We start from the raw sequence: 57,671 nt of genomic DNA on the forward strand, positions 1-57,671 counted from the left end.
TCGTGTTGGGGGAGTGGGGTGGCACCGCGCTCGGTACGTCGCCGGGCCTGATCACGTCGCTGCGTCGGCAGACCGCCCACGAGAACGTTACGGTGAGGCACTGGTGTGTGGCCGCGCTCCGGCGCTTCGGAAACCGCGCGGCGGCGGCCGTGCCCGAGTTAGTCGTCTGCCTGCGCGACGCCGACGACGGCGTGCGATCCGTCGCCGCGCACGCGCTCGCCGAACTCGGTCGCAACGCGGAGAGCGCGATTCCGGCGCTGGTCGAAACGATTCACGATTCGAACGACGACGTGCGGCGCGCGGCGATTTCCGCCATCGCGCGAATCGATCCCCACGGCCAACACGCCGTGTCGGAGATCGCGCGCGGACTGGACTCGTCGTCCGCGCGCGCGCGTATGCACGCCGCGGAGGCGCTGGGCGGATTGCGCATCGCTGCGTCTTCCGCCGCGCCCGCGTTGGTGACGTGCCTGCGCGACGACAATGCCGGCGTCCGCGTGAAGGCCGTCGCCGCGCTGTCCCGCGTGCTTCCTGCGGAACAATATCTCCTCAATGCGCTTGGCGTCGCGCTGCACGACGCGGAAGAGGAAGTGCGCGTCGAGGCGTTGAACTCGCTCGAACGATACGAACACGCCCCGCAAAACGTTGCGCCGCATCTCATCGCCGCGTTGCGCGACCGCGAGTCGAGCGTGCGTTTTCGCGCGATCGAACTCTTGCAGAAATTCGCGCCGGACCTTGGGCCGATGATTCCCGCGGTCAGCGTGGCCATCGGCAATTGCCTGCGCGATCCGTCCGAACTGGTGCAGATGCGCGCCGTGCGCGCCAGCGGAATGATCGCGCATTGGACGCACCGCGCCGATCCGCGCCTCGTGAACGCGCTCTACGATTCCGAGGCTACGGTCCGCCTTGCCGCGACGCTCGCGCTCGCGCGGTCGCACAACGATCCCTCGGCCGTTGACGCGCTCCGGTTCCGGCTCGCGGACGATCACGCCGAAGTGCGCGTGGCCGCGTGCCGCGCGTTGATCGAGTGCGGCGAATCGGCGAGCGTCGTCATTCCCACGCTCATTCACGAACTCTCGGACTCGAACCCCGCCGTGCAGCTCGATGCGATCGCCGCGTTCGACCTGTTGGGAGAGAGGGCGCGTCCCGCGCTGGATGCGTTACGCGCGAAGACTGTCGACAGCAACCCGGACGTGCGTGCCGCGGCGGCACGCGTCGTATCGAAGATTGCTGAAAGGGACTCAATCGAGCGCCAGTGATAGCTTCGTTTCCGATCCCGCCCGAATCTCGACGACTTTGTGCGTGTAACGAAACTCGCGTTCACCGCTCTCATCGAACCGCTCCGAGAGCGCCAAGATGGTGTACTCGCCCGGCTCCAGTCCACGCATGGTGAACGTGCCTTCGTTCGTGAAGCGCGCCTCCCCATCGGCTATGCCGCCGTAGTCGTACAGGTCGTCTTCGGTCACGTTGGCAAAATTGAGCTTGCCCTTCATCGCGAACACGCCGCCTGACTCGCCTTCACGCAGGCCGGTAACGGACCCCGAGAGTGTGCCAGCCGTTGCTTTCGCCGGCGTATCGGCACGCGTTGCCGGCGCCTTGCGCAGTTGTTTCGTGATCGCTTCCGCGAAGTCGGCGGGCTTTCGCGAAGCAACCGGCTCCAACGGCGAACGCACGGCCGGAACGGACGTCCGGCTCCCCTCGGGCGTGAGCGACCGGCGCTCATCGTTGCCGGATTCGGGTTGGGGTAGTTGAGCCCGGCCGGAGTTCCGCGCCGCCGCACCCGACTGTTCGGGCTGCGCCGGCGCAGTGCGCAGGTAAAGCACAATCGCGGCAAATATCGCGATCGCTACTGCGACGACTACCGCGCGCCCAAACGAGTTTCGCATCGCGCCTTTCTCGACCGTTCGCCACTGTGGCCGACAACGGCTCTCTACCTGTTACGATGACATCAAGCGCCACTTTCGATCACAAAAAAATGCCGCCCCGGGACGAATCGAGCGTCCCGGGGCGCGTTCACAATTGGAAATACGCAGCGCTATTTTCTCGCCGGACGGCTGAACGTGAAGTCCTGCGTCGCGCCGCCTTCGGCCACTTTCACCGTGGCAGACTGCTTGCCCAGCCGCTCGTGGTATGCCGTGATCTCGTACTCGCCGGGATCGAGACCATCGATCGAGTACACGCCGTCCTCCTTCGTCACCGCGAAGAACGGATGCGCAACCACGGCGCAGTATGCGCCCATCCACGGATGAATGTCGCACTTGAACTGGAACGGCGCTTCCGCCTTGTCGAAGGTCACTTCCATTTCTTTCAAATTCGCTGGCATCGCAACGTTGTTCGGCTTGTTGGTTTTCGGCAGGTAGTTCACGTTGTGCAGAATTCCGTCGGGGTTCAGAATCTTCAGCTTCTGCCCGACGCGAATCGCGAACATGTGCGGCGCGTACCGGCAGCCTTCCTGCGTGAGCACGATCGGGTCCGTGGGAACCGGATAGTCCTTCGCGGGCACGCCCTTGGTCACTTCGACGTAGATGTTGCCGAGCGTCTGCCCGGGACCCATCACAAGCACTTCGTTCACGATCGGTTTGTCCTTGTGCATCGCGTGGCACTCGGGGACCGCGCTCGTGTCGATGGGTTTCATTTCCGGCGCCTCGCCCTCGAACTTGATGGTGCCCGTGATCGCGCCCGCATGCGCCGACACCGCCGCACCCAATGCGACCACGCCCGCGGCGATCGCGTGTTTGAATCGAATCATGATCGTCAATCTCCTTAGAACTAATGCAGCCTGGGGCAAACACAAAGCGACATGCTAACAAACCCCGGGGCGCACCGGCAATGGGCCGGAATACGGCATGCGCTGGAATACGGCGCGGCGCCGAGGAGGAGATTCAAAGGAGGGACAGGAGAGAGCGAAATACGACCTATGGGACGTATAGGTCCTATGCGAGGGCCACCGTGTTCCTGTATGATTGGCTTACTTGTTCTAGGCCAAGTCATTGGGAAGCCGTACTGATGGCCGAATCCTTTATTCCGCCGCATGGTGGCTATGAAAGTCTGCTTTCATATCAGAAGGCGTTGGTCGTCTACCAAGGCACCGTTCGATTTTGCCAGCGGTTTATCGACAAACGCGACCGCACCCACGATCAAATGGTTCAAGCGGCGCGCTCCGGCAAACAAAATATCGTCGAGGGAACGCAGATTTCGGGAACGTCAAAAGAAGCCGAAATTAAGCTCTTGAATGTAGCCCGCGCTAGTTTGGAGGAGCTTCTTGAAGACTACAAGGATTTCTTGCGTACGCGCAATCTTCCGTTATGGGACAAGTCGAGCCGTGAAGCGTCGTTCGTGCGGAAAATTGGGGCAAACAAACATACAACCTATGAGTCCTATCGGAGCTATATAGACACGCGTCCGGCCGAAGTAGTCGCCAACATCCTGATCTGCGTCATTCACCAGGCCAACTATCTCCTCGATCGACAACTCCGCCACCTCGAATCGGCCTTCCTCAAGGAAGGCGGCCTCCGCGAACGCATGACCCGTGCGCGTCTCGCCGAACGCGATCGACAGACACGCAAGTAGCGCCTCCGCCGTCCGCTCGCCCATACTTTCCGTACACTCTGTTCCTCCCTTGGGTCCTTTTCGTCCCTTCCCTTGCATTACGCCTTCCGTCATCGCAATACTTTCCGCTTCAAACCCGAAAGGATATTCTCGTGCGTCATACTCTCGTCTGCGCTGCCTTTCTGATGGCAATAACCGCCGTCGCCCAAGACCCCGCCGAACACGACAGCATCGACCGCGACTACAGCTCCGAGCTACCGCGCATCGCGCCGACCGAGCCCAAGGACGCGGCCGGCGCCTTCGAAGTGAAGCCGGGATTTAGGATGGAACTCATCGCCGCGGAACCGCTGGTGCGCGATCCCATTGCCGTTGCGTTCGACGAAGATGGCCGAGCATACGTCGTCGAAATGTGCGGCTACTCGGAAGAGCGAGACGAAGATATCAGCGCCATCGCGTTGCTCGAAGACACCGACGGCGATGGCAAGTTCGACAAGCGTTACGACTTTCTCACCGGCCTTAAATGGCCGACGGCCGTCGCCTGTTACGGCGGCGGAGTTTTTATTGGTATTCCGCCCGATCTGATCTACTGCAAGGACACGAACGGCGACGGCGCCGCCGACATCAACGAAACCGTCTACACAGGCTTCAACTGGAACAACGTGCAAGGCATGATGAACACGTTTCTCTGGGGGCCGGATGGCCGCATCCACGCGTCCGCCAGCAGCACCGGCGCCGAGGCGCGGCTCGCGAACGATCCGAAGGCGCCCGTCCTGTCGCTTCGCGGGCGTGACTTTGCGTGGGACCCGAAGACGCGCGCGATGTTCGCGGAAAGCGGCGGCGCGCAGTACGGCATGAGCTACGACGATTGGGGCCGCAAATTCGTCTGTCACAACAGCTACCACATCCAACTCGTGCTATTTGAAGATCGCTACACCGCGCGGAACCCCTATCTCTCCGCGCCGAACCCTCGCGTCGACATTCCCGTGGATGGTCCGGCGGCGGACGTGTTTCGCATCAGCCCGGTCGAACCGTGGCGCATCGTCCGCACGCGGCTGCGCGTGAAAGGCATTACACCCGGCATCGTCGAAGGCGGCGGCACGCCCGCGGGCTACTTCACGAGCGCGACGGGAATTACGATCTATCGCGGCGACGCATGGCCCGACGAGTACCGCAATAACGCGTTCATCGGCGACGTGGGCAGCAACCTTGTTCACCGCAAAGTAATGGACCCCGACGGCGTCAGCTTGAAGGCCCACCGCCCCGCGGGCGAGGAGAAAACCGAGTTTGTGCGCTCGACGGACATCTGGTTCCGTCCCGTGCAGTTCGCGAACGGACCGGACGGCAACCTCATCGTGCTCGACATGTACCGCGAGTACATCGAACATCCCGCGAGCTTGCCGCCGGTGATCAAGAAACATCTTGACCTCACCAGCGGACGCGACCGCGGCCGTTTATGGCGCATCGTGCCGGATGGCTTCACACAACCGGAGATACCGAAACTCGGCAAGGCGTCCACCGCGGACCTTGTGCCGCTGCTCGCGCACAAAAACGCGTGGCACTTCGAGACCGCAGCACGCCTTATCTGCGAGCGGCAGGACAAGAGCGTCGTGCCCGCGCTTGAAGACCTTGCGAAGAAATGCCCCGCCGAACTTGGACGCAAGAACGCGCTTTATGCGTTGAGCACGCTTGGCGCGCTAACGCCCAAGCTGGTGCTGGATGGTTTGGGCGATTCGTCGCCGATGGTGCGCGCCAATGCCGTGCGCCTCGCGGAGGCGTTCATCAAGGACGCAGAGGTGTTGGCAAAGCTCGTATCCATGACCGCGGACGACAACAACCTCGTGCGCTACCAACTCGCCTATACGTTGGGCGACGCGTTGCACGCGGACGCGTATGGCGCGCTGGTGGAACTCGCGAAGAAAGACGGCGCGGACAAGTGGGTGCATTTCGCGGTTCTGAGCTCGTCGTTCGAGGGATCGGCGAGCATGCTCGCAACGTTGCTTGCCGACGACGCATATCGCGCGAAGCCGGAAAGCGCGTCCATGCTCGCGTCGCTCGCGGAACAGGTCGGCGCGCGCGGGATCGATCTTGAGATTACGTCAACGCTTGCCGGCATCGACGCGCTGCCCGGCAACGAGTCGCCGCTCGCGCAGGCCCAGGTGCGCGCGCTCATGCAGGGATTGACCATTGGCGGTAAGAGTGCGCAGGCGAAGGACATTCTCGCGAAGTCGCAGAAGGCCCAGGCGCTGTTGGCACAATCGCTCGAGAACGCGCGCAAGACCGCGCCGGATGCAAACGCGGACGTCGCCGCGCGCGTGGACGCCATTAAGACGCTCGGGTTCGACTCCTTCGAGCAGAACAAGGACGTATTGCCGCCGTTACTGAACGTGTTGCAGCCGGCGGAAGTGCAGCTTGCCGCGCTGGCAGGCCTGCGCAAGTTCGACGCCCCGGAGATCGCCGCAATCCTCGTCGCAGGGTGGAACGATTTCAGCCCGCAAGTCCGCGCGCAAACCATCGAGGCGCTGTTCTCGCGCAAGGCCTGGACGTTGAAGCTGCTCGACGCCATCGAGGCGCAGCAGATCAAAGCGAACCAGCTCGATTCGACGCGCATCCGCGCGCTGCAAACGAGCGCCGACCCCGACATCAAGGGCCGCGCGGAAAAACTGCTCGCGCAGTTCAACTACGGATCACGGCAGCACGTTGTCGATGCGTACCAGGAAGCGCTGCAATTGAGCGGCAACGTCGACGAAGGCAAAAAGATTTATCTCGACAACTGCTCGAAGTGCCACATGCTGCAAGGGAAGGGCTTTGCCGTTGGCCCCGATTTATCGACCGTCGCCAACGCGGGCGCGGAAAAAATCCTCATCAACGTGCTCGACCCCAACCGTGAAGTGAACCCGCAGTACATGAACTACACGATCGACACCTACGACCTCGAAACGCACAGCGGCGTCATCGCGTCCGAGTCCGCCACCAGCATCACCCTCAAACGCGCCAACGGCGAAACCGACACCATCCTCCGCGTCAACATCGAGAACATCCGCAGCGACAACCTCTCGATCATGCCCGAAGGCTGGGAAGAAGCCATCAACAAACAGCAAATGGCCGACTTGATCGCATATCTGTCGTCGATCAAGTAGTGACGCATACGCACTAATGCACGTGTCGCCAGTGGTCCCCGTCAATCGATTTTGTCGATGCTTGTAGCGCCCGGCTGAACCCTCCAAAGCCTTGGCGACGGTGGGTCCATCCCGGGCGGCATTCCACTGGTAGTTCATGCCGCTTTAATCTGCAAGTGATTGTAGCGCCCGGTCTCCGTGCCGGGCGGCATTTGTCTGCAAGTGATTGTAGCGCCCGGTCTCCGTGCCGGGCGGCATTTGTCTACACGTCGGCGCCCTGTTTTTTGAGGCACACCTAACTTTAAGAGGCACGAACCACTAGTGTGGAGTTCAGCTTGACCTCATGTCCTATCCAACACGCCACGATTTATAACCCTATCGGTACACGAAACTTAGCCCCGGTTTCGTCAACAGTGTACCCCTCGTCTTGCAAAAATGCTCGAGGCCGGGCAGCCCGCGATTTACATACGGATCGAACTTGCCTGTCAACTCAAAAGGGGGGTCGTTTCGCGTAGCGAAGTCGCGCCGAAAGTGCAACACGTTGGGCTAAGAGATGAGTGACATGTACGGGCGCACAACTCAAGGCGCGGCGTTTCTGTGCCGGAGCACATACATCTGCCGCGTCTCGAACCCCAGCCAGGAGTAATACGGAACGGTCTCGAGAATGGCGTAGAAATCATGGTGCTTGGTGAGGTCCTCTGGCGACACACGATAGGTTTCGCCAATCACCCAAAACTTTTTGCGCTTAAACGTTTCGGGTTCGTCGCGCGTGCGGCGCAAGTACTCGCCGCTCGTGTACATGCCGTTGAATTCGAACCCGGCATTGATCTCGCTGTCGGGCGCCTGATATTTCGTGCGCAGGATGTCGATGGCCTGCCAGCGTGCCGTGTTCCAGGCCATGTAGTCTTGAAGGCCAATGACCGACCACGTGAAGAGCATGGCGAGAAAAACGGAGACGGCGCATATCCGCGGGAGAGTCGGACGGTAGCCCAGGCCAAGCGATACGAGAACAGCGAATAGTGGAACGGCAGGCAATATGTACCGATCGAAGTAGTTTGAAATGGTCAATGTGAATGGGGCGGCGAGAAGCATCAAACCGCCGATCAGCGGAAAGTACAACTGTGATCTTCGCAACGCGGGCTGGCGATGAGGTTTCAATCGGAGCCGGCGAATGATCGTGTCGACGCATACGGCGAACGCAGCGATTGCCGTAATCGCGATCGCAAACCATCCCAATCCGATTTGTACGGGGGCGAAATGAATTCCCATTTCCCAGCGGGATTTGAGAAAGGAAAACGGAACCGGCCCAATGCCAAAATCGCGAATAATGTTTGGCATCCAGGGGATCATCCCAATTGCCATGTTCCCCGCGAAGAGGAACGCAAACCATATCCAGAATACTCGGTTCCAGGAAGGCATTAGGCGTCGACTGGACGGGTATCGCAGCCCTATCGCAATGCCAGCAGCGATTGGCACGAAAGACAAACCGATGTAACTTGCCAATGTTCCGGAAAGCTGCCCTATAGCAAGTAACGACGTGCTTATCGTGTCGGGGCGTGCAACGGTAACTTCAAGTTGTTCGTGCGTCGGTACGCTAATGAATGGAAGCGATATCAATACCGGCAGCCACAGTGTAAAGGGCAACGCCAGCCGCCAATTTAGCGCGTTTCGCAACGAACTTCGGCTTGTTATGGCGCCCGCCAATACGAAAGCAACGGGAAGCAACGCGCCCAATTGCCTGTTATAGAACGCCGCGATCGAGAACAGTGTACCCAACAGCAGGTTAGTTGTTGTCGGACGATGCAACGCCTTCACGTAGTAGTACGCGCCGATCATCGCAAACGCGCAGAAGGGCACGTCGGTCATGAAGGTGTAGGAGAGGTTGATGAAAAGCGGGTTGACGAAGACGGTGAGCGCGGCGAGAACGGCAGCGCGGTTGGACAGGCCGAGTTCGCGCGCGGTGAAGGCGGTGAAGCAGACGGTCACCCAGCCCATGAAAATGGTGGTGAGACGGAGAAGCGTGAAGCTGAACCCGAACAGTTTTACGAGTGGCGCGGCGTAGAGCGTTTGCGTGAGGGCATAGGCGTTGCTGAAGGGCGAGAGCCCGAAGTGGCCGCGGTCCGCGAGGGCCTGCACCATTTTCGCGTAGACCCAGTCGTCATTGAGCGGGAAGTCGCCGCGCGGGGATACGAGCAGCATGAGCGCGACGAACGGGACCGCCAGCCAAAGCGCGAGCTTCGCGCGGTTGCGCAGTTCGCGGCGGGTGCGTTCGGCGTCGGGCATGGCGCGAGGGTAGCACTACCGCGGGCGCAGACAAAACCGCCGGATATGCCGGCTACGACAGTTCTTGAATTGCGCTAAACGTTCGAGAAGAGGACGCTGATGGACTCGCGGTTGTGGATGCGGCGGATCGCCTCGGCGAGATAGGGGGCGACGGAGACGACCTCGACCTTGTCGGACATGGGCGTAGGTTGCGTCTCGATGCTGTCCGTCACGAGCAGTTTCGTGATCGGACTGTCGTCGATGCGCTCTTTGGTGCCGGGGGCGAAGACGCCGTGGGTGACGGCGGCGTATACGCACTTCGCGCCGCACTCGATGAGCGTGCCCGCCATTTCCACGAGCGTGCCCGCGGAAATCGTGAAATCGTCGACAATGACGGCGGTCTTGTTCTTGACGTTTCCGATGATTTGCAGGATTTCCGCGTTTTCGTCGTGCGCGCTGCGTTGCTTGTCGCCAATGGCGAGATCGCAATTGAGCAATGTTGCGTAGCGGCGCGCCTGCTTCACGAAACCCGTATCGGGCGACACGACAATCAAATTGTCGAGTTTCTTCGACTTGATTGCCTTGCCCAGCACGGGCAACGCATACAGGTCGTCGACGGGAATGCGGAAGAATCCCTGAATCTGCGGCGCGTGCAGATCGATGGTGACAACACGGTCCGCGCCGGCGGCTTCGATGGCGTCCGCGCAGACACGCGCGCGAATCGAAACGCGGGGTTCGTCTTTCTTGTCACCCTTCGCGTAGCTGAAGTACGGCATGATGACGGTGACGCTTTCGGCGCTCGCGCGTTTGAGCGCGTCGATCCAAAACAACAATTCCATGAAATTGTCATTGGCGGGGAACGCCGTCGACTGCACGAGGTAACAGCGGCGCCCGCGGACGTTTTCGAGCACGCGCACCATGAGGTTGCCTTCGGAGAATCGGTGGACTTCGCTCCGGCCCACGGGCAACCCGAGGTATTCGGCGATTCGTGCCGCGAGATTGGGACTGCCTGAACCGCCGAAAATGAGGATGCCATTGGGATCCATCGAATGAAACCTCTCCCCCGGGAACGCCGCTGTGGAAAGCGGTAGTGTACGCGATCGGGATGCGGGAAGCGAATGGCGCGGAAAGAATGAGTGGAATGGGAGCAAGTTGAGCAATGAGATGGGATAGATTCAGCCGGCGCCGCGGAAAGCACCGCGCGCTATTCGGAGTAACGGAATGCGTGTAAGAACGGCAGAATTCGACCACTACGCCATGCACTCAAATGGCGGAGTTCGGTATACTTCGGTGATGCTGCGGGAGACGTATCCATATTTCCTGGCGAACAAGCCGGTTGCGCCGAACTATTCGCTCGAGGTGACCGACAAGTATTCGGGCGCAGTGGCGGCCCGGGTTGCCGAGGCGGACCCATACGCAATCGATTACGCGATTGGAAAGGCCGTCGAGGCGGCGGAACCGATGCGGGCGCTGGCGGCGTACGAGCGGCGCGACGTTTTGATGCATTGCGTAACGCGGTTCGGCGCGCGGTTTGACGAATTGGCGATGGCGCTCTGCATCGAGGCGGGCAAACCGATCAAGGACAGCCGCGGCGAGGTGACGCGCCTGATCGATACGTTTCGCACTGCTGCGGAGGAATCGACGCGGATCACCGGCGAGGTACTGCCGCTCGATATCAGCGCGCGCGCGAGGAATTACAGCGGGATGTGGAAGCGCGTGCCGATTGGGCCGTGCTCGTTCATATCGCCGTTCAACTTTCCGCTGAACCTCGTCGCGCACAAGATTGCGCCAGCGCTGGCGGTGGGGTGCCCGTTCATCTTGAAGCCCGCGAGCCGCACGCCGGTCGGCGCGTTGCTGATCGGCGAAGTGCTGGCGGAAACGAACCTGCCGGATGGCGCATTCTCGATTTTGCCGTGTTCGCGTTCCGGAGCGGACTTGTTTACGACGGATCCGCGGCTGAAACTGTTGAGTTTCACCGGATCGCCGGATGTGGGCTGGGATTTGAAGGCGCGCGCGGGCAAGAAAAAAGTCGTTCTGGAACTCGGCGGCAACGCGGCGTGCATCGTCGATAACGACTGGGACCTCGACGACGCGGTACAGCGTGTCGTCATCGGCGGGTACTACCAGTCGGGCCAAAGCTGCATCAGCGTGCAGCGCGTGCTGGTACACGAGTCAATTTACAGCGCGTTTCGGGACAAGTTGGTGGTAGCGGTAAACGCACTGCGATGCGGCGATCCGCGCGACGAGCAGACGTTCATTGGGCCGATTATATCCGAGCCCGCAGCGAAGCGGATTGAAACGTGGTTACAGTCCGCAGCGAAGCGCGGCGCGCGCGTGTTGTGCGGCGGTACGCGCGACGGTGTGATGATTGCGCCGGCAGTGGTCGAGCGAGTGCCAAACGATGAACCGCTGTGGTCCGAGGAAGTCTTCGGGCCGGTCACGTGCCTGAAACCGTTTGCCGATTTTGGCGAGGCGCTCGCGGAAGCGAACAATACGAAGTACGGGTTGCAGGCGGGCGTGTTCACGCGCGACCTATACAAGGCGCAGCGCGCGTGGGACACGCTCGAGGTCGGCGGCGTCGTGATCGGCGACGTGCCGTCGTGGCGCGTTGACCACATGCCGTACGGCGGCGTGAAAGACAGCGGGTTCGGGCGCGAGGGAATCCGATTTGCGATGGAAGACATGACCGAACTGCGGTTGATGGTCGTGCGGACTCCGTGAGGGAAGATGGCGTACCTTGTTCTTAGTTGCAGTTTGAACCCTCAGAGCCGGAGCCGCGTGCTCGCGCGGGCGGCAGCGTTGCGTATCGAAGAGCGCGGCGGTGACGTGGACTTTCTCGATCTGCGCGATTTCCCGATGCCGCTGTGCGACGGAGGCATGACTGCGCTCGATGCAAACGCGCAATCGGTGGCGAGGCGCATCGCGGAATCCGACGGCATTTTTCTCGCCTGCCCGGTGTACAATTTCAACGTCAGTTCGAGCGTCAAGAATGTCATCGAACTTACGGGCACCGCGTGGCAGAACAAGGTCGTTGCGATTGTCTGCGCGACGGGCGGCGACGCGAGTTTCATGGCGCACATGGGGATCGCAAACAGCCTGATGCTGGATTTTCGCAGCGTGATCGTTCCGCGGTTTGTGCACGCGAGCGAACTCGAGGTGACGCCGGAGCGCATCGTCGGCGCGGACACGCAGCGCCGCCTCGACGAAACCGTGACGCTGTTCCTGCGCATCGCGCGCGCGCTCAATCCGTTGCCCGAAAACGCCGGCCCTTCGGCATAGCCTTTGCCAGGTTGCCCTCGCCCTTGGCCGCGGCCTTGTGCAGTTTACGAATCGCGCGCCCGATCGCGCGATACGCCGAACTCGCGTTCGTGCCCGTCCGGTCACCCACTTCGCGGAAGGTGAGCCCCTCGAAGAAGTACAGCTCGATGCAGCGGCGCTCGCGTTTGGTGAGGCGGCGCCCCATCTGGCGCCGCACCCATTTCAGGAGGGCCGCTTTCTCCTCGCCCCAACGCAGACCGTCTTCGATCTCCTCCGGCGTTTCGTACCACATCTTTTCCTGGATGGTGCGAAACTGCATGAACTCGGGTCTGGCGTAGACGATAAACCGGCTGGCGCGGCTGCGTTGGATCATGGCGGTACTCCCAAGGGTTGTTGCCAAGTGGGAGTAAATTACGGGAGACGCGCGGAAAAGAATTTTGAACGCACTTCGATTATCGTGCGATTTCGCTGTGCGCAGCGCGGCACGCGTGTAAAGAAGCAAGAAAGAATTGGCGCAGCGTTCGACCTCGATTCGGGTCCGTTGCGCCGCTATTCACAAGATTGAGGAAATAGCGAGGATGTGCTGTGGCGTGCAGACGCGGCCTTGGCCTCCGGCGAAGCGGACGCCGCATGACGCGATCAAAGCGGAGCTTTTCAAGAGTGCGTTCCCAAATGGAAATTTGGGAACGAGGAAACAGCGAGGAAGTGCTGCATCTGCCCGCCACCGTTTTGGCCGGCAAACTCGCCGGCCAACTTACTGTAATTCGCGCAGCCGCTTCAGAATCGCCAGCGATTCGCGGTGGATCGCCGGTGCGACGCCGGGACCGCCGGAGTTTTCTTCGCCGTACTGCGGCTTGTCCGTTCTGCCGTACGCGAAGGGCGGTTTCTCGTCCCACTGCGTCCTCGGGATAATATAGCCGATCTCGTCGTTGGCGAGGCCGACGATCATGTTGACCTTGCCGCGCATTTCGTGGCGCAGCGGCGGCACCTCGATCGGCGGGCCGGGGAAATCCGCGCCGTCCGGCGATTCGATGCCGCCTTCCGCGATCTCGGGATACAGCTCGCCGGGTATCGTCAGGATCTCCAACTCGCCGATCCGGAACGCATTGACTTCCGTCTTCGCCTTGCCCCAATACCAGCCCGGGTGAATCAGACCGAGCGCAATCGCATAACCGTACATCCCGCTGATCGGCGCGAAGATTGTCTGCGCCGCAACGGACACGCGCGGGTTCTCGACCTTCACCACATTCTCTCCGCGCAATGCTTTTGCAGCGACGATGGCGACGTTTTCGCCCAGCGCCTGCGCCTTCTCGAACGACGCCTCGCGAAACTCCTGCTGGCCGTCGCGGTGTGGCACGGTCGTGTGCAGTTGCGTCATCAGCCCGCCGACCATGCCCTGAAAATACAGTGCCGTGCCGCCAAACCCTTCGACGCCGTTCGGATCGCCGACTCCTTTCTCGAGTCCCTCGCGCAGGTAATGCGGGAAGTCACTTGTGAGCAGCGAGTTGTTGCTGCCCAAGGTCTCGACGTGGTTGCCCCACGACACCATGGTGGCGATCGTCTCTTCCGTGCCGTGCTTCGTGAACCAGGCGCAGCACACCTTCAGGTCATACACCAACGGTTGGCGGCTGTCGTCGACAAATCCCTCCGGCTCGATCTCGCTCTCCGCGATCGTCATGTCCGCTGGCTGCAGGCCGCGCACGGCTTCCTCGACGGCCTCCTTGCACGCCTGTTGCACCTTCGCCATGTACGCGTGATCGAAGTTCTCCTTCAGTACGATCGCCTTCACGCCGTCCATGTTGCTCCATATGCCCATTGTGTCAGGTGATTCGTGGTTGTGCGACGTCGAGAACATCACGTGATCGATCTTCAGCGACGGATCGATCGCCTTGCGCACGGCGATGAACTTCTCGTGCAGGATGCCGATGCTGTCAATCGTCACCATCGCGACCGTCACGCCGTTGTTGCGAAACGCGATCGCCCGCGCCCAGAGCGGATCGTTTACGCCCTTCGCGGGGCGGTTGCTCGAAAACCCCGCCATCCACACGAGGTCGCGCTTGCCGTTGCCGTTCGTGTCCTGCCACGTGTCGCCGTCGGATTCCTTGTACTTGCCGTCGTTGTTCGCATCCGTCCACGTGTCGTACTGGCTCAGGTCCGGCGTGATGTCGCGCATCGCCACGCCCACCTCAAGCACCCCCGGCGCGGGCGCACCCGCTGCCGGCAAGTCCAGGCTGACGCGGTACGAGCGATACGGGCCCTTCATTCGATAGGCCAGAAAGCCGAGGACGAGCAGAAGGATTACGAGGATTGTGGAGAGAATCTTGTGACGTTTTACGAATTCCATGACGATTGTTCCATTACTTTTTCAGCGAGTACTGCCGTGTACACCGGGTCACTCCCGTTGCCAAATTTCCATTTGGCAACGCGCTCTTGAAAAGCTCTGCTTTGATCTTGTCTCCGCACAAGGCGAAATGATCGAATTATCGATTACGATTACGATTACGAGCACGAGCACGAGCACGGATTGCGGCCTACGATATCGTTGATCTGACGTGGTCGCGCTACTCATGCGTGATCTCCTGAGTCGTTTCTTCCGTGCTCCGGAACCGCGCTTCGAATTCTTCCATCGACGTAATCTCTCCGCTTACCAGCGCCTCAACCTCCTCCGTGGAGAGATTCGCGCCGTTGCACGCTCTCAGGGCCATTTGCGCTTCGCGGCTATTGCGAAAGTAGTCAAAGAATTGCGGATCGTGCAGTAACTCTTCATATACCTGGCACAACCCGTTCTGCACCTCGCAACAGATGTCCCGATTGAGACCTCTCGAGATCACAGACGCGACTACTTCGTCGTGCGTTTCACGATACGTTTCCTCGAATCGTCGCGCCGCGTAGTCGAAGGCCTGACCCTGTCTTCGGGAGTTCGGATGCCGAAGCTTGTCCATCAGTTTCGCCAGCGGCTCGAATCGTTGCCAGTCGTGTTCGCCTGCGGAGTACGCTGAAAACGCTTGGTCCACATCCGACCGAGTTGGATAGCGGTTTACCCACGCAACTATCGCTATGACCGGAGCCAGCGCTACCAACGATCCAAGGAGAAACGACGCGAGTACGATCACAAAAACCGCTGTCCGCGGCCGCCCGTGCGGTCCCTTGTCGGCCGTTTCGCCCTCAGAAGGCATGCGCTTCCTCACGTCTCGTCCCGCGACGCCTGCGCTAGCCTGTCTGCTGCGTACGAAAAGGGTCCACGGTTATGCGCCGATCGCGAACGAATAGTCCCCCCGATGAGCGTATCGGACAGCCGTGGCGCGACGCAAAGGCTGGTCGGAGGCAGGTATTCGTCGTCGTAGAAAGATCGGGGGCGGGTATGGGATGTAAGCCATTATATGCAAATAACTTACATGAATCGCAGCGACGCCGGGCTGTCCAAGGATATTGAATAGCCGCCCGGCGCCGGCGTCCAATTCTGTGCGGGCGCAAGCCCCGGGAACTTTTGGAGGTTGTGTGGTATTATCGGTGCGGGGTATGAACGCCTCGCGGATGGATTTAGCTATGGCTACGTTAATGAACCAAGTCAAACCCGCAATCGCCTTGGCGACGAGCGCGCTGATGGGCGCGGCCGTCGTGCTGGGCGCAGTCGCCATGCTGGGCAGCACCACCGCGCCGGCGCAACCCACGATCGCGTCGCCGCAGGTGCTTGTCGGACTTAGCCGGTTCAACACGACGGATATCCGCGTCGTGCCGACGCCGCGCCTGCTTGGACGGTAAGGGCGTGTAAAGGACCCAGGGAACGAAAGGGGTCCAAAGGCCCTAAGCTGAACAGTACTGCTATTCCCAGTCCCGTTTGCGCCGATGAAATCCGTGCATCCGAATTCCTCAACCGCTACACGATTTCCGTTTCCTTTCCATCGTCTTCGTCCTTCTGATTCTCCACGGTCTACATGACGCGAACCGCTGCGGCGGTTTCAAGAGGGTGCGGGGACAGCCACCGAAACGGTGACCGTCCCCTCCGTCGGTGGCTGTTCCTCGAATCCCCGTTGTACAATTCAAGAGGGGTTCTTCATGGATTTGGGGGGAAATCGCCATGAGGCAAACGTTCACGGGCTTACTGTGTCTGTTCCTTGTCACGATGGCCGGAGCTTTTGGTAGCGCTCGCGCGGCGACGGGGGAAGAGCGTCCGATACTGACGCCGCGGCCGCCGGACAGTCCACGCATCAACGGGGCGCGCGTCTGCGGGGTCCGGCCGGGATCTCCGTTCCTGTTCCGAATTCCCGCGACGGGCATCCGGCCGATGACGTTTTCGGCGGATGGGTTGCCCGATGGACTAGCGCTCGATGCGAACGCAGGAATCATCTCCGGACGCATCGCGAGCACAGAAAAGGCGACCTACTCGATCACGCTCCACGCGAAGAACGGGCACGGGGAGGCGAGCCGCGGTTTCCGGATTGTCGTGGGCGATACGCTGGCGCTGACGCCGCCGATGGGTTGGAACCATTGGTACGCGCACTACAACCGGATCACCGACGCGATGATGCGCGAGGCAGCGGACATCATGGTCTCGAGCGGCATGGCGGACGTGGGCTATCAGTACGTCAACATCGACGATTGCTGGATGAACGCGCCGCAGGGCGATGACCCGAAACGGGTTGGGCCGTTGCGCGACGCCAGCGGAAACATCGTGCCGAACGCATATTTCCCGGATATGCGCGCGCTGACCGGCTACATCCATGCGAAGGGACTCAAGGCCGGCATTTACACATCGCCGGGTCCGCTCACCTGCGGCGGATACGCGGGCAGTTACGAACACGAGGCGCAGGATGCGAAGCAATTCGCCGAGTGGGGCTTTGACTTTCTGAAATACGACTGGTGCTCGTACGACCGCGTCGCGAAGGACAAGAGCCTGGCAGAATTGAAGAAACCATACCAGATGATGAGCGCGCATCTGCGGGAGCAGAATCGCGACATCGTCTTCAATCTCTGCCAGTACGGCATGGGCGGCGTGTGGACGTGGGGCGAAGAGGTCGGCGGAAACTGCTGGCGTACCGCGGGCGATCTGGGGTTTGAGCTGACGCAGTACCACGACGTGGCCGTGAGAAACGCCGCGCACGCGCCGTATGCGCGCCCCGGGGCATGGAACGATCCCGACTACATTCAAATCGGGTTTGTGGGCGATGCGCGCAAGCTGGGAGAGCCCGCGCCGTGCCCGCTCTCGGCGCACGAACAGTACTCATACATGTCGCTCTGGTGCCTGATGGCCGCGCCGTTGTTTTACAGCGGCGACATGACGCGCCTCGATGCGTTCACGCTGAATGTGCTGTGCAACCCGGAAGTAATCGACGTCGATCAGGACCCGCTCGGCAAACAGGGCGCGCTGGCCGTGAGCGGGCGCGGATGGGAAATCTGGAAGAAGGAACTGGAGGACGGATCGTGCGCTGTCGGACTGTTTAATCGCGGTGAAGAAACACAGACAATTACGGCGGCGTGGGGCGATATCCATGTGAACGGCGAGCAACGCGTGCGCGATTTGTGGCGGCAGCAGGATGTTGAAACGCGTACCGGATCGATTGCGGCGGAAGTTCCTACGCGCGGAGTTGCGCTGCTGAGGCTGACGCCGGTTCGGTAGGTGGATGCAAATCGTGGACATGGTGGACGCAACGCGAGACACGTGTCGGTAAACGATTACGATTGCGAAGCACGCGCACGAGAAAGGACGAGATGGCCGAGAAGGTCGATTACGATTACGAGCACGATTACGAGCACGAGCACGAGCACGAGAAAGACCACGGGAACATTAAGAAGGGATATGCGATGTTGTCTCTGCTGGCCGTCGGTCTGATGGCTGTCTCCGCTGGTCCGGAGCGTTCCGCGGACCCGTTGTTGAGCGAGGACGATTCGCGTTTTCTTGAGGAAATGACGGCGGCGGTGATGGATGCGTCGCGCGTCGCGCCCGAACAAAAGGTGGGCGAGATCGGCCCTAATGCGACCGGCGGCACGCTGATTCGTCCCGGCGGACGCAATTCGTATCCGGCGTTTTGGATTCGCGACTACGCGATGTCGCTGGACTCGGGACTGGTGACGCCGGACGAACAGCGCCACATGCTGTTGCTGACCGCGAGCCATCAGCAGGATTCGGAGTGGCGTCTCGCGAATGGCAGCGTCGTTACGCCGGGATCGATCCCCGATCACATCAGCTTGGGCAACAAACCGATCTTTTATCCCGGCACGCTTGAGGACTACGAGGGGCAGGGCGGCGCGCGGTGGGGCGTGCTGCCTTCGCTCGACGATGCGTATTTCTTTATTGCGATGGCGCATCATTACGTCGCACGCACAAAGGACCGCGCCATACTCGCGACCGACGTGCGCGGGAAGCCGTTGCTGCAACGGATGGAAGAGGCGTATCGCATGCCGCCGTCGCGGGCCGATACGGGGCTCGTGTACGCGGACGAATCGAATCGCGGCGTGACGTTTGGATTCGTGGACACGATCATCCACACCGGCGATCTGCTGTTCTGTTCCTTGTTGAAATTTCAGGCCGCGCAACACCTCGCGGAATTGCTCGACGCGGCGGGAAGAAACGCGGATGCGGCGCGGTACCGCGAGGACGCCGAACGCATTCGCGCGGCGATCGAAGCGACGTTTGCATTGGACAGCGGCCTGTACCGCGCGTCAACGGGTCTCAGCGGACAACCCGACGTGTGGGGCACGGCGTATGGCGTGTACATCGGCGCGTTCGGCCGGTCGCGCACGGAACGCGCGTGCGCGGCGCTTGCACAAGCCTACCGCGACGGCACGCTGGCGTGGCGCGGGAACATCCGCCATGTGCCGACGAGCGACGACTTCAGCGCGTCCACCGCGTGGGAGAAGACCGATGTCGCAAAGAACCGGTACCAGAACGGCGCGTATTGGGGAACGCCAGTGGGTTGGGTATGTTACGCGATCGCGAAAGCCGATTGGCCCGCGGCGCAACAGCTCGCGCGCGCGTACGTGCAGGAACTCCGCGACGGCGATTTCCGCAAAGGGCCGGAATTCGGATCGCCGTGGGAATGCATGCATCCGGAAGGCGACCACAAACAGAACCCCGTGTACCTCGCGAGCGTTACCTGCCCGCTCGCGGCGTTCAAGCGAATGGAAGCCGAACGCAATCAGCCCAAACCGTAGCGTCTCGCATCACGCACATATCAGGAGTACAGACCATGCAAGACACCATTGCCCGTAGAGAACTTCTTGCCATGACCGGCGCCGTCGTAGCGGCACGCGCGTTCGGCGCGCCGGCCGAAGCGGAAACACGCAAGGCGTACAAGATTGTGGGCATCGGTTGCAGTCCCAGGAAAGGAAAGACGACCACCGAAGCGCTGAAGATTTGTCTCGCCGCCGCGCAGGAGCAGGTGAAGGGGATCGAAACGGAATTGATCGAACTCGCGGACATGAGCATACCCGCGTACATAGCGGCGGGCGTTCCACTGAAGGAAGGAGAGCGCGACGACTTTCCCGCGCTACAGGCCAAGCTATCCGACGATACGATCATCGGTATTATTGTTGGGTCGCCGGTGTATTTCGGCACTATGAGCGCGTTGTGCAAGGCGTTTCTCGATCGGTGCATGGCGTTTCGGGCTGACGGGTTCCGATGGCAGAACAAGGTCGTTGGCGCGCTGGCGGTTGGCAGCTCACGAAACGGCGGACAGGAGCTGACGGTTCAGTCCATCAAGACGGCGTTGCTGGGGCAGGACGTGATTGCGGTTGGGACGGGGCAGCCGTCGGTGCGAATAGGCGCGACGTTGTGGAATCAAGATGATTCCATCGCGGACGATTCCTTCGGCATCGGTACGGCGAAGGATTTGGGACGTCACGTCGCGCAGGTAGCGATGAAGATGTGGGCGTAACATGTTTTCGAGAATGGATGTAAGGAGAAGCAGAGGGAAAGTTCGCAGTGCACATCCCCCTAAATCCCCCTTCAAAGGGGGACTTTGAGATTCGCACGTCGACGATGTCGCATGGATTCAAGTCCCCCTTTGAAGGGGGATTTAGGGGGATGTCAACGCAATCGATCCAAACGTGAATTGGAATAGATGCTGCCGGCGCGATCCTATTCGTCGAGCGGCCAGACGCGCAGTGTGTGCTTGTCTCCCGCGGGCAACTGGAACGGGCCGGGCTGAAGGCGCGAAGCGGCGCGTTTCTTGCCGACGTAGTCTTTGTCGATGCGCAGGGGAGAATCGTCGGAGTTCACGTAGGGGAGCCCGCTGATCTTGGCCACGCCCAATTCCTTCGTCGTGATCAATTGGCATTTTCTTGCCGCAAACCAGTCCGGATCGATCGCGATGTGGAGATCGAGTGTGCCGTTGTCGTCGCGAAGTTCGATTGCCGGGTCGGAATCCGGCCGAACCAGCGGGTCCGATTCGGTCTTCGACGGCGCGGCGCCCTTCAGATAGACGTTACCCGAAGCGTGGATGGGCAGCGTTGCCTTGTCGTACTCCGCAAGGCCGTTGTGGCCGACGAAGATGTTGTTGTAGAAGCGGTCGTCGCCGCCCTGGATTTTTTCGAGGCCGGCGAGTTCGGTCGAGTGCGCTTTGTGGAACGGCGTCGACCGGCTTAGTTCCGGACGTTGTATCAGCGTGCCCGCGATCAGGTTGTGAACGTAGGCGCCGCCTTCGGACATATCGAGCAACGCAGTCTCGGAGAGGAAAACGTTGTTGTCGACGACGAACGGTCCGTGGTTGACCTCGACGAACAGGTCCTGGCCCGCGTTCTCGTAGAGGAGGTTGCTCGTGACGCGCGTGCCCTGGGCCATCCAGTCGAGCCAGATGCCGAGGATCGTGCGATAAATTCGATTCCCGCGAATCTCCGTGTCGATCGCGCCGTGAATCTTGATGCCGGCCATTTCCGCGCCGCCGAACAAGCGGCGAACGTGGACATCATGAATGGTGTTTCCGTAGATGCGGCAGAACACCGCGCCGAGGCTCCCCACGATTCCCGCCTGTTCGCAATGCGAGATGGTGTTGTTGCGCACGATGTGATGGCCGATGTTCTGCTTCGACCACCCGTTTTCGAGCGCGCGCTGGATCGTAAGCACGTAGCCTTCGGCGGTGTTCGCGGAGGTGTTGTCCCATTGATCGCCGTACTTGCCGAGGGCGATACCAACGCATTTCGAGTGGCTCACCATGTTCGACTCGATAATCCAGCCCTTGCTCCAATGCGTGCCGATTAGGCCGATTTGCTCCGCGGTCGGCGGGGCCCACGGCGTTGCGGCGTCGCGCAGGGTGAACCCGCGCACGGTGATGAAGTTGACGCCGGGCTTTGCGGGATAGAAGACGGTTTGGCGCACGTTGATCTCGACCGTTTCGCGGTTGGGGTCGGCATTCTTGAATTGCGCCCAAATTGTCGTGGTGTCGTTGTCCACTTGGCCGAACCAGAGCGGACCATCGCCAACGGGTTTCAACACCTCGTCAAGCGTCGCGGCTTCCATCAGCCAATCGCCATTGAGATAGACGGCGCCGGTATGGTGATCGCGCCCTTTTGGATCGAACCAGTCGCCATGGATCAGGTCGCTGTACGGATTGAACGCGCCGAAGAGTGTGTTGGGGATGACGGCTTTCCAGGTGTCGTCCTGAACTTTCTCCCAACCTTTGACAATCTCGGAACCCTTTATTTCCACTTTCTCGCCGGGCGCCGCCTGATACACGATTCGTCGCTTGTCGGATTCGCCGCCGCGCGCGGGAGTAACGCATTCGCGGTAGATGCCCTCGTGTACGGTGATCGTGTCGCCTGGCTGCGCGCGTTCGGCCGCGGCGGAAATGGTTTTGAAGGGATGCGCCGCGGAGCCGTCGTTGGTGTCGCTGCCGGTTGGAGCGATGTGGTATTCGGTTGCGGCGGCGGAAAATGCGGCGAGGGCGAGTATGCAGAAGACTGGAATGGTTTTGTGGATCATGGCAGGTTCCTTGATAACGTCGGCGATGTAGTGAAATCAGGGATGAATTCACGATTACAATTACGAGTCGTCATGAGGCCGTGCCTCACCTGAACTGCTATGGGAATGGCGAGGCGCGGGGACTCATGGGAACAATGGGAGCGATAGGACCTATGCGACTTATGGGACCTATGGGACTTGTTGCGTGAATGGCCAAGCGCTCTTGGTATTTCAAGAGGAGCACGAGCACGAGCACGAGCACGAGCACGAGAATGCGATCGAATAGTCATACGGGTAGTTTCCACGGCGCGCGGTAGTCCGCGCGGAGCAATGCGTTCGCGGCGTCGTTTCCTTTTGCGGTTTCGGTTGCCGGGTCCCATCGGATCGCCGAGTTGCTGCGCAATGCGACGTTCCCGAGATGCGCGACAGTCGAAACGAAATGTCCGATCTCGAGGTTCTCGACGGGCTGTTCGCGCGACTTCATGCAATCGAGAAAGTTGCGCACGTGCGCGGGCCGCGCGTCGGGTCCCGGGCCGTGCTTGCTCGATTCGACGGTCTTGAGTTTGGGTTCGGAGACGACTTCCCATCCCTGTTCGTCGATCGTGAGCGTGGCGTCGGTGCCGCTGAAACAGATGCCGTGCGGGCGCCCGCCGATGCCCACGCCGCCTTTCAGTTGGTGTTCGAAGATCAGCGTGTACGTTGGGAAATCGTACACCGCGATTTGCGTGTCGGGCGTTTCGGTGTTGTCGTCGATGACGCGCTTGGAACCGATCGAGTACACGCTGCGCGGCGGTTCCGTGCCCATCGCCCACATCGCGATGTTGATGAGGTGGACGCCCCAGTCCGTCATCAGTCCGCCGGCGTAGTCCCAGAACCAGCGGAAGTTGAAGTGGAACCGGTTCGGGTTGAACGGTCGCAGCGGCGCGGGGCCTAGCCACATGTCGTAATCGACGCCGGGCGGGGGCGCGCCGTCGGGCGGATTGCCGATGCCGCCGACCCAATCGAGGTAGGCCCACACGCGGACCTGGCGCACTTTGCCAAGCTTGCCGGACTGGACAAACTCGACGGCTTCGCAGTAATGCCGGCCGCTGCGCCAGTGCGTGCCCATCTGCACGACGCGCTTGTGTTTCTTCGTCGCGTCGAGCATGGCGCGGCCTTCCTGCACGGTCTTTCCGAGGGGTTTTTCACAATAGACGTCCTTGCCGGTTTCGCACGCGTAGATCGTCGGCAATGCATGCCAGTGATCCGGCGTGACCACGAGCACGGCGTCGATGTCGTTGCGATCGATCACGCGGCGCCAGTCTTTCGTCGTCTTCGGTTTATGGCCGCGCTTGGCCTCGACGAGATCGACGGCCTTCGCGATGTGTTTGTCGTCCACGTCGCAGACCATGCGGCACTCGACTTCTGGATTGGCGAGGAAGGTGGCAAGGTCGCCGAGGCCCATCCCACCGCAGCCGATTAGCGCCACGTTGACCTTTTCGTTCGCGCTGACGCGCGGCGCGCCAAGGATCGGCGATGCGGCGAGGGATGCCGCGGACGCGGCCAAGAAGGTGCGGCGGTTGACTGCGCGCGGCGAAACGTCGAGGTGGTTTGAGTTTGTGTGCATGAATGATCCCCCTTACTGCGATACAAGAGTTTCGCCTGGCTGACATCCATCAACCGCGAACGAAGCCGAATACTCGATTACGATTACGAACACGTAGCGTGCGGAATAGTTGTAGTTCGTATGTGCGGTACTCATCGCGATGCTCATGGCGCGGTCGGCTCCAAACCCGCGGCCCACGCGGCTGCGCGGCGGTAGAGTTCGCGCGCGCCCGGATGGCGCAGCGAGGGTACGTCGTGGCCGAGCGAACTGTGGAAAACGCGGCCGGGAATTTCGGTCACAACGAACCCCATCGGGTACTCCTGCCGATCGACACACGATGTGGCGGCGTACAGCACGTGAATCTTCGGCTCGCCGGCGAGACACGTGTATAGCTCGTCGCTGGTTTCAAACTCGTTCATGGCCTTCGTGATGGGATGCGCCGGATCGGCGATGCGCACGCGGAACGGCCCGTAGGGATCGTGGCCGCGCTTCTTGGGGTCCCATATGCGACCCACTACGCGGACGTAGCCGGGCCACTCCTGAAACGAGCCGCACCCGAAGTGCGCGACGACGAGTCCATGCCCGCCCGCGACGTAGCGGTCGAGACCGTTCCACACCTCGCTCCCGAGCGGCAGGCGCTCGGAGTAGTCCTTGAAGTGAATGACCGCCGCGTCAAACCCATCAATGAACGGCGATGCAAATATCGCCGGCGATTCGACAATCCAGACTTCGAGCCGCGGGTCCTCGCGAAGGATACCGGCAAGTTCGGGACCGGTCCCCCGCCAGTAGTGCCCGGTCCAATCGTCACCGGTGACGATCACGACGCGTTTCCTTTTTTGCGCATCCGTCTTACGCAACAGCCACAGCTCGCTCACAACGGCGTCCGGCCCGCTGTCCTTTACGAACGCAATGGAAAGACGGCTGGTGGCGTTGACGGGAAGTTGAATACGCGCGAAGGTCGGTTCGTCGCCGTGGAAGGCAAGCGGGACCGTTGGCGGAACGATGACACTCCGCGCGGTTGCTTCATTCAAGGCCAGTTCGACCGATTGCCGCCGGCCTGATCGGTCGCGGTCCCACCAGGTGAATCCAAGCGCATATTCGCTCGCTGGGTCGAGTCCTGTCACTGAAAACTCGATGCGTTCGGGATCGAACGCTTCGCCGGGCACTGAATTCTCGGCATCGGCGACGGCGCGCTGCGCGCCCTTCGTGAGAGCAACAACATTACCGTTGCTCTCAACCTTATTCTCGGATCCAGCGCCGCAGACGAAGTGTGCGACGAGTTCGTAGCCGTTCGGGAGGTTCGGGTGCCCGGGCGCAATGGCGGCCGCGCCGGGAAGTTCGTCCGCGAAAGCGCCAAACGCGACGACGGCCACTGCTGCGAACGTGACGATCCAATGACGATTCATGTCTGCAATGTCCACGGCGCGCGCATGGGCCGCGCGAGCATGGCGTTCGCTTCGTCGTCGCCGGCGACCTGCTGTTTGGCAGGGTCCCATGCGATCTTGCGGCCGGTGCGCGCGGCGATGTTGCACAGGTGACAGGCCGCGGTCGAGCGGTGTGCCGCATCCACCGGCGCGGTGACGGGGCCGCCGGTGCGGATGGCGTCCAGGAAATTCAGCATGTGATTGTCGGCGCGGAGCAACTGGATTTTTTCGGCGTCGAGTTTTTTGTCCAGGAGCGATTTCGGTTCCGCGTCGATGAATCCGCGCTTGACGAAAATCCAGCCCTCCGAGCCTTCGAACTTCACGCCGTGCGGATTCTCGTTTTCGCTTGCGTAGACGATCTTTACGCCGTTCGCGTACGCGAGGTCGAAGTGCCACTTCCACGCGGTGTCGTACACGCCGTTGGTCGCGAACTCCGCCGTGCCGCTCACTTCGATCGGTCCCGTGTCGTCGGCGCCCATGCCCCAATGCGCGATGTCGACGTCGTGCGATCCCCATGCCGTCACCCAGCCGCCGGAGTAGTCGCGGATGTGGTACCAGCCAACGCCGCCGTCGCCGTGGCAGCGTCCGTCGGTATACGGTTTGAACGGCGCGGGGCCGAGCCAGAAATCATAATTGAGGCCCGCGGGCACGGGAACTTCCGCGCTGCTGCCGCCCTGCAACCCGAACGGAGAACCGACGCGCACCGTGTTCAGCGTACCGAGGTACCCGTTGCGCACGAGCATGCAGGCCTGCCAATACTTGGCGTCGGAGCGCTGTTGCGTGCCGTGTTGAAACACGACGCCGTGCGACTTCACCGCGTCGACGATCGCCTGGCCCTCGCTGATCGAGTACGCGAACGGTTTCTCCGCATAGAGATGCTTGCCCGCGCGCGCCGCCGCGACGGCGATGAGCGCATGCCAATGGTCGGGTACGGCGATGGTAACAGCGTCGACGTCCGGACGCGCGAGCAGTTCGCGGAAGTCCTCGAATGCGGCGCACGACGCATCGCCGTTTATCTCGTCGGCGATCTGCCTCGCGCGGTTGCGGTCTTCGGCGTTGACATCGCATACGGCGACAACGCGCGTACCCTCGAGCTTTGCCAGCCCGCTCGATATATGAGACCGGCCGCGCCCGCCCGTGCCGATGACGCCGATTGCGAGTGTCGTGCTTGGCGCGTTCTGTCCGAGAACGCCGCGCGTCACAAGCAAGGGTCCCACCGAGGCTGCGGCTGTGCGCTTCAGGAAACTGCGTCTCGATAGATTTGCGTGTCGAGAACGCGTCGGATGCATTTCCGTACTCCTTCTATCGGCGGCTCAAAACAACGACGGCACGACATGCGCGCCGCGCGCCTGCTCATCCAACCGGTCGTATGCGCCGTAAAACACGCTGTTGCAGTCGAGCCACAGCGTGATGCGGTACAGCGCATCCGGCGGCAAGGTCACGCCATAGTGTCCGCCCTCGAGCATCTTGAGCAGCGGCGACGCACGCGCACCGATTTCGCCCGGCACGGAGTAAGAACGCCCGTCGATTTTTAGCGAACCGTTGCCGCCGTGGCGCGCCCACGCCGTGCGCGAGAGCGCGTGGTACGATTCGGACCAGCCCCACTTTCCAAACGCGTTGCCGTCGAGTTTCAGCGTTGTCTTTTCGTTTTCGTGGCACGCGGTGCAATGCGAATTCAGCACCGGCTGGACGAGCCGCGGAAACGAAACGGGATACGATCCTTCGACATCCGGCTTCAGGGGCGACGGCGGACGGCGCATCGCGAGCGGCGCTTGTGCGAGCAACGCGTTTCCCGCGGACTGCTTGGATTCATGGCACCCCGCGCAGGTAAGCGTTTCACCCGGATGCACGTAGGTGTCCGAACACATCGACTGGACGGCGCGGCCCTTCGCGTCGAGCGCCTGGAAATAGATCGGCACACCGGCCGGCACTTCGCAATAGACACTGCCGTCCGCCTCGACGGGCGCCGTAGTCACGACGCCGCGCGCGAGTGACTGGTTTCCCACGCCGATGTTCGGCTCGTCCTGTGCGGGAGTCGTCTTCGGGAAAAGCTGGACGACGCGCAGCGCGGTAATCGGTGTGTCCTTCGGCCACAAACGCGCGCTGTCGTAAATGTTCATCACCGCGAGATAGCCGGGTTCAGCGGTCAAACCGGCGAGCATGCTTTTCGTGGTGGACTGTATCGTGGTGGGCAAAACAGGCGGTGTTGAACGCGCGCGCAGCGGGATGGGATCGAGGCACGAAATTGCGGGATCGCGGTACAACAATTCGCGGTTGCCGAACGCGTCCACAAGACAAATTCCGTAGTTTTTTTGACCGCGGTCATACACGCACAGGTAGTAGTTTTCGTTCAGCGGCCACGGCGTTCCGTACACTTCGGACTTTCGGTTGTTCCGTCCGCGATGCGTCTCGCACGAAACGCCGGGGGCCTCCTCCGATTCGGGAAACGCAACGTCGGGCGTGATTCGCTTGATCTGCGCCATCGCGCCGTCGTCCGGCACGCTGAGGTCGATTAACACGAGCGAGCCATACGCTTGTCCGTGGTGCGGCGCGGCAACGGCGACGTACTTGCGCGAATTGGGCACGGCACGAATCGACATTTCCATCCAGGGCCGCGCCTCACGATACGCGGGATAATTCCCGTGCGACGTGCGCGGGTCGCGCCCATCGGGATAGGTAAGCCAGAGGTGGTGCGCCATGTCCGAATCGCGATCGACATAGTCCCAGCGCGTGTACACGATCATGCCGTCGTTGTTCACGCTCGGATGCCATTCGTGCGTTTCGTGAAAGCTCAGCACGCGGATGTCCGACCCGTCGGCGCGCATATCGTGCAAGGTGTACGTCGGGTTCGGGCGGATACCGCAGCGAAGAAACCCGCCGCGCCGTTCGGACACAAAGCAAATGCGCCCGTTCGGCAGATAACAGGGGTCGAAATCATTCGACGGGCCGTCCGTAAGCTGTCGAAGTCCCGATCCGGCAAGGACCGCCGAAAAAACGTGATACGTGCTATGGGCGTTCCACAGGTCTGTCATGGGCGTCCGGTCGGTGGGCGTGACGGGTACTTGCGCTTCGGTCCATGCAAACAGGATTTGTTGCGCGTCGTAGCTCAGTTCCAGCGAAATAAAGGAACCATTCTCGAGCGGCTTGCCGCGGAGCCGGCCGTTTTCGACGTGGACGCCACTCACTACGTCGCGAGCAGAAGGATGATTGCCGAACGCGTCGTCCAACACGAAGACGCCGCCACCGCGCTCCGCGTGAAAGCCGTAATACTGATCGACCATGTGCTCGTATCGGGCGCGGTTGTGTTTGAGAAAGACGATGCGTTCAAAATCGAGCAGCGGATTCCGCAGCGCGATTTTGCGTTTTAGCGCGCACAGTTCGGCGAACAGGTCCCCGCGTTTCGGACCGTTGGGCGCAATCTCCCCGGCAATCGCCGCGAGTCTCCGTAGCGCTCGTGCTTCGTCGCGGAGGTCGGGCGAATTGTCCATCGCCTGGATGTCTTCGAGCAGCGCGGCGGCACGGCGCAACACGACGTCGACGGGATCGCGATCGGTCTCTGAAATGAGCGCGGATGACTGGAGCGTTTCGCGCTTTAGACGTTCGTGGGCGGAGGGGGTCGCGTTCCACTGCGCGATCTGATCTGCGATCGCGCGGTATTCCGAGGTCAGTTCCGGGTCGTCGAAGGTAAAGTCGGCGGCGTGGGCGGGAAGGCAGAGAGCGAGCAGGGCGATGGCGATGGGGATGGAGATGGACAGAAGATAGCGATTTGGGAGGTTAGGGCGTAGTGGCCGTGGCGTTGGTGAGGTATTGAAGCCAAAGACTCGATTACGATTACGAGCACGAGCACGAGCACGAGCACGAGAAGATGCCGGTATTCGCAGGATTGGATGAGGAGACATTGGCCGGCGCGGACACCTCATCCATGCACTTGCTTTAGCGCCCGGAGTACTCACGAGGTTTTTCCCCCAATTCCCTCAGTCCGAGTGGTGGTTGTTTTCTATTCGCGTCGAGATGGCGCTGACTTCGAGTTCGAACAGAAGTTCGTCGCGGCAGATGTCCGCTTGCAGCATTAAGAAGGGCGCTGCGTCGATTTTGGCGCGCTCGAGGCATTTCGCGACCGCGGCAAAATCCTCGCCGCGCTTGATGTAGGCGGTCCCGCTCGTGACGTCGTCCCACGACATGACGCGCGACTCGAGCAGCGCGCCGACCACGCCAATCGTCCGCTCGACCTGGGCGACGATGTCGCCGAGATGTTGCGTGTGTCCATCACGAGAGATACTGGCGGTCCCGGAGACGTATAGCCGACCGTGATCGGGAAACGCGGCTTCGACGGCCCTGCTGAACGCGCTGCCGTATTTCGTGGCCGGACATTGCAGCGGAGAATCGACGGCGCTGATTTGCACGAAACCATTCTTGGGCCGTATCGCGAGCAGTCCGCCCGTGAGCGCGGCAGTGCCGATATCGCCGGCGCCGACACCGGTGCTCGCGGGCACGAGCCGGTCAAAGACGCCGCGCGAGTCGAAGAATTGCGTGCGCGCGCGGTTGAATTCGCGGTACCACGCGGTGATATCGCGGTTGTAAAACCACGTGCGGACCACGTCGGCAAACTCGAGGTTCGCCGATTCGAGCGTGGACTCCATCGCAGTGAGGACCGACAGCGTCTTGTCCGCCGGCGGCGCGGCGATGCCCGCGGGAAGAAATCCGCCGGCGCAGCAGTACGTTGCCCAGAGGTCCTCGAAGCGCACCGCGGCAACGACATCGCCGTTTTCGATCGGGGTCAGTACGGGACCGGATACGGCCCAGATGTGGAGTCCTCCTCCGGCATGGAATGGCCTCCGGTCGATCCACGTCACCGGCCAGGACGGAGTGCCAAATGCCCGGATCATCTCGCCGCGGCCCGCATCGAACGGCACGCCGGCAACATCCATCGATACAATGGCGGCGCCCGTATCGCGCAGCGCCTCCGCGGCCCGCTCGAACACAGCGCCGGGATGTTCGTCGCGCGACGCCGGCGCGGTCACATGGTATTCGTTGCATGCGGTTCGCGTGAGACAGACCGTGTAAACTCCTTTGCCGTTCAGGCGCTGGAGCGCCGCGCGATCGATAACCTGTACGTCGTCCACGTTGACTGCTTTCCCGCCACTACGAAACTGCTGCATCAACTACAACTCCCCCCGAGCACCGGTCGCGATTGGGTGCAGCCACCGGTTGCGTCTTCGTCTTCGACTTTGTGCCGGACCTGATTGCGCAGCCGGCGACAATCCCCCACGTGTGTAAACCCGGCGCAGACGGGCGGGGTTCCTCCCCTGAATCGCGGGTATTTGATGTCTTTTTTCGCACGATTTGACGTTCCCCTACAGCGACATCACATATGCCGCCAAATCGTCGATTTGTTCTTGCGACAGTTCAGACGTATCTCCGTGATCGCCCGATTCGTTGGCGATGGTGATCACGTCGCGAATCGTGGCCGCGCGGCCGTCGTGAAGGTACGGGGCCGTGCGCCACACTTCGACCAGCGTCGGCGTGTCGAACTTTTTGTCCTGCTCGATTCCCATGCCCGTCCCCACGCGATGCGATTTCAAGTCCGTGAACAGCGGCGCGGGATGGCAGCGGCTGCATTTCGCGGTGTCGAACACCTGCTTGCCGCGCTCGGCGTCGTCGCTCAATGCGCCATTCACCAGCAGCGGGCTCGGCACCGGCGTTAACGACTTCAGATACTCGTCCAACTTCACCGCGTACGATTCGTCGAGCGTGTTGAACAGTGAATTGCGGATGCCCGCGCGCACCGCGACTTCCGCCGTCTCGCGCACGCCCGTCGCCATGGCGGGAGGCGTTTGATGCGACAAGAGGAGACTTTTCGTGTTCTTCGGCGTGCCAAGCCCGTCGTTGAGCATGTCCCAGTTGAGCGAGTCCACGCGCGCGCCGCCGGGATGACAACTTGCGCAGGACTGCCACCGTTGGAAACAGTAGTCCGCGTCGTGAAACAGAATTTCGCCCGCGCGCACCGTGTCCGGCTCGGGCGCCTGACCCAGCGAGATCGACACGGCCGCGCGAGACGCTTCCTGCGCAAGATCGATTACGCCGATGGAGCCGGAGTAGTACTCGGCGGCGAATACGCGCGGGCCCGAGACAGCGATACCGCGCGGGCCCTTGCCCGCGAGCCGGCGCCGCTCGCGGAGCCCAACCATGAACGCGAGATCGTTCGGCACGGTATTTGCCCCGCCGTTTGCCGCGGCTTCGGACAGTTTCTGGTGGAGCTTGCCGCGATCGATAACGCTGATTTCGTGACTGCCTGCGTGCGCCACCAACAGTCTCGCGCCGTCCGGTGAACACGCGACACCCCAGGGGTTCGCTGCGCCCATGTCCACGTCATCCAGCAGGACGGTGTTTATGAGTGTCATCGCGTTGAGGTCAAGAACGCTTACTGCGTTCGTGTTGACCCAGCCGCGCTCGAGTTGCGTGGTCGGCAACTGGTACCGCGATACGAGGTGCGTGACGTATGCGTATGCGCCGTCCGGCGACACGCAAACGCCGCGCAAGTCGACACTTCCGTTCGGCAGCACGATCGACGCGCGCACGGCGCGGGCGTTCGTGTCGACGACATCGACCGTCGCGGCAACGTAGCCGGAAGTCGCGCTGCCTTTCGGGATGAGGTTTGCGACGATGAGCGAAGCGCCGTTTGGCGTCAACGCCGCGGCGACGGGCTCGCGCGTGACGGGGACGCGGCAACGCTCGGTATTGGCGGCGAGATCGAAGATGGAGACGTCGTTCGTGAACTGGTTGCACACAAACAAGGTATTGCCATCGGCCGACACGACCGGAGCATTGGGCGAGTGGCCGGTGACAAGTTCCGCGACGCACTTGCCTGTCCGCGCGTTGAGCACGAAGACGCGGCCATTTTCTGCGCCGGCCGTTACGTAAAGGCGTTTCCCGTCCGGCGACACCGCGATTCCGCTCGGCGCGTCACTCGTGGGAAACGCACGCACGACGCGCGCCTTCATTGGATTGACCGCGACGACGCGGTCCGCCGTGGTATCGACGACGTACAGTCGATCGCCGCGCACCGCAATGGCCAGTGGAGACAAGTATGGATCGGCCGACGCGACCACGGCGGTGATCGCCGACCACAGGACGATCGCGTTGCGTATTCCGCGTATCATCAACATTCTCCCAATTTCGGCAAGCAGCCCCCCGCTCGCCTTCGGCCCGGCTCAGTGATCCATCACCGTGGCCACCTTTTCCAGCGGACACCACCAGAGCGATTCCCAGTAGGCCCGATCCGTCTTGTATGGATTGACGGGGGCGCTCGAATCGAACTCCTCGGGAAGCACGCCGTAGCGTTTCATCTCTCGGATATACTCCGGCCTCGGCTGGAATCCCGGCATATCGAACCGCTTGATGTCGTCGAGATGCCGCTTGGTCTCCCGGATTGCCGCGAGTAACACGCGGTAATCCTTGTCTTTCTTCGATCGGAACACCGGCACGCCGCCGGCGTCTCTACACGCGCCCAGCCCGCCGTCTTCCTTTGCAAGCGGTGCGAGCAGTTGCAGCGAGCGTTCCGGCCGGCTCAGGTTGTAGACAATGTGCCGCGACAGGTGGAGCCGCGGATCGTCGTACTTGATGTCCCAGGGCGGCGTGGGCATGTCGTCGGACGGGGTATCGGGCAACTGCATCGGACCGGTGTGGCAGGCGGCGCAGCGCGTTTTGATGATTGACTGCGCGGCGAGAATTTCCGGCCACTCGAGATCGCGCCGATCGATCGTATTCTCGGCGTATCCGCCGATCATGCCCGAGCCCAGGCCCGCGTAGGTGCCGGGATAGGGCGCGCCGGTGTCGATCCACAGCCGGACGATTTTGCGCTCGTATTCCGTGGCCTGCACGCCGTAATGTGTCCCGTTCAGTTTTTGCAGGAGCCGGCTTGCGGAACTGCCGAGCGCTCGCGGCGCGTAATTGCTCTTGGGCAGATTGCGGCCGTCGGAGAATTCGCGCAGCGCGCTCAAGGTGAAGTAGCTGTGCGAATACAACGGTCCGCGGTCGCCGGTAAGGATTACGCGGCCCGCCATGCGATGCCCTTCGGGCCCTTTTTCATAGCCGTGGCACGAGGCACAATACCGGTCGAGAATGGGCTGGATGTCCCGCGGGAAATCGAAGACGTCCGGCACTTCCGCGATGGGTTCGATGATGCTCGGCGCCCGGGACAGCGCCTGAAGCTGCACGGCAGGCATGGTCGTATACGTGCGCTGCTCGTGGCAACCGACGCAACTCATCGTTTCGCCGGGTTGGACCGAGAGAAAACTCTGCATGCGCTTGACCGACATGTCCTGCTCGTCGAGCGCGACCAGCAGGATACTCCGCATCGCCGGCACGTCGAAATACGCCGAGCCGTCGGCCTCGACCGGCACGGTGCCGAGCACGCGTTCGAGCGTGAATGTCCCGCCGTAACTCAGCGGCTCCATGCCGCCGGTATAGTTGATCGGTTTGGGAAGCGATTCGAGGACCAGGAGCTTTTTGATTTCGCCCGGCTGGATGCCGGCCATGTTCCGGCCGTCGTATACGTTCGCGAGGATCAGGCGACCTGTCGTCTGATCGAGTTTCGCGCGAGAGGGTAGCGCCGGTTCCTTCGGACGCGCCGCGATCGGACGCGGCTCGTGGCACTCGAAACCTGCCGCGCGGTCTTCGTCCGAGAGACGAAAGACTTCGCTGATGCCGCCTTGTCCGTCCATCAACAGCACGCGGTGTTGACGCGCGACGAGAACCGCGTTTTCCGACAGTGGATACGGGTCGCGGAAATCTTTCGCGTCGTGCAGGAAACGTACGGCCTCGGGCGCGTCGGGACCGAGTTTGGGATTTACAATCGCGACCTGCCCCGCGTGCTCGCGCTGGCCATGACCCGGCGAAAACAACGATACGATACTGTCAGTCCCCGGAATCGGTTTGGCGTCGATCATCAGGATGCCGGGGTTGAGGTTGCCGTAGTAGGGCATCTGCCCGGTGCCATCCGGGTTCATCGCCCACAGATGGTGATAGTGGACCTGGCTTCGGTCCACGTACTCCCAGCGCTGGTACAGAATGCGCCCGTCTGCCAACGGCCACGGCGTGTTGTCGTGTTCGATGTTACCGGACACTTGCCGAATGTTTTTCCCGTCCGCGTCGCACCGGTACAAGACGGCGACCTGGGTCAGCCAGCAGTTCACCCAGCGTTTACAGCGCGACGATACAAACATAATCCCGCCGTCTGGCAAATACGTGGGTTCGATATCGTCGAAAGGACCGTCCGTGAGCTGCGTGAGTCCGCTGCCGTCCACGCCGACTTCGTACAGGTTGTAGCTGCAGGTCCCTCCTTTGCGATAGGAGAAGAGGATGGTTTTTCCGTCGTAGCTCACCTGCGGATCGCGGATGCCGCCGCGGGAGTCTTCGAATATCGTGGTCGTGTCGCCCGTTGCCGGGTCGACCTTCAGAAGTCTCGCGCCGTCGGCATAGGTGACGCGCTGGGGGCCTTCGGCGTAGTACCCGAAGTTGGCGTACCAATGGCCGTCATTGCCGAGTTTGCGCACGGCGAGGACTATGGGAACCGAGTTCGCGGCCGGATCGATCAGTGAATTTCGTTCGACAGTAGCTACCGGTACTACCGAAAAGGCAGGCCGATGGGCCATCAGCACGCACGCGACGCAAAGGAAGCGATAGATCCGGCGATACGGCATATCCCCCTCCTGCGGTTGATACGAGTACCAACCGCGCGCATCACCTTGGGACGGCCCCGGTTTGACCGGCAACGCCACCCCACAGCGTTTCCCCCGAAACGCCTTGGACGAATCGTAGCAGAAAATTACAGGAATTGCACCGGCGCTGATCAGTCGGCCGCGGCGCGGGTGTGCCGCTGTGGGGACAGCCGCCGAAGCGGTGACAGTCCACGGCGCGCCCGCTATTCTGCGTGTTTATGCGATGCTCGCCAGTGCTTGCGCGGGCACGTGGAGCAGCACATCGCCGTTCTCGACTTTGACGTCGAAAACCCGAATGCAGAGGCGATCGTCGCCGGAGAGGCACTTGCCCGTTTCGAGCGAGAACTGTTTCTTGTGTTGGGGGCATGCGACTTTGGGCTCGCCATTTTTCTCGCCCAACAGGCCGCGCGCGAGGACCATGTCCTGTTTATGCGGGCACATGTTTTGCGTCGCAAACCATCTGCGTTGGCGGGAGAAATTGAACACGGCCAACTGCATCGTGCCGTATTCGACGGCGATTCCCCGTCCGTCCGGGAAGTCCGATTCGGCGCCGGCGCGCCACCACACGAGTTCCTCCTGCACACCGTTTTGATGCGGCTGTGCCGCCGCGGGGCTTGGCCAGTCCGCGGGACGTTTCTGCCCGCGTTCCCGCACGAATTTTAGGTTCGCGTCGGTGCGATTCGTGTTCGAGAAATGCTTAAAGAGCGCGCGCTTTTCCGGGTTTTCGACTACCGCCTTCCACTCGCACTCATACGTATTCACCAACTTCGCCATGTCCGCTTCGAGCGTTTCGCAAATCCCGAGGATGTCCTCGATGACGACGCGCTTGACCTGGTCGAGTCCACCCTCGAGTTTTTCGAGCCATACCGACGTGCGCGTGAGCGGGTCGGCGGTGTGAATGTAGTACATGAGAAACCGGTCGATGAGTCTGATCGCGGTATCTTCGTCGAGGTCCGTTGCGAGCAAGTCGGCATGCCGCGGTTTCGCACCGCCGTTACCGCAGACGTAGACGTTCCATCCCTTTTCCGTGGCGATGAGCCCAACGTCTTTGCCCTGGGCCTCGGCGCATTCGCGCGTACAGCCGGAGACCGCGAACTTGAGCTTGTGCGGCGCGCGAATGCCGCGATACCGTTCCTCGATGCGAATGGCGAACGCGGTCGAGTCCTGCACGCCGAAGCGGCACCAGGTGCTGCCGACACAACTCTTCACGGTGCGCACGGCTTTTCCGTACGCGTGACCGCTCTCGAATCCTTCGGCAATGAGTTCCTCCCAGATTTCCGGCAACTGGTCGACGCGCGCGCCGAGCAGATCGATGCGCTGTCCCCCCGTAATCTTGCAATACAAGTCGTACTTCTTCGCTACTCGGCCCAGTGCGATCAGTTTTTCCGGCGTGATCTCGCCGCCGGGGACGCGCGGCACGATCGAGTAGGAGCCACCGCGCTGAATGTTGGCGAGGAAGCGGTCGTTCGTGTCCTGGATTTCCGCATGTTCGACGACGTGCTCGTTCCACAGGCTTGCGAGTATCGACGCGACGGCGGGTTTGCAGACTTCGCAGCCGTCGCCATTCCCCACGATGTCCAAGACAGCGTCAAAAGACTTCAGCCGCTGCACCTTCACGGCGTGAAAGAGTTCCTGGCGCGTCATTGGAAAGTGGTCGCAGAGCACGTTCTTGACGGAGACGCCCATTGCCAGGAGTTCGGATTTCAAAATGTCCTTGACGATTGGAACACAACCGCCGCATCCGGTCCCCGCACGGGTACACGCCTGTAGCGCGCCGATGTCGTGCGCGCCGCCGCGGATAGCGCCGCATAACTGCGCCTTGGACACGTTGTTGCACGAGCAGACCTGCAACGTATCGGGCAATGCGGGCGCCGCGCCATCGCTTCGGTTCAATCCGAGCAATTCCGCGGTAGCAGCCGGCAACGGTTCACCCGTCCGTGCGTGGTGGCTCAGGAGACCAAACGACGATGTATCGCCAACGAGCACGCCACCGAGGACAGTGCGCCCGCCGGCGTCGAGGACGACCTTGATGTATCGCCCCTCTTTCGAATCCCGGTACTCGAAGGTCTCGTGGTGCTGATCGGTAAGGAAGGGGTCACCGAAACTGGCGACGTTCACGCCCATCAGCTTGAGTTTTGTCGACAGGTCGCCGCCCGCGAATGTTGCGTCTTCGCCGGCCATGCGCCGGGCAAGCGTCTCCGCCATTTGATACCCCGGCGCCACGAGTCCGTACACCACATCCCGGTGGGACGCTACTTCTCCGATGGCGTAGATGTTCGGGTCGCTGGTCTGTAGCGCGTCATCCACGACCACGCCGCCGCGCGGCCCAATCGCCAATCCGCACGCTCGCGCCAATTCGTCGCGCGGCTGAATCCCCGCTGATACGACAATCATGTCGGTGTCAACCGACTCGCCGTCGGCGAAGCGGAGTCCCGTGACTGCGCCGTTGCCCAACACCGACTGCGTCGAGCGGCTGAGCAACACGCCGATTCCCTGCCGCTGGATTTCGCGCAGCAACAACGCGGACGCGGTTTCGTCCAGTTGGCGTGGCATCAGGCGCGCGTTGAACTCAATGACCTTTGTTTCGAGCCCGAGTTCGCGCAGCGCTCGGGCGGCCTCAAGGCCGAGCAGCCCGCCGCCAATAACGCTTGCGGTCGTGCAGCGCTTACCGTACCGAATTATGGCGTCCAGGTCATCGATGGTCCGGTAGACGAAGACGCCTTTCGTTTCCACTTTGAATGCTGGCGGGACCAGCGGTCGCGATCCCGTGGCGAGGACGAGCCGTCCGTATGGGATGCGGCTGCCGGTGGACGTATAGACGGCGCGTTCATCCCGGTCGATGTGTTGTACGACCCGGCCGGTGTACAGGGTCATCTCGTTTTCGCGATACCAGCACGGTTTCGCCAGCGTGAGGTCCTCCGCCGATTTACCTTCGAAGTACGACGTGAGGTTGACACGGTCATAGGCGGGCCGGGGTTCCTCTCCCAAGACCAGCACCTGGTACTTCCTGTTGCAGCCGAATTCGACCAGCTTCTCGCAGAAGCGGTGGCCCACCATTCCATTGCCGATGACGACCAGATTATGCGGCCAGTCTTTGGGAGTGTGATAACCCACGCGGAAGTCTCCTTCGAGTTTGTACGCCTTTGGAGCAAAGCGTGTGCCGAAGAATCAGAAAGGCAGGATCGCGGGTCAATTCGGACTTGGAAATTGTACTAACTCATTTCATGCTATCTGGTTAGGATGATATGGCAATGGGCGTTCGTCCAGGCGGGGGCGGCGCATGAGCTCGAACCGGGCACTACGCGGAGGTAGGGTTTGGCGCGCTGCTCTTACGCAAATGTACGCGTTTGGATTGCATATTATTGATTCCGATAAACCCGCGTGGTGGGCAGACACTGACCAATGGTCAATTCCGGAATGTCGCTAACTTGCAGTAAATAAAACATTTACAAGATTGGCCCTCTTCCGGTTCTGCGCGGTGTGACCGCCAGTCTTTGCGTACATTGGCACGTACATTGCCTACGTACACCGGAGAATGTGCGGCAAGTATCAACGAAGGGGTAGGAAATGGACAGCCAGTACAAAGCGACTTCTATCGATCTCTTTTCATTTAATACCGCGCCGATGCGCGCCTTCCACATGACGTGGTTTGCGTTCTTCCTATGTTTCTTTGCGTGGTTCGGAATCGCGCCGTTGATGTCGGTCGTACGCGAGGAACTCGCGCTGACGAAGGCCCAGGTGGGCAACACCATTATCGCTTCCGTTGCCGCGACGGTTATTGCACGGCTCATTGCGGGTTGGGCCTGCGATCGGTATGGTCCGCGGCGCACGTACGGGTGGCTGCTAGTGCTGGGTTCCATCCCCGTGATGGGCATCGGGTTTGCGACAAATTACGAGAGCTTCCTGCTGTTCCGATTGGGGATCAGCATCATCGGGGCGTCGTTTGTCATCACGCAATTCCATACGACCATGATGTTCGCGCCGAACGTCGTGGGTACGGCAAACGCCGCGACGGCCGGCTGGGGCAACCTGGGCGGCGGCGTAACCCAAATGGTGATGCCGCTACTGTTCAGCGGTTTTGTGGCGGCGGGACTGACGGAGTTCTGGAGTTGGCGCGCGTCGATGTTTCTCGCCGGCGTTGTCTGCTTCGCCACTGGCGTCGCGTACTACTTCGTGACTCGCGACACGCCCGAGGGCGACTTTCGCGAGTTGCGCGCGCGAGGCGCGATGCCTAAAGCGGCGGCGAACCGCGGTGCGTTCTGGGAAGCGTTTGGTGACGTACGCGTGTGGGCGCTGTTCGTCATCTACGGCGGGTGCTTCGGCGTCGAAATCACGCTGGACAACATCGCCGCGTTGTACTTCACCGACTACTTCGATCTCGGCATACACGCGGCAGGATTTGTCGCCGCGGGGCTGGGCCTGCTCAACATCTTCGCGCGCGCGCTGGGCGGGATAGTCGGCGATCGGTTCGGCTTGCGTTGGGGACTGAAAGGGCGCGTGCGTTGGCTCGCGATCGTTATGGCGTGCGAAGCGCTGACGCTCATCCTCTTCTCGCAAATGACGTCGCTCTCGCTCGCCATCGCGGCATTGCTGCTGTTTGGGTTGTTTGTGTGCATGGGTTGCGGCGCGACCTATGCGGTGGTTCCATTCATCAACAAGCGTGCTCTCGGGCCTGTTGCGGGAATCGTCGGCGCGGGCGGAAACGTGGGCGCATTGTTGTCCGGGTTCCTATTCAAGGTCGAGTCCCTGAGCTGGCCGCAAGGTTTGTTCGTGCTTGGATTGATTGTGTTCGTGTGCTCGGTGACCGCGGTCGTGATTCGGTTTTCCGACGCCGACGAGGCCGCGGCGAAGCACGACATCGAGCAACGGCTTCGGGCAACTGCCGAGCCGGCGCTGGCATCCGCGTAAGCGGCAACATGACCCAATCCGCGATGTACCCCGCGCCGGACCAAAGCGTAAGAACGACGTGCAGCTATTGCGGCGTTGGGTGCGGCGTACGCGTACACCGCGACGCCGCGGGCAGATTGCACCTCGAAGGCGACGCCGACCATCCGGTTAACGCGGGGATGTTGTGCTCGAAGGGGCGTGCGCTTCACCACGTGGTGCAGAGTACGGACGACAGGTTACTGTTTCCGCAGATGCGGCGCAGCCGGTCGCATCCCCTGGAACGAGTCGACTGGGACACCGCGTTGGACCGCGCCGCAGCGGTGTTCCGCACGACCATCGATCGGTATGGCGCGGAATCGGTTGGGTTCTACATTTCCGGCCAGTGCCTTACCGAAGAATACTACGTGGCGAACAAGCTCGTGAAGGGGTTCATCGGCTGTAACAACATCGACACCAATTCCCGACTATGCATGAGTTCCGCGGTGACGGCGTACAAGCTGTCGCTTGGCGACGATCTGTGCCCCGTCGGTTACGACGACATCGAGCACGGAGATTGCTTTCTTGTCGCGGGCGCGAACCCGGCGTTCTGCCACCCAATCCTGTTTCGGCGTTTGGAGCAACACAAACAGGCCCGGCCCAGCGCACGGGTCATCGTCGCGGATCCGCGCAAGACGCAGAGTTGCGCCATTGCCGACCTTCATCTCCAGCTTCGTCCCGGTACGGACGTGGCCCTTTACAACGCGATTGCGCGCGAACTGATCGAGCGCGATCTGGTCGATCATCGTTTCATCGGCGCGCACACGGACGGATTCGCTCAAATGCGGGAAGCGGCGATGCAGCGGTCCGTTGCCGAAGCTGCCGCGATTTGCGATGTTCCGGAGCGCGACATCCGGACCGCGGCGCACTGGATCGGCGAAGCGCGCGCGTTTCAAACCTGGTGGGCGATGGGGCTGAACCAGAGCGTCGCGGGCGTGGACAAAAACCTTGCGCTTATCAATCTGTCGCTCGTCACCGGCCAGATCGGCAAGCCCGGCGCGGGCCCGCTTTCTCTGACCGGACAACCGAACGCGATGGGCGGGCGCGAAGTGGGAGGCCTCGCGACGCTGCTTGCCGCCCATCGCGATCTGGCGAATCCAGCGCATCGCGACGAGATCGCACGCTACTGGGGTGTCGAGCGGATATCGGACAAGCCGGGTCTGACGGCAACCGAAATGTTCGCCGCTCTCGAAGCGGGCACGATGCGCGCAGTGTGGATCGTCTGCACGAACCCCGCGGTTTCTATGCCGGACATTGCGCGGATCGAGCGCGCATTGCGCGCGGCCCGCTTCGTGGTGGTCCAAGAGATTTCGTCGCGGTCCGATACCACCGCATACGCGGACGTGTTGCTCCCCGCCGCGGGATGGCTTGAGAAGCCCGGTGTGATGACGAACTCCGAACGCCGCGTAACGCTCGTGGAGAAGCTTGTCGAGCCGCCGGGCGAGGCGCTCCCCGACACCGAGATTCTCTGCCGTTTCGCCGCGAAGATGGGATGGGGTTCCGCATTTAGTTACGGGTCGCCTGAGGACATCTTTATCGAACATCGCGAGCTGACGCGCGGCACGCGCATCGATATCGGCGGGATCAGTTACGAGCGCCTTCGCAAGGAAGGCAGTGTCCAGTGGCCATGTCCGTGCGCGGACCACCCGGGCACCGCGCGGTTGTTCGAGGATGGCCGCTTCGCAACGCCGAACCAAAAGGCGCGATTGCACGGCGTTACCTATTCCGAGCCCGCGGAAGCAACTTCGGCGGAACATCCGTTTGTACTCACGACCGGACGGTTGCGCGAACAGTGGCACACGATGACGCGCACGGGAAAAGTGAACCGTCTGCTGCAACACGAAAGCGCGCCGTTCGCGGAAATGCATCCGGACGACGCAAAGGCCTTCGGAATCGCGGATGGCGCAACGGCGCGAATCGCGAACGAGCGCGGCGAGGTTGCCGTTCAAGTTCGTTGTGTAGACAGTATCAAGCGCGGCACGGTATTCCTTCCGATGCACTGGAGCAACGGAACGGGCGCGGGCGGAGCGCGTACGAACTTGCTGACGAACTCGGCGGTCGATGCGCGATCGAAACAACCCGGTTTCAAGTACGCGGCGGTCCGTGTCGAGCCGGTCGTCATGCCCGCGCGGCGAATCGTCGTGATCGGCGCGGGTGCAGGCGCGCTGCAATTCGTGTCTTCGTACCGAAAGCGAAACGGAATCGATTCGATTATCGTCTTTGGTAACGAGAACGCGGGCTTCTACGACCGCATCCAGTTACCCTCCTACATTACCGGCGAGAAAGTTTGGGGCCAGCTTGTCACCTGTGGCGACGACGAACTCCGAGCGCGGCGTATCGAGTTCAAGCCCGGGAGCGCGATCACGGAAATCGTGCGGGATGAGCGCCGCGTGGTCGATGCACAGGGAAACAGTTACGCATACGACGCGTTGGTTATCGCAACGGGCAGCAGTGCCGCGACGCCGGACAAGGCGACAGCGAACCTTGGTGGTGTGTTCACGTTGCGAAACCGCGCGGACGCAGACGCGATCCACCGCCATGCCCGCGCAAGCAAGCGCGCGGTCATCGTTGGGGGCGGTCTGCTCGGCATCGAGCTTGCCGTTGCGCTGCGCGCGCTTGGCCTCGGTGTGACGCTGCTGCATCGATCATCGCGGCTCATGGGGGGACAGTTGGACGACACGGCCGCCGGGTTGTTGCTGCAAGAGCTGTCCGCGCGCGGCGTCGAAGTGGTGCTGCAAGAGACAGTCGCGCACACGCACGGAACCGAACGAATTCTCGGTGTCCGCAGCGCGGGCGGCGTGTACTACGCCTGCGATCTGCTCATATACGCCGTGGGGACTTTGCCAAACGATTGGCTCGCGAGGAATGCAGGGATAGTGTGCGGTAATGGCATCGTCGTCGACGATGCGTTGCGCACGAACGATCCAAACGTCTATGCGCTGGGCGAGTGCGCGGAACATCGTGGGCAGCGGTACGGGACCAGTCTCGCCGCGCGGCAGCAGGCGGACGTTGTGGCCGCGCAGTTGGCGGGCGATACGGCGGCGCTTTATACCGGCAGCATTCCGGTACATGTACTCAAGGCGCCGGGCATTCAGGTGGCGTCGGCCGGTTACATGTGCGCGGCGGTGTCCAAGGGCATTGAAGAAATCGTATACCACGATCGCGCAGAGCGGGTCTATATTCGGTGTTTTGTCCGGCAAAACCGCCTGATTGGCGCGTTGCTTGTCGGCGACCTATCCAACCTGCCGCAGTTTTGTGCGTGGATCGAGAGCGGCATCGAACTCGACAGCGAGAGACGAAACGTTCTACGCGCGGGCGCCGGTGTGGCGCGAAACACGGCAAAGGGAAAATTGGTCTGCTCGTGCAATCAGGTTGGCAAAGGCAACATCGACGACGCGCTCGCTTCCGGTTGCCAGACGCTCGAAGAAATCTGCGCGGCGACCGGCGCGGGCACGACGTGCGGGAGTTGCCGGCCCGAGGTGCAATTGCTGGTTACGCAGCGCGCGGTGGCCATAGCATGACGAACCCGGGCGGCGGGCTGCGGTACTGCACGCGGGGCGGCGTCATCTCGATGGCGGAGTTGCGTTTGCTCGCAGAGGCCGCCGTATCGCAAGGCGACGGCCGGATATACGCCACCGGTCGACAGGAGTTCATTGTGCGCGGGGTCCCCGCCGCGCGCGCGGCGACCTTGCTGGGCCGACCCTCTGTCGATCGGCTTCACACCACGGTCTCGCCCGTCAAGAACGTTGTATCCACGGCGCCGGTTGCAGGAATGGCGGGCACACTCGATTGGCTGACGATGGGCGTCTTTACGGAACTGCTCGATCGAATTCCCCGCGCCTATCCACACACCGTATCGCTGGCGGACCCCATCCAGCCCTACCTGCCCGCACTGTGTGGAACGATCAACTTTGCTGCGTGCGCGCAACGCGATTTCTGGCGGCTTCATGTCACCGATCCCGAGGGCAGCAACAACTTCACCTTGGCTGGCGCCGTTCGGTCGCGCGATTTGCCACGCGTCTGTGCGGACATTTCGTCGTTTCTCGATCGGCACGGCCCGCCCGGGACCGATTCATGGGCGCGTACGCTCGATGCACTGCTGGAACCGTTTCGGGTGGGTGTTCACGAGCCGACGCGCGACCAACAGTTTTTCCGCATGCCGCCTGGTTCGATAGTCATTCCGTTCGACGCGGAGGGACTTCCAGGCAATTTCGTGATTGACGTTTGTTTATGGTCGGCAACACTGCAACACAATGTGCAGTTCGGTCTCACGCCCTGGAGAACTCTGCTGATCTCCGGCCTATCCGACGCCTGCACGACGGCCCTGCGCCGAATGATGCTCGGCGCGCGGGTGGGCGAGTGCACCGGCTCGTGGCGTACGTTTTGTTTCGATACGACATTTGGGGCGGGAATTGCCGGCAACGCGTTGCGCGAACTCGAGCGGGCAATTCCGATGTGCAGCGGCGCCGCCCTGTGCTTCGCGAATGATCAATCGTTCCCCGCCAGCGCTCATATCGTCATCCGGCCATCTCGCGCTCGGCGCGCGCGTCTCAGGCGGGAGCGATACGATATTCTGCGGCGCGACGCGGGCGGGCCGCCTGCATCGCGGTGGACTTGCGTGAAGAACGGCGTTCGGCCGGGCGACGTTGCGCAGGTTATCGTTTCGGCGCTGGCGGGTGTCCCGCAGGACGATCCATCGGCAGCGTCGAACGCGCCGGAGACGCGGACCGCGGCGCGCAGGCTTTCTCACGAATGCGTGGCCTGCTTAACCGAATACAGCGCCCATTATGGCGATGTTCAAGCAGGGGTGAAGGCGGGCACCGCGTTCGAGAACCTTCCGGAGTCGTGGGTGTGCCCGGTGTGCGGTGGGCCCAAATCACACTTCAAAGAGAAGAACGCCGCGTGAGTTCGTTTTGCGTCCGAAATTGGCGGCAGGTCAGACGTTTTTGTGCTCCTGCACGAATTCGAACGCCGTATGCGTCAACTGGCTCATGTTGGACACGTCAAGCTTGGCGCGGATTCGCCGGCGGTACGTTTCGACGGTTTTCACGTTGAGACCGAGGCGGTTCGCGATGTCCCGCGAATTCTTGCCCTGGCCCATTAGAAGGAAGACCGATCGTTCGCGCTGACTCAATTCGTTGACCTGATCGTCCATGCTCTTCTTGGGTCCGTCGACCAACCGCAGCAACACCGCTTCGTTGGTGGACGGGTCGAGGTACAGTCCGCCCGCCGCGACCTTGCGCAAAGCGTCGATGATCTGTTCGTCGGCCTGGTCTTTCGTGATATACCCTCGTGCGCCGAGGCGCAGCGCCTTTTCCACGTAGTTCGGTTCGGTATGCATCGTAAGCACCAGCGCGCGCAGATCGGGAAAGCGCTGCCTCATTTCCCGCAAGAGATCGAGGCCGTTCGAGTCGCGCAGGCTTAAATCGACGACGACTATGTCCGGTGTCTCGCGTCCGATGGCCTCGAGCGCTCCGACAACGTCTTCCGCTTCGCCGCACACGCGAATGTCTTCCTCTTCGTGCAGCAGTTGCACAATGCCCCGCCGCACGACGGGATGGTCTTCGACGAGCACAACTTTCATCGGTCCAAACCTTTCTGCGTTACATGGAAATTGCACATCGGACTTTCGTGCCGTGGTTGGGGCGCGACTCGATCTGAAATCGTCCTCCGACCAGTTCCGCGCGGTGCTCCATGATGCTCAAACCCATTCCCTCGGGATCCAGCCCGGCGCTGCGTTCGCGCCGCATGCCGACCGTATCCATGCCGCGTCCGTCATCGGCAATTTCCAACACCGTTTCCTCGTCGCCCTGGGCGAGCCGAATCCAAACCTGCTGCGCGCCGCTGTGGCGGATGGCGTTGTTCACGGCCTCCTGCGCGATACGGTAGAGATGTTCCGCGATATCGCGTTCGAACAACAAGACCGAACCCTTTTCCTCGAACTCGCATTTGAGGCCGGCCGTTTCGCGGGTGACCGCGGCGAGTTCGCGCAAGGACTTCGACAGCGCGTCGGGATCGTCGCCGATCGACCGCAGGCTCTTCGCGATTCCGCGAACGGTCTCAACGCCGCGCTTCACGAGCGCGATGATTTCCGCGGCCTGCGCGGCGGATTCCGGGTCTTTGGCCTTGAGGCGGTTGGCGAGCACGCGGCTGGCGTAGAGGATGCCCGATAGCTCCTGGCCCAGGCCGTCGTGGAGGTTGTAGCCGAGTTGGCGTTCTTCCTCGGAGCGCAGTTCCATCAAGCGCCGCTCGAGCCGCTTCTGCTCGCTTACGTCCACCGCAAACATGATGATACCGGCGGTCTGGCCATCGGCGCCGCGGTGCGGAATCTTGTTCATGCGCAGCCACCGCGTGTCGCCCTGCGCGTTTCGCAGGTAGTGGAGGAGGCCCAACTGCGGCTCGCCGCTGCGCACGATTTGGAGGTCCTCGTCGCGTAGCCGCGCTTCTTGTCCCGTAAACAGATCGTAGACGCAGATACCGGTAAGCTTCTCGATGCTTTCGCCGATGATCGTGGCGCCGGATCGGTTCAGCCGTACGATGGTGCCGTCCGTGTCGCAATGCATGATGAGCGCGGGCACGGAATCGAAGATCGCGCGCAGTTCCTCGGCGATTCGCGCGCGCCCCGCTTCCGATTCTTCGAGCCGGCCAACAGTACTGCGAATATTAGCGACGGCGGGCCGGAAAATGAAGCGCGCCTCGAGGGCGAGAATCGCGAGCGTGGCGAACAGCAGTCCCAATTCCAACCGGCGGACGTGGTCGACTTTTGCGTTCGCTTCCCGTTCGTATTGCGACACGATGGCGTCCATTCCACTTAAGAAGAGCGCCTCACTTTCGAGTATCGCCGCGACGAGGCCGCCTACCTCCGCTGAGGAGGCGCCCTCGTGCGTTTCGATTCGGGCGAGCTGTTGCGCGGCGGACACGATTCGTTGCCGCGGTCCCTCGATCCGGTCGAAGAGCGCTTGCACCTCTTTGCTATTGGCGCCCTCGAGGTGCATGGCCCCGTCACGCCGAATCAGTCCTTCGTGCGAGCCGATCCACAGCGCCACCGCTTCCTCCAATTCGCTGACGCGGGCCGTGTCGGGACGAACATGGAGGGCGAGCGCCGCTTTCGCAATGCGCTGGCTCAACATGCGCTGGCGGCCGGCCACGTTGATCACCGTCGAATCGTTGTGCTGTTGAGCTATCGAGTGTTGAATCAATAGCTGCCCGACGATCACGAGCAGCCCGACGCTACCCAGGGCGAGGACGTACAAGGTCGTCAGTCGATTGACGGAAGTGAGCTTATTTAAGGGCGTAATGCGCGACATGGTTCGGCACGTGACACGGGGCAACAGCTTGCGCCAATTGTACGCAAAACGCGCTCTTGTGCGCACGTCTTACGCATATACATGTCATTTTCCAGTAAGCCGGATTGTTCCGCACATAGGGCTTAGAACGCGGTGCGTGCGTGGTGCTATGAGATAGACACAGGGCGTAAAGAATTGGCGGACAGGTAGTTGTCGATGGCCGCCGCGGCGCGTTTGCCCGCGCCCATGGCCTCGATGACGGTCGCGGCGCCGGTCACGATATCCCCGCCCGCGTATACGCCGGGCAGGTTCGTTGCGCCGGTGACGGGATCGGCAACTATGTTTCCCCACTTGTTGAGTTCGATGCCCTTGGTGTTTCCCGTGAGCAGCGGGTTCGCGCGCGTACCCAGCGCGGGGATGAGCATGTCGCAGTCGATCGTGAACTCGCTGTTCGGCACCGGAATCGGACGGCGGCGGCCGGAGGTGTCCGGCTCTCCCAGTGTCATGCGGATGCATTCCATCGCGCGCACGCGCCCGTGATCGTCGCCGACGAGCCGGACGGGCGCGGTCAGCAGGTGAAAGGCCACGCCCTCTTCGCGCGCATGGAGCACTTCCTCGGCGCGGGCCGGAATCTCCGCTTCGGAACGGCGGTAGACGATGGTGACGCGCTTTGCGCCGAGCCGAATGGCAACGCGCGCCGCGTCCATCGCCACGTTGCCCGCCCCGACGACGACGACGTGACTGCCGATGTTCACGGGGGTCTGGTATTCGCCGAAGCGGTACGCCTTCATGAGGTTTACGCGCGTGAGAAACTCGTTGGCGCTGTACACGCCGATGAGGTTCTCTCCCGGCACATTCATGAACATGGGCGCGCCCGCTCCCACCGCAATAAAGATGGATTCGTATCCGTTGGCGAAAAGGCCGTCGATCGTCAGCACCTTCCCGATCACCATGTCGAGTTCGATTCGGACGCCGAGACTCTTGATGTAGTTCACTTCGCGATCGACGATGGCTTTCGGCAAGCGAAACTCGGGGATGCCGTACCGAAGCACGCCGCCGGTGTCGTGAAATGCCTCGAATATGGTGACGTCATACCCCATGCGCGCGAGGTCGCCGGCGCAGGTGAGGCCGCCCGGTCCGCACCCGATCACCGCGACCATCTTGCCCTTGGGTTCAATGCGGAAGGGCCGCGGCGGAACATGCTCCGCCTCCCAATCCGCTACGAACCGTTCCAGCGCGCCGATGGCCACCGGGCGATCCTGGGTTTTCGCGACGACGCATCGCTTTTCGCACTGGGTTTCCTGCGGGCACACGCGGCCGCACACGGCGGGCAGGTTGTTTTTTTCTTTGACGATTCGAGCGGCTTCCGTGAGTTCGCCCCGCTGGATGCACCGGATGAATTCTCGAATGTCGACTTCGACGGGGCATCCTTCGATGCAGGTGGCGTGTTCGCAGCCTTTGCAGCGGAGCGCCTCGGCCAGCGCTTCCTCGGGGGAGAACGTGGGTTTCACCTCGTCGAACGTTGTGCGGTGCTTGGCCAGTTCGGCGATCGTTTGCAGGACGAACAGTGCCGAAGTCTCTTCGAAGTAGCTCGAGCAATGTTTGTTCTTGCGCGATTCGAGCGCAGCGACCATCTGTTTGACCCGCTGCTCGAAGTGGCAGATGTGCTCATCTTCGTGATGCGGTTCGGCGCGTCCGTCGTTCGCCTGCGCTTCGAGCGGTTTGTACGCGCGCTGCCGCATGATCAGCTCGTCGAAATCGACGAGCTTGCCGTCAAACTCCGGCCCGTCCACGCACGCGTACTTGACTTCTCCGTTCACGCTCACGCGGCAGCCCCCGCACATGCCGGTGCCGTCGACCATGATGGGATTCAGACTGACGACAACGGGCAGGCCATGCGTCTTGCAGCAATCGACGACCGCCTTCATGTGCGGCACCGGACCGATCGCGATCACCTCGTCGATGCCCTCGCCGCCGCGCACGAGTTCATCGAGCGCTTGCGCCGCGAAGCCTTTGCGCCCGAACGAGCCGTCGTCGGTCGCGTAACACACCTTGTCGCTAATCGCCTCCACCTTGTCCTGCCAGAACAACAGCGACGCGTCGCGCGCGCCGAGGATGGAAATAAGGCGGTTGCCGGCTTCGTGATGCGCCTTCATCTGCGGGAACATGGGGGCGAGACCCACGCCGCCGCACACGCAGCAGATGGTCCTGCCCGGCCCGTGAATCTCGCGGTCCTTGCCCAGCGGCCCGACCACATCGAGATAGGCTTGACCCGGTTCGACCGCCGCCAGGGCCTTGGTGCCTTTGCCGATCTCCTGCATCACGAGCGTAATCGTGCCACTGGCAGCATTGGAGTCGGCGATTGTCAGCGGGATGCGCTCGCCGAATTCGTCGCCGCGCACAAGCACAAAATTGCCGGGGTGCGCTGCCTTGGCGATGAGCGGCGCCGCGACGTTAATTTCCGTGAGGTGGTCGGACAACTTCCGTTTCGTTGTAATGGTGAACATTCGTATCGCGAACAAGTCGCCGCTCGGGCCCGCGCCGGCAGCAGTTTGCGTTCCTTATCGTTCAGTCTATTCGGTTCAATCCCGGCGGTACCAGATTCCGGGCCCGCCACCGCTCTCTATCCCGCGGACAGCGACAGGAGCCAGGCGACTGTGCTGGCGTGAATCCTTTCGTAGAACGTCGGCACGATTCCGAGGACTACGATGGCGAGGGACAGCAACGCCAGGGTCACGCCGACGTTTCGGGACACGCCCGGTGTGGATGCTTCCGCGTCCACGGGCTCGATGTACATTTGGCGGACGACGCGGAGGTAGTAGTAGAGCGAGATTGTCGAGTTTACGGCCGCGAGGGCGACGAGCCAGTGGTAGCCCGCCTTGGACGCAATATTGAACAAGAAGAATTTTCCGACGAACCCCGATAGCGGCGGAATTCCCGCAAGGCTGAACAGTGCGACCATCATCGCGAGCGCCACCAGCGGATTGGTCAGCGACAGGCCACGGTAGTCTTCGATCTGCTCTTTGCCGGTTTCGTTCGCGAACCAGACAATGCACGCGAAGGCGGCGAGATTGCTGACGACGTACACGACGAGGTAGAAGAGCATTGCGGGCACGCCCTCGTTCGCGCTCCCGAGAAAACCGAGCAGGAAGTAGCCCGCCTGCGAAATGGCGCTGTACGCCATGAAGCGTTTGACGTTGTGCTGGACGATAGCGACCACGTTGCCGAGCGTCATCGTCAGCGCCGCGAACACGGCGATCAACATGCCCCATTGCGGCAGCCAGTTCCCGAACAGGCGGAACAGAACCTGGAATGCGAACGCCAGGCCCGCCGCTTTCGACGCCACGGAAAGGTATGCGGTGACCGGCGTGGGCGCGCCTTGATATACGTCCGCGGCCCACATGTGGAACGGAACAACCGTCAGTTTGAAGCCCGTGCCCGCGAGCACAAGCGCAACCGCAAGCAGGAACGCCGGTGTGTATTCGCCGGAGACGCTGTGCGCAATGATGTCGAGGTCCGTGCTGCGCGCCAGGCCGTAGAGAATGCTGAACCCGTACCCAATGAACGCCGACGCCAACGCGCCGAGGATCACGTACTTCAATCCCGCTTCGCCGGACTTGGGATCGTCGCGCCGCCACGCCGCCAGCACGAAGAGCGGAAGGGTCGCGACTTCGAGGCTGACAAATAGCGTGGCGAGATCGCGGGCGGACACGAGCAGCATCATGCCCACGACGCTCGAAAGCAGGACCATGTAGTACTCGCCGCGGAACCCCATGCCGCGGGCGCGGACGCGCGCACGGCCATCGAGCGTGTCCATGGAGAGCACCACCGAGACGAGCGCGGCGACCATGAACGCGATTTTGAACCACCACGCTACCGGGTCCATCGCGAAGCGCCCGCCCAACAATTCGCCGGAGGCGGGCGTGAATAGCGCCGTCACGGCAATACCCAGCGCGAGGCCGAGCGCGGAGAGCGGCGCCAACGCCACGCGCGCACGTTCGGTCATGAACATGTCGCCGACGAGCACGACGAAGGCCGTTGCCGCCACGACAATTTCGGGGTACGCGATGTTCATGAAATATTCGCTCTCACATTTCGCCCGTCAGACCCGCGGTTACCGTGCCCTGGAGCCGGTTAATAAAGGGGTACAATGACGGTTCAATCAGATCGATCATGAGCCAGGGCGCCATGCCGACAAACAGCAAGGTCGCCACAAGCAGGCCCGTAGAAAGTTTTTCTGTCAGCGTGGCGTCGCGAAGCTCCTCGAAGTGCGGGTCCCTGATCGGACCTTGAAACACCATCGCAAGGCCGCGCAGTACATACACAGCAGTGACTACAATCGAAAGCGTCGCGATGATGGTGAGTGTGCGCGTCGCGATCGTGTTGGACCATGGATTGCCGAAGAACCCGCCAAGGAACACGTGCGTTTCCGCGACGAATCCGGACAGCCCCGGCAAGCCGAGGCTTGCCAGACCCGCGATGTAAAAAGACGTCGCCAGCCACGGCATGACCTTCGCAAGCCCGCCCATTTCGGGGATGACGCGGGTATGCGTGCGGCCGTAGACAATGCCAATCAGCCCGAAGAAGAGTCCGGTCATAATACCGTGACTGAACATTTGCAGCACCGCGCCTTTGAAGCCCATGAGGTTCAACGCCGCTACGCCGAACAGCACGAACCCGCAATGGCTGACGGACGAGTACGCGGTGAAGTACTTCAAGTCGCGCTGCATGATCGCGCCGAACGATCCGTACAGAATGTTGATCGTCGTGAGGCCCATGAAGAAGAGCGCCCACGCCTTCGCGCCTTCGGGCAGCACGTATACGGCGATGCGCAGCGCGCCGTAGCCGCCGAGCTTCATCAGCACGCCGGCGTGCAACATCGACACAGCGGTTGGCGCGGAACTGTGCCCGTCAGGCGACCAGGTGTGAAACGGAAACAGGGCGCCGATCACGCCGAACCCTACAAAGATCATCGGGAAGAACCACCACTGGAAGCGGCCCGAGTAGGAGACCGAGGCGAGTTGTTGCAGGTCGAAAGTGTGCAGGCCGGATTCGTGGTACAGCGCCAGGAACCCGACGAGCACAAACGCGCTGCCTACGAGGAGCATGAGCGTCAGCTTCATCGCGGCGTATTCTTTCGGCCCCGTGCCCCAGATGCCGATGAGCAGGTACATGGGCAGTACGGCAAGTTCGTAGAACATGAAGAAGAGAAACAGGTCGTAGCTGAGGAAAACCCCGAACACGCCCGTGACCAGCAGCAGGAGCAGCGCGAAAAATTCCTTCGTGCGCGTCTCGACGTTCCAACTCGCAAGCACGCCGCAGAAGATGATGATCGACGTCAGCACGACCATGCTCGCGGAGATGCCGTCGATGCCAACGAAGTATTGGATGCCGAGCGGTTCGAACCAAGCCACGCGTTCGACGAGATACAGTTTCGTCAGCGTCGCGCCGCGCAAGAGTTCCACGTCGCCCGCGGCCTCGACCCAATAGCGGTACACGACGTACGCGGTGAGCGCGAGGCCGGCGCCCGTGCCTGCGGCGGAAATCCACCGAATGGACCGCCAGTGCCGCTCGGGCACGAGCACCACCGCCACCATCGTCAGGAACGGCAGTGCGATCAGCCAACTGACAAGGCCCATGTCTCGTTACTTTCCCCCAACTGCGCCGCGCTACACGAGCGCGGCCCACAAGATCAGAATCACGAACGCCACGCCGCCTGTGAACCACAGGCCGTAGGTTTGCACCTGGCCGGTTTGCGCGTGGCTCAACAACCGCCCGCTGGTACGCGTCGCCCAGCCGCTCGCATCGACGCCGCCGTCCACGACGCGCTTGTCGAACCATGCGATGGGCCGCGCGATCCGCCGAAAGATAATTTTGTGCGTGACGAACAGGTACATCTCGTCGAAATAGAATTTTTGTTTCACGGTGCGGTAGACGATTCCCAATGCCGACGCGGCCGCGCGCGCGCGGCTTCCGTCACCGATATAGAAATATGCGGCGGTGGCGGTCCCAAGCAGTGCGACAAGTGTCGCGGGAATTGCGATTGCCAGGTTTACCCCGTGATGCGCTTCGTGTTCGCCGATGCCGACGTATTGGCCCATGGGGACAAATCCGGTTACCGCGGACAACACGGCGAGCAGCGCCATGGGCATCCACATGACGGCGGGCGCTTCGTGCGCGTGTGACGCGCCCTCGCCGCGGCCTTGTCCCCAAAACGTGACGAAGTAGATGCGAAACATGTAGAACGCGGTCAGCCCCGCCACGAGCATCGACACGCCAAAGACGATCGGGTGCCCGTTTGCAAGCGACGACGCGAGGATTTCGTCTTTCGAGAAGAACCCGGCAAACGGCGGAATGCCGCTGATGGCGAGTGTTGCGATCAGAAACGTGACGTGCGTGATAGGCATCTTCTTTGCCAGACCGCCCATCTCCCAGATCGAGTTCGTGTGGACCGCGTGAATGACGGCGCCCGCGCCGAGGAACAACAGCGCCTTGAAGAACGCGTGCGTGAACAGGTGGAACATGCTCGCTGTGTATCCGCCCGGGTGTTCGATAGTGCTCACGCCGAGCGCAAGCATCATGTAACCCAACTGGCTCAAGGTCGAGAAGGCGAGCACGCGCTTGATGTCGTCCTGCGTCGTGCCGATGACCGCCGCGAACAGGCTTGTAAACGCACCGACGCATGCAACCACCGCCAGCGCCGTTCCGCTGAACGCGAACGCGGGGAACAGCCGCGCCACGAGATACACGCCGGCGACTACCATTGTCGCCGCGTGAATGAGCGCGGACACCGGTGTCGGCCCTTCCATCGCGTCCGGCAACCAGATGTGCAGCGGGAACATCGCGCTCTTGCCCGCCGCGCCCATGTATACGAGCACCATTGCGAGCGTGAGGAGATTGATTCCAATAAACGTGATGCCGAGTCCGGAGAATTCCGCGAGAAACGCGGGGTGGTTGAGATAGGCGAAATCGACCGGCTGGACGTGGGCCAGCCCGTTTGCTGCCGCGCCGACTTCCGCCGACCATGCGGGATACAGCCGGAAGCCCCAGTAGCTGAGAATAATCACGCCCACGAGGAAGCCCAGGTCCGCGAACCGTGTGACGATGAACGCCTTCTTCGACGCGGCAACGGCGGTCGGTTTGGTGTAGTAGAACCCGATCAACAGGAAACTGCTCACGCCGACGAGTTCCCAGCAGACATACATTTGGATGATGTCGGGCGCGACGACTAGCCCGAGCATGCTGAACGTGAACAGGTTCAGAAACGTGAAATAGCGGCCGAAGCCGTGTTCTCCGTGCATGTACGCGTTGCTGTAAATGTGTACCAGCGCGCTGACGGTCGTCACCACAATCATGAGCAGCACGGAGATCGGGTCGACCAGCACGCCGACATTGACCGACAGCCCCGGCTGGTACCGCAGCCATTCGAACGACCACGGCACCAGGGCCGGGTGCTCGTGGCCCGGAGGGTACGCCGTGAAGTATTCCCACGCCAGCATGTACGCGCACGCGGCAGACGCCACGATCGCGAGCGTGCCCACGATGCCCGCGCCGCGTTTCGAGATCGGACTGATCAGCAGCCCGTTCACGGCGAACGACGCAAGCGGCAGCGCGGGTATCAACCACGCGTGCTGCATCATCCATCCGGCGCCGTTCGTCATTGCGTCAACCCTTCATCGAGTTCATTTGGTTCACGTCGACACTGCCGCGCAGGCGGTACAGCGCGACGACGATCGCCATGCCCACCACAATTTCGGCCGCGGCCATGACGATGATGAAGATCGCCATGACGTGGCCATCGACGGCATCCGGCGCGATAAAGCGATTGAAAGCTACAAAATTCAGTGCCGCCGCGTTCAGCATGATCTCGACGGCCATCAGGATCGCGATGGCGTTGCGGCGCGTGAGCAATCCGTAAAGGCCTATCGCGTACAGGACGGCGCACAACGTCAGCCATTCCGCTATCCCCGGCGCAAAGCGTGCCAGCAATTCCGTCATGGTTTGCCCCCGGCGGGCGGCGATTCGTCCTGGACGCGGGCGGGATGCAGAATCGTTTCGCCGCGAAGGTCGCCGCCGGTTGTAAATGGCTGGTCTTTTGGCGGCGTCTTGCGCGCGACGACCGTGCCGCCGACGACCGCCACCAGCAGCAACAGCGAAACCACTTCGAACGGAAGGAGGTATCCCGCCGATCCCCTATCGAGAAGCGCCACGCCGATTTTGTGGATTTCGTCGCCAGACGGCGCTGCGTTCGGCACGACGGGGAACTCCGTTGCGCGCAGGGCCATGCACGAGATGAGCATAAACGCAATTGAAAACACCGCGCCGAACGCACGGGTCGCCGCGCGCGGATGGTCTTCCAAAAGCTCCGACGATCGGGTCAGCATAATTGCAAACACGATCAGCACGACAATGCCGCCGACGTATACGAGAATCTGAACGCCCGCGAGAAACTCCGCGCGCAACATGACATAGAATCCCGCGCTGAGCGCAAGCATACCCATCAGGCCGAGCGCGGCGCGCAGGAGTTGGCGCGCGTTGACCGCGGCCAGCGCGAGCACGACAACGGCGATCGACAACCCGTAGAACAGGACGGTGTATGTGGCGTCCGCGATCATGCCGCCCCCGGGGCCTGTTCGGGACCGCCCGCGTGGTGTTCAAGCGCAAGCGCGGCGGTCAAGGGTGGAAGGTTTGGGAGTCCGGTTCCATTGAGCGGCACCGGCCCGCCGTAGCGGTCGCGCTTCTCGATCATCCGCTTGCGCACTTCCGGGTTCGCCTCGTCCTGAATCAGATTGATGCGCGGCCCGGCGAGCCTGTTCAGGTTGTATACCAGCAGGCGCCGGTCGTACACGGCGTTCTCGAACCCACCGGTCATCTCGATCGCGTCCCAGGGGCACGCCTGCACGCACGCGTTGCAGAACATGCACGAGTCCAGCCGCCACACAAAGCGATCGATCTCGCGATCGTCGAGAATCTCGCCGTGGCGCGTCATGATGCGTATGGACGCGTTCGGGCACGCCTCTTCGCACTTCGCGCAGCCGGTGCAATTGTGGTACCAGCGCGTTTCGTCGTCCTCGCGAATCCACTCTGCCGCGACGTTTGCGTCGGTCTGCGTCTCGTGGGCGAGGTGCTCGAGCAGCGCCGCGTGCGTTTCGTGCGCGGTTTCGTTCGGAAACTTGAATCGCAGGTTTCCGCGAAACCGTTCGGTGAGCGTCAAGGTATCGCGGTTCTCCGGATACTGCCGGGTAACGATGTCTTCCGGCGACCAGAAATAGCGCAGCGTAAGCCACATTCCCTTGAACAGCCCCAGCACCGCGTTGAACGCGACGTGCAGCCGGCTCGGCGGTTGGTTGCGCAGGACCAGGGCCACCGGCACGACCTTGCCGGCGATCTGGCGTTGCTCGTTGACGACCCGTATGGAGTGGATCATACCCATGGCTATGGCGCCGCCACCGGGAACGGATACGCGTTCGTAAGCACCACGACCGACGCGACCAGCAGGTTAGCGAACCCGATCGGCAACAATACCTTCCATTCGAGGTGCATGAGTTGATCCACGCGCAAGCGCGGGAACGTCCAGCGAAACCACATGATGATGAAAATGATTGCGGTCGTCTTACCGATGAACCAAAGCGCCGGGGGAATCGCGTCCATCGACGCGTTGAACGCCGACCAGTCGCCGATGTGAAACGGCATCCAGCCGCCGAGAAACAGCGTTGCGGTCAACGCCGACACCGTAAACATGTTGATGAACTCGGCGAGGAAGAAGAAGGCGAAGCGCAGGCCGGAGTATTCCGTATGGAAACCCGCCGTCAACTCGGATTCGCCTTCAGGTATGTCGAAAGGAGTGCGGTTCAACTCGGCGGTCGACGCGACGAGATAGATTAGAAACGCGCAAAGTCCCGCAGCGTGGCCGCGCCAAATCCACCAGCCCGATTCCTGGCTGTGCACAATGCCGGAGAGCGACATCGTGCCGGAGAACAAGACGACGACCAAGAGCGCGAGCGTGGCGGACAGCTCGTACGAGATGATCTGCGCGCCCGCGCGCATGGCCCCAATCATCGACCACTTGTTGTTCGAACTCCATCCCGCAATCAGGATTCCCATCACGCCGAACCCACCGATGGCGGTGATGAACAAGATGCCTATATTGAGGTCGGCGACTTGGGCGGCGGGCGAGTATGGAATGAGCGCCAAGAGAACAACCGGCACGAGCAGTGCGAGGAACGGCGCCAGCATGTGCAGCCAGCGGTCGGCCATCCGCGGTACGAAATCTTCCTTGAACACAAGCTTGACCGTGTCCGCGACCGTCTGCAACAGACCGAAGGGCCCTACGCGCATTGGCCCGACGCGGCACTGGAAGTGCGCGGCGACCTTGCGCTCGATATAGATCAGCGCCATTCCGAGGAACGACAGCAGCAGCGCCACGCCGGCCATTGACGCGAGGAAGTAGCCCGCCGTGAGCCAGAGGTTCTCATCGGCCGAATCCGCCGCGCGTTGAGCGACGGTGATCGTCTGCCAGACGCGGCCGGCCGTGGGCGGCGGCTGTATATCCGTTGCGTTCATCGATCGATGTCCGGTATGACCAAATCGAGGCTCGACTGGATTGCGATAAAGTCGGCGATACGCCAACCCGCGGCGATTGCCGTAACTACCCAGA

The 57,671-nt window shown here is 61.8% G+C and carries 39 protein-coding genes (1 of these 39 running past the window's edge); 12 read left to right on the forward strand and 27 right to left on the reverse strand.

From position 1 onward, the window contains the following. On the forward strand, positions 1-1,256 hold a 1,256-nt coding region (locus HUU46_01200; GenBank protein NUM52235.1), incomplete at its 5' end, for a HEAT repeat domain-containing protein. Here HUU46_01200 and HUU46_01205 read toward each other — a convergent pair. Next, complete coding sequence (locus HUU46_01205; GenBank protein ID NUM52236.1) at positions 1,239-1,883, reverse strand: hypothetical protein; 645 nt, start codon at positions 1,881-1,883, stop codon at positions 1,239-1,241. The two genes, HUU46_01200 and HUU46_01205, sit on opposite strands and share 18 nt — an antisense overlap. Before the next feature lie 149 nt (positions 1,884-2,032). Beyond that, positions 2,033-2,746 carry a hypothetical protein gene (locus HUU46_01210; protein NUM52237.1) on the reverse strand — a complete coding sequence of 238 codons (714 nt, stop codon included), beginning with the start codon at positions 2,744-2,746 and terminating at the stop codon, positions 2,033-2,035. Positions 2,747-3,003: 257 nt separating this feature from the next. Here HUU46_01210 and HUU46_01215 point away from each other — a divergent pair, with 257 nt between their 5' ends. Further along, positions 3,004-3,567 carry a four helix bundle protein gene (locus HUU46_01215; protein NUM52238.1) on the forward strand — a complete coding sequence of 188 codons (564 nt, stop codon included), beginning with the start codon at positions 3,004-3,006 and terminating at the stop codon, positions 3,565-3,567. 131 nt (positions 3,568-3,698) lie between these two features. Beyond that, positions 3,699-6,683 carry a c-type cytochrome gene (locus HUU46_01220; GenBank protein ID NUM52239.1) on the forward strand — a complete coding sequence of 995 codons (2,985 nt, stop codon included), beginning with the start codon at positions 3,699-3,701 and terminating at the stop codon, positions 6,681-6,683. Between the two features lie 558 nt (positions 6,684-7,241). Here the strand turns inward: HUU46_01220 and HUU46_01225 are convergent. Both HUU46_01225 and HUU46_01230 read right to left on the reverse strand, forming a co-directional pair. After that, the gene (locus HUU46_01225; GenBank protein NUM52240.1) at positions 7,242-8,945 is read right to left on the reverse strand and encodes a glycosyltransferase family 39 protein; all 1,704 of its coding nucleotides are present in this window, start codon (positions 8,943-8,945) and stop codon (positions 7,242-7,244) included. Positions 8,946-9,019: 74 nt separating this feature from the next. After that, positions 9,020-9,970, reverse strand: coding sequence for a ribose-phosphate pyrophosphokinase (locus HUU46_01230; protein ID NUM52241.1), 951 nt, complete (start codon positions 9,968-9,970; stop codon positions 9,020-9,022). Positions 9,971-10,217: 247 nt separating this feature from the next. Between HUU46_01230 and HUU46_01235 the strand changes: the two genes are divergently transcribed. Both HUU46_01235 and HUU46_01240 read left to right on the forward strand, forming a co-directional pair. After that, positions 10,218-11,645 carry an aldehyde dehydrogenase family protein gene (locus HUU46_01235; protein ID NUM52242.1) on the forward strand — a complete coding sequence of 476 codons (1,428 nt, stop codon included), beginning with the start codon at positions 10,218-10,220 and terminating at the stop codon, positions 11,643-11,645. A gap of 6 nt (positions 11,646-11,651) precedes the next feature. Further along, positions 11,652-12,203 (forward strand): NAD(P)H-dependent oxidoreductase, encoded by a 552-nt coding sequence (locus tag HUU46_01240; GenBank protein ID NUM52243.1) that lies wholly within the window; start codon positions 11,652-11,654, stop codon positions 12,201-12,203. On the opposite strand, the gene HUU46_01245 is transcribed toward HUU46_01240, so the two are convergent. The 3 genes from HUU46_01245 to HUU46_01255 form a co-directional block, all read right to left on the reverse strand. Continuing rightward, on the reverse strand, positions 12,166-12,555 hold the full coding sequence (locus tag HUU46_01245; GenBank protein NUM52244.1) for a sigma-70 family RNA polymerase sigma factor: 390 nt from the start codon (positions 12,553-12,555) through the stop codon (positions 12,166-12,168). The two genes, HUU46_01240 and HUU46_01245, sit on opposite strands and share 38 nt — an antisense overlap. Before the next feature lie 381 nt (positions 12,556-12,936). After that, a complete protein-coding gene (locus HUU46_01250; GenBank protein NUM52245.1) occupies positions 12,937-14,526 on the reverse strand; it encodes a hypothetical protein in 1,590 nt (529 codons plus the stop codon). 217 nt (positions 14,527-14,743) lie between these two features. Continuing rightward, complete coding sequence (locus HUU46_01255) at positions 14,744-15,358, reverse strand: hypothetical protein (GenBank protein ID NUM52246.1); 615 nt, start codon at positions 15,356-15,358, stop codon at positions 14,744-14,746. A gap of 370 nt (positions 15,359-15,728) precedes the next feature. On the opposite strand from HUU46_01255, the gene HUU46_01260 reads away from it, so the two are divergent. The 4 genes from HUU46_01260 to HUU46_01275 all read left to right on the forward strand — a co-directional run bounded on the left by HUU46_01260 (position 15,729) and on the right by HUU46_01275 (position 20,056). Next, on the forward strand, positions 15,729-15,944 hold the full coding sequence (locus tag HUU46_01260) for a hypothetical protein (GenBank protein NUM52247.1): 216 nt from the start codon (positions 15,729-15,731) through the stop codon (positions 15,942-15,944). A gap of 316 nt (positions 15,945-16,260) precedes the next feature. Next, on the forward strand, positions 16,261-17,799 hold the full coding sequence (locus tag HUU46_01265) for a putative Ig domain-containing protein (protein NUM52248.1): 1,539 nt from the start codon (positions 16,261-16,263) through the stop codon (positions 17,797-17,799). A 92-nt stretch (positions 17,800-17,891) separates the two neighbouring features. Next, positions 17,892-19,334, forward strand: coding sequence for a hypothetical protein (locus tag HUU46_01270; protein NUM52249.1), 1,443 nt, complete (start codon positions 17,892-17,894; stop codon positions 19,332-19,334). Positions 19,335-19,369: 35 nt separating this feature from the next. Continuing rightward, entirely contained in the window at positions 19,370-20,056 is a 687-nt protein-coding gene (locus tag HUU46_01275) for a flavodoxin family protein (GenBank protein NUM52250.1), read from the forward strand. A gap of 203 nt (positions 20,057-20,259) precedes the next feature. On the opposite strand, the gene HUU46_01280 is transcribed toward HUU46_01275, so the two are convergent. From HUU46_01280 to nirD, 9 genes are all read right to left on the reverse strand, one after another. After that, complete coding sequence (locus HUU46_01280) at positions 20,260-22,098, reverse strand: right-handed parallel beta-helix repeat-containing protein (protein ID NUM52251.1); 1,839 nt, start codon at positions 22,096-22,098, stop codon at positions 20,260-20,262. 265 nt (positions 22,099-22,363) lie between these two features. After that, entirely contained in the window at positions 22,364-23,683 is a 1,320-nt protein-coding gene (locus HUU46_01285; protein NUM52252.1) for a Gfo/Idh/MocA family oxidoreductase, read from the reverse strand. 143 nt (positions 23,684-23,826) lie between these two features. Further along, positions 23,827-25,068, reverse strand: a complete 1,242-nt coding sequence (locus HUU46_01290) for a ThuA domain-containing protein (GenBank protein NUM52253.1) — start codon at positions 25,066-25,068, stop codon at positions 23,827-23,829. Beyond that, entirely contained in the window at positions 25,065-26,288 is a 1,224-nt protein-coding gene (locus tag HUU46_01295; GenBank protein NUM52254.1) for a Gfo/Idh/MocA family oxidoreductase, read from the reverse strand. The genes HUU46_01290 and HUU46_01295 overlap by 4 nt, the downstream gene beginning before the upstream one ends. A 111-nt stretch (positions 26,289-26,399) precedes the next feature. Then, positions 26,400-28,616, reverse strand: a complete 2,217-nt coding sequence (locus HUU46_01300) for a hypothetical protein (protein ID NUM52255.1) — start codon at positions 28,614-28,616, stop codon at positions 26,400-26,402. 444 nt (positions 28,617-29,060) lie between these two features. Next, positions 29,061-30,245: a hypothetical protein gene (locus HUU46_01305; protein NUM52256.1), complete on the reverse strand. Its 1,185-nt coding sequence runs from the start codon at positions 30,243-30,245 to the stop codon at positions 29,061-29,063. Between the two features lie 195 nt (positions 30,246-30,440). After that, positions 30,441-32,246: a c-type cytochrome gene (locus HUU46_01310; GenBank protein NUM52257.1), complete on the reverse strand. Its 1,806-nt coding sequence runs from the start codon at positions 32,244-32,246 to the stop codon at positions 30,441-30,443. 51 nt (positions 32,247-32,297) lie between these two features. Further along, positions 32,298-34,787 (reverse strand): PD40 domain-containing protein, encoded by a 2,490-nt coding sequence (locus tag HUU46_01315; protein ID NUM52258.1) that lies wholly within the window; start codon positions 34,785-34,787, stop codon positions 32,298-32,300. Between the two features lie 234 nt (positions 34,788-35,021). Beyond that, positions 35,022-37,862 (reverse strand): nitrite reductase small subunit NirD, encoded by a 2,841-nt coding sequence (nirD, locus tag HUU46_01320; GenBank protein ID NUM52259.1) that lies wholly within the window; start codon positions 37,860-37,862, stop codon positions 35,022-35,024. Between the two features lie 510 nt (positions 37,863-38,372). Here nirD and HUU46_01325 point away from each other — a divergent pair. Genes HUU46_01325 through HUU46_01335 form a run of 3 tightly spaced genes read left to right on the forward strand, consistent with a single transcriptional unit; the run spans position 38,373 to position 44,634 of the window. Next, entirely contained in the window at positions 38,373-39,713 is a 1,341-nt protein-coding gene (locus HUU46_01325) for an MFS transporter (GenBank protein ID NUM52260.1), read from the forward strand. A 23-nt stretch (positions 39,714-39,736) separates the two neighbouring features. Beyond that, a complete protein-coding gene (locus tag HUU46_01330) occupies positions 39,737-43,249 on the forward strand; it encodes a molybdopterin-dependent oxidoreductase (GenBank protein ID NUM52261.1) in 3,513 nt (1,170 codons plus the stop codon). Next, complete coding sequence (locus HUU46_01335; protein ID NUM52262.1) at positions 43,246-44,634, forward strand: rubredoxin domain-containing protein; 1,389 nt, start codon at positions 43,246-43,248, stop codon at positions 44,632-44,634. Before HUU46_01330 ends, HUU46_01335 begins: the two co-directional genes overlap by 4 nt. A 30-nt stretch (positions 44,635-44,664) precedes the next feature. Here the strand turns inward: HUU46_01335 and HUU46_01340 are convergent, their stop codons facing one another. The 11 genes from HUU46_01340 to HUU46_01390 form a co-directional block, all read right to left on the reverse strand. Then, positions 44,665-45,312 carry a response regulator transcription factor gene (locus HUU46_01340; GenBank protein NUM52263.1) on the reverse strand — a complete coding sequence of 216 codons (648 nt, stop codon included), beginning with the start codon at positions 45,310-45,312 and terminating at the stop codon, positions 44,665-44,667. A gap of 19 nt (positions 45,313-45,331) precedes the next feature. Next, on the reverse strand, positions 45,332-47,035 hold the full coding sequence (locus HUU46_01345) for a PAS domain-containing protein (GenBank protein ID NUM52264.1): 1,704 nt from the start codon (positions 47,033-47,035) through the stop codon (positions 45,332-45,334). A gap of 146 nt (positions 47,036-47,181) precedes the next feature. Beyond that, positions 47,182-49,521: an NADPH-dependent glutamate synthase gene (gene gltA, locus HUU46_01350; GenBank protein ID NUM52265.1), complete on the reverse strand. Its 2,340-nt coding sequence runs from the start codon at positions 49,519-49,521 to the stop codon at positions 47,182-47,184. Positions 49,522-49,637: 116 nt separating this feature from the next. Then, entirely contained in the window at positions 49,638-51,089 is a 1,452-nt protein-coding gene (locus HUU46_01355; protein ID NUM52266.1) for an NADH-quinone oxidoreductase subunit N, read from the reverse strand. Between the two features lie 13 nt (positions 51,090-51,102). Then, entirely contained in the window at positions 51,103-52,653 is a 1,551-nt protein-coding gene (locus HUU46_01360) for an NADH-quinone oxidoreductase subunit M (GenBank protein ID NUM52267.1), read from the reverse strand. Between the two features lie 30 nt (positions 52,654-52,683). After that, the gene (nuoL, locus tag HUU46_01365; protein ID NUM52268.1) at positions 52,684-54,651 is read right to left on the reverse strand and encodes an NADH-quinone oxidoreductase subunit L; all 1,968 of its coding nucleotides are present in this window, start codon (positions 54,649-54,651) and stop codon (positions 52,684-52,686) included. 28 nt (positions 54,652-54,679) lie between these two features. Further along, positions 54,680-55,012 (reverse strand): NADH-quinone oxidoreductase subunit NuoK, encoded by a 333-nt coding sequence (gene nuoK / locus HUU46_01370; protein ID NUM52269.1) that lies wholly within the window; start codon positions 55,010-55,012, stop codon positions 54,680-54,682. Continuing rightward, complete coding sequence (locus tag HUU46_01375; protein ID NUM52270.1) at positions 55,009-55,629, reverse strand: NADH-quinone oxidoreductase subunit J; 621 nt, start codon at positions 55,627-55,629, stop codon at positions 55,009-55,011. The genes nuoK and HUU46_01375 overlap by 4 nt, the downstream gene beginning before the upstream one ends. After that, the gene (locus HUU46_01380) at positions 55,626-56,447 is read right to left on the reverse strand and encodes a 4Fe-4S binding protein (GenBank protein NUM52271.1); all 822 of its coding nucleotides are present in this window, start codon (positions 56,445-56,447) and stop codon (positions 55,626-55,628) included. Before HUU46_01380 ends, HUU46_01375 begins: the two co-directional genes overlap by 4 nt. Before the next feature lie 2 nt (positions 56,448-56,449). Further along, positions 56,450-57,577 carry an NADH-quinone oxidoreductase subunit NuoH gene (gene nuoH / locus HUU46_01385; protein ID NUM52272.1) on the reverse strand — a complete coding sequence of 376 codons (1,128 nt, stop codon included), beginning with the start codon at positions 57,575-57,577 and terminating at the stop codon, positions 56,450-56,452. Continuing rightward, on the reverse strand, positions 57,574-57,671 hold the end of the coding sequence (locus HUU46_01390; protein ID NUM52273.1) for an NADH-quinone oxidoreductase subunit D. It continues 1,210 nt past the right edge of the window; only the last 98 of its 1,308 coding nucleotides appear in the window; its start codon lies beyond the right edge, outside the window; its stop codon occupies positions 57,574-57,576. The genes nuoH and HUU46_01390 overlap by 4 nt, the downstream gene beginning before the upstream one ends.

The sequence above is a fragment of the Candidatus Hydrogenedentota bacterium genome (genome assembly GCA_013359265.1).
GTDB lineage: Bacteria > Hydrogenedentota > Hydrogenedentia > Hydrogenedentales > SLHB01 > JABWCD01.

Excerpts from the sequence above, each read along its gene's own strand:
- HUU46_01205 (NUM52236.1), bottom strand. The coding sequence starts at position 1,883 with ATGCGAAACTCGTTTGGGCGCGCGGTAGTCGTCGCAGTAGCGATCGCG.
- HUU46_01210 (NUM52237.1), bottom strand. The coding sequence starts at position 2,746 with ATGATTCGATTCAAACACGCGATCGCCGCGGGCGTGGTCGCATTGGGT.
- HUU46_01215 (NUM52238.1), top strand. The coding sequence starts at position 3,004 with ATGGCCGAATCCTTTATTCCGCCGCATGGTGGCTATGAAAGTCTGCTT.
- HUU46_01225 (NUM52240.1), bottom strand. The coding sequence starts at position 8,945 with ATGCCCGACGCCGAACGCACCCGCCGCGAACTGCGCAACCGCGCGAAG.
- HUU46_01230 (NUM52241.1), bottom strand. The coding sequence starts at position 9,970 with ATGGATCCCAATGGCATCCTCATTTTCGGCGGTTCAGGCAGTCCCAAT.
- HUU46_01235 (NUM52242.1), top strand. The coding sequence starts at position 10,218 with ATGCTGCGGGAGACGTATCCATATTTCCTGGCGAACAAGCCGGTTGCG.
- HUU46_01240 (NUM52243.1), top strand. The coding sequence starts at position 11,652 with ATGGCGTACCTTGTTCTTAGTTGCAGTTTGAACCCTCAGAGCCGGAGC.
- HUU46_01245 (NUM52244.1), bottom strand. The coding sequence starts at position 12,555 with ATGATCCAACGCAGCCGCGCCAGCCGGTTTATCGTCTACGCCAGACCC.
- HUU46_01250 (NUM52245.1), bottom strand. The coding sequence starts at position 14,526 with ATGGAATTCGTAAAACGTCACAAGATTCTCTCCACAATCCTCGTAATC.
- HUU46_01255 (NUM52246.1), bottom strand. The coding sequence starts at position 15,358 with ATGCCTTCTGAGGGCGAAACGGCCGACAAGGGACCGCACGGGCGGCCG.
- HUU46_01260 (NUM52247.1), top strand. The coding sequence starts at position 15,729 with ATGGCTACGTTAATGAACCAAGTCAAACCCGCAATCGCCTTGGCGACG.
- HUU46_01265 (NUM52248.1), top strand. The coding sequence starts at position 16,261 with ATGAGGCAAACGTTCACGGGCTTACTGTGTCTGTTCCTTGTCACGATG.
- HUU46_01270 (NUM52249.1), top strand. The coding sequence starts at position 17,892 with ATGGCCGAGAAGGTCGATTACGATTACGAGCACGATTACGAGCACGAG.
- HUU46_01275 (NUM52250.1), top strand. The coding sequence starts at position 19,370 with ATGCAAGACACCATTGCCCGTAGAGAACTTCTTGCCATGACCGGCGCC.
- HUU46_01280 (NUM52251.1), bottom strand. The coding sequence starts at position 22,098 with ATGATCCACAAAACCATTCCAGTCTTCTGCATACTCGCCCTCGCCGCA.
- HUU46_01285 (NUM52252.1), bottom strand. The coding sequence starts at position 23,683 with ATGCACACAAACTCAAACCACCTCGACGTTTCGCCGCGCGCAGTCAAC.
- HUU46_01290 (NUM52253.1), bottom strand. The coding sequence starts at position 25,068 with ATGAATCGTCATTGGATCGTCACGTTCGCAGCAGTGGCCGTCGTCGCG.
- HUU46_01305 (NUM52256.1), bottom strand. The coding sequence starts at position 30,245 with ATGCAGCAGTTTCGTAGTGGCGGGAAAGCAGTCAACGTGGACGACGTA.
- HUU46_01310 (NUM52257.1), bottom strand. The coding sequence starts at position 32,246 with ATGATACGCGGAATACGCAACGCGATCGTCCTGTGGTCGGCGATCACC.
- HUU46_01315 (NUM52258.1), bottom strand. The coding sequence starts at position 34,787 with ATGCCGTATCGCCGGATCTATCGCTTCCTTTGCGTCGCGTGCGTGCTG.
- nirD (NUM52259.1), bottom strand. The coding sequence starts at position 37,862 with ATGGTGGGCCACCGCTTCTGCGAGAAGCTGGTCGAATTCGGCTGCAAC.
- HUU46_01325 (NUM52260.1), top strand. The coding sequence starts at position 38,373 with ATGGACAGCCAGTACAAAGCGACTTCTATCGATCTCTTTTCATTTAAT.
- HUU46_01330 (NUM52261.1), top strand. The coding sequence starts at position 39,737 with ATGTACCCCGCGCCGGACCAAAGCGTAAGAACGACGTGCAGCTATTGC.
- HUU46_01335 (NUM52262.1), top strand. The coding sequence starts at position 43,246 with ATGACGAACCCGGGCGGCGGGCTGCGGTACTGCACGCGGGGCGGCGTC.
- HUU46_01340 (NUM52263.1), bottom strand. The coding sequence starts at position 45,312 with ATGAAAGTTGTGCTCGTCGAAGACCATCCCGTCGTGCGGCGGGGCATT.
- HUU46_01345 (NUM52264.1), bottom strand. The coding sequence starts at position 47,035 with ATGTCGCGCATTACGCCCTTAAATAAGCTCACTTCCGTCAATCGACTG.
- gltA (NUM52265.1), bottom strand. The coding sequence starts at position 49,521 with ATGTTCACCATTACAACGAAACGGAAGTTGTCCGACCACCTCACGGAA.
- HUU46_01355 (NUM52266.1), bottom strand. The coding sequence starts at position 51,089 with ATGAACATCGCGTACCCCGAAATTGTCGTGGCGGCAACGGCCTTCGTC.
- HUU46_01360 (NUM52267.1), bottom strand. The coding sequence starts at position 52,653 with ATGGGCCTTGTCAGTTGGCTGATCGCACTGCCGTTCCTGACGATGGTG.
- nuoL (NUM52268.1), bottom strand. The coding sequence starts at position 54,651 with ATGCAGCACGCGTGGTTGATACCCGCGCTGCCGCTTGCGTCGTTCGCC.
- nuoK (NUM52269.1), bottom strand. The coding sequence starts at position 55,012 with ATGACGGAATTGCTGGCACGCTTTGCGCCGGGGATAGCGGAATGGCTG.
- HUU46_01375 (NUM52270.1), bottom strand. The coding sequence starts at position 55,629 with ATGATCGCGGACGCCACATACACCGTCCTGTTCTACGGGTTGTCGATC.
- HUU46_01380 (NUM52271.1), bottom strand. The coding sequence starts at position 56,447 with ATGGGTATGATCCACTCCATACGGGTCGTCAACGAGCAACGCCAGATC.
- nuoH (NUM52272.1), bottom strand. The coding sequence starts at position 57,577 with ATGAACGCAACGGATATACAGCCGCCGCCCACGGCCGGCCGCGTCTGG.